At 70.5% G+C, this 54,817-nt stretch carries 53 protein-coding genes, 1 tRNA gene and 1 pseudogene (1 of these 55 cut by a window edge); 18 read left to right on the top strand and 37 right to left on the bottom strand.

Annotation, left to right across the window (positions count from 1 at the left end; translation table 11 throughout):
• Window position 1: 1 nt before the first annotated feature.
• On the bottom strand, window positions 2–655 hold the full coding sequence (locus VA596_RS10740) for a class F sortase (RefSeq protein WP_323325561.1): 654 nt from the start codon (window positions 653–655) through the stop codon (window positions 2–4).
• Entirely contained in the window at window positions 652–1,152 is a 501-nt protein-coding gene (locus VA596_RS10735; RefSeq protein ID WP_323325560.1) for an excalibur calcium-binding domain-containing protein, read from the bottom strand. The genes VA596_RS10740 and VA596_RS10735 overlap by 4 nt, the downstream gene beginning before the upstream one ends.
• A 304-nt stretch (window positions 1,153–1,456) precedes the next feature.
• Here VA596_RS10735 and VA596_RS10730 point away from each other — a divergent pair, with 304 nt between their 5' ends.
• A complete protein-coding gene (locus VA596_RS10730) occupies window positions 1,457–2,083 on the top strand; it encodes a response regulator (protein WP_247059859.1) in 627 nt (208 codons plus the stop codon).
• Window positions 2,084–2,290: 207 nt separating this feature from the next.
• Here the strand turns inward: VA596_RS10730 and VA596_RS10725 are convergent, their stop codons facing one another.
• The 5 genes from VA596_RS10725 to VA596_RS10700 all read right to left on the bottom strand — a co-directional run bounded on the left by VA596_RS10725 (window position 2,291) and on the right by VA596_RS10700 (window position 10,917).
• The gene (locus VA596_RS10725; protein WP_458364009.1) at window positions 2,291–3,220 is read right to left on the bottom strand and encodes a histidine kinase; all 930 of its coding nucleotides are present in this window, start codon (window positions 3,218–3,220) and stop codon (window positions 2,291–2,293) included.
• 686 nt (window positions 3,221–3,906) lie between these two features.
• Window positions 3,907–7,197, bottom strand: coding sequence for a thiol reductant ABC exporter subunit CydC (gene cydC / locus VA596_RS10715; RefSeq protein ID WP_323325558.1), 3,291 nt, complete (start codon window positions 7,195–7,197; stop codon window positions 3,907–3,909).
• Window positions 7,194–8,201 carry a cytochrome d ubiquinol oxidase subunit II gene (cydB, locus tag VA596_RS10710; protein WP_323325556.1) on the bottom strand — a complete coding sequence of 336 codons (1,008 nt, stop codon included), beginning with the start codon at window positions 8,199–8,201 and terminating at the stop codon, window positions 7,194–7,196. Before cydB ends, cydC begins: the two co-directional genes overlap by 4 nt.
• 201 nt (window positions 8,202–8,402) lie before the next feature.
• Entirely contained in the window at window positions 8,403–9,878 is a 1,476-nt protein-coding gene (locus VA596_RS10705) for a cytochrome ubiquinol oxidase subunit I (RefSeq protein WP_323325554.1), read from the bottom strand.
• A 79-nt stretch (window positions 9,879–9,957) separates the two neighbouring features.
• Window positions 9,958–10,917: a S41 family peptidase gene (locus tag VA596_RS10700; RefSeq protein WP_323325553.1), complete on the bottom strand. Its 960-nt coding sequence runs from the start codon at window positions 10,915–10,917 to the stop codon at window positions 9,958–9,960.
• 186 nt (window positions 10,918–11,103) lie between these two features.
• On the opposite strand from VA596_RS10700, the gene VA596_RS10695 reads away from it, so the two are divergent.
• Both VA596_RS10695 and VA596_RS10690 read left to right on the top strand, forming a co-directional pair.
• Window positions 11,104–11,691 carry a TMEM165/GDT1 family protein gene (locus VA596_RS10695; RefSeq protein ID WP_323325774.1) on the top strand — a complete coding sequence of 196 codons (588 nt, stop codon included), beginning with the start codon at window positions 11,104–11,106 and terminating at the stop codon, window positions 11,689–11,691.
• Window positions 11,692–11,809: 118 nt separating this feature from the next.
• The gene (locus VA596_RS10690; protein ID WP_323325551.1) at window positions 11,810–12,481 is read left to right on the top strand and encodes a DUF998 domain-containing protein; all 672 of its coding nucleotides are present in this window, start codon (window positions 11,810–11,812) and stop codon (window positions 12,479–12,481) included.
• On the opposite strand, the gene VA596_RS10685 is transcribed toward VA596_RS10690, so the two are convergent.
• From VA596_RS10685 to VA596_RS10675, 3 genes are all read right to left on the bottom strand, one after another.
• A complete protein-coding gene (locus VA596_RS10685; RefSeq protein WP_323325549.1) occupies window positions 12,478–12,879 on the bottom strand; it encodes a DUF6188 family protein in 402 nt (133 codons plus the stop codon). The two genes, VA596_RS10690 and VA596_RS10685, sit on opposite strands and share 4 nt — an antisense overlap.
• A 63-nt stretch (window positions 12,880–12,942) precedes the next feature.
• Window positions 12,943–13,584, bottom strand: coding sequence for an IclR family transcriptional regulator (locus VA596_RS10680; RefSeq protein ID WP_323325547.1), 642 nt, complete (start codon window positions 13,582–13,584; stop codon window positions 12,943–12,945).
• A complete protein-coding gene (locus VA596_RS10675) occupies window positions 13,581–14,435 on the bottom strand; it encodes a hypothetical protein (protein WP_323325772.1) in 855 nt (284 codons plus the stop codon). The genes VA596_RS10680 and VA596_RS10675 overlap by 4 nt, the downstream gene beginning before the upstream one ends.
• 85 nt (window positions 14,436–14,520) lie before the next feature.
• Between VA596_RS10675 and VA596_RS10670 the strand changes: the two genes are divergently transcribed.
• The 5 genes from VA596_RS10670 to VA596_RS10650 all read left to right on the top strand — a co-directional run bounded on the left by VA596_RS10670 (window position 14,521) and on the right by VA596_RS10650 (window position 20,200).
• Window positions 14,521–15,693, top strand: coding sequence for a homogentisate 1,2-dioxygenase (locus tag VA596_RS10670; RefSeq protein ID WP_323325545.1), 1,173 nt, complete (start codon window positions 14,521–14,523; stop codon window positions 15,691–15,693).
• Between the two features lie 80 nt (window positions 15,694–15,773).
• On the top strand, window positions 15,774–17,579 hold the full coding sequence (locus VA596_RS10665; RefSeq protein WP_323325543.1) for a substrate-binding and VWA domain-containing protein: 1,806 nt from the start codon (window positions 15,774–15,776) through the stop codon (window positions 17,577–17,579).
• The gene (locus VA596_RS10660) at window positions 17,579–18,310 is read left to right on the top strand and encodes a hypothetical protein (protein ID WP_323325541.1); all 732 of its coding nucleotides are present in this window, start codon (window positions 17,579–17,581) and stop codon (window positions 18,308–18,310) included. The genes VA596_RS10665 and VA596_RS10660 overlap by 1 nt, the downstream gene beginning before the upstream one ends.
• A gap of 44 nt (window positions 18,311–18,354) precedes the next feature.
• Complete coding sequence (locus VA596_RS10655; protein ID WP_323325539.1) at window positions 18,355–18,837, top strand: DUF4231 domain-containing protein; 483 nt, start codon at window positions 18,355–18,357, stop codon at window positions 18,835–18,837.
• Window positions 18,838–18,955: 118 nt separating this feature from the next.
• On the top strand, window positions 18,956–20,200 hold the full coding sequence (locus VA596_RS10650) for an MFS transporter (RefSeq protein WP_323325536.1): 1,245 nt from the start codon (window positions 18,956–18,958) through the stop codon (window positions 20,198–20,200).
• Here VA596_RS10650 and VA596_RS10645 read toward each other — a convergent pair.
• Complete coding sequence (locus tag VA596_RS10645; protein ID WP_323325534.1) at window positions 20,167–21,216, bottom strand: hypothetical protein; 1,050 nt, start codon at window positions 21,214–21,216, stop codon at window positions 20,167–20,169. The genes VA596_RS10650 and VA596_RS10645 overlap by 34 nt on opposite strands.
• Before the next feature lie 154 nt (window positions 21,217–21,370).
• On the opposite strand from VA596_RS10645, the gene VA596_RS10640 reads away from it, so the two are divergent.
• Complete coding sequence (locus VA596_RS10640) at window positions 21,371–22,165, top strand: DUF2470 domain-containing protein (RefSeq protein WP_323325532.1); 795 nt, start codon at window positions 21,371–21,373, stop codon at window positions 22,163–22,165.
• On the opposite strand, the gene VA596_RS10635 is transcribed toward VA596_RS10640, so the two are convergent.
• Window positions 22,157–22,618, bottom strand: coding sequence for a PPOX class F420-dependent oxidoreductase (locus VA596_RS10635; RefSeq protein ID WP_323325530.1), 462 nt, complete (start codon window positions 22,616–22,618; stop codon window positions 22,157–22,159). The two genes, VA596_RS10640 and VA596_RS10635, sit on opposite strands and share 9 nt — an antisense overlap.
• 22 nt (window positions 22,619–22,640) lie before the next feature.
• Here VA596_RS10635 and VA596_RS10630 point away from each other — a divergent pair, with 22 nt between their 5' ends.
• The 3 genes from VA596_RS10630 (at window position 22,641) to VA596_RS10620 (ending at window position 25,382) form a co-directional block, all read left to right on the top strand.
• Window positions 22,641–23,453: a CPBP family intramembrane glutamic endopeptidase gene (locus VA596_RS10630; RefSeq protein WP_323325528.1), complete on the top strand. Its 813-nt coding sequence runs from the start codon at window positions 22,641–22,643 to the stop codon at window positions 23,451–23,453.
• 40 nt (window positions 23,454–23,493) lie between these two features.
• On the top strand, window positions 23,494–24,678 hold the full coding sequence (locus VA596_RS10625) for an arginine deiminase (protein ID WP_323325770.1): 1,185 nt from the start codon (window positions 23,494–23,496) through the stop codon (window positions 24,676–24,678).
• Between the two features lie 149 nt (window positions 24,679–24,827).
• On the top strand, window positions 24,828–25,382 hold the full coding sequence (locus VA596_RS10620; protein WP_323325526.1) for a ferritin: 555 nt from the start codon (window positions 24,828–24,830) through the stop codon (window positions 25,380–25,382).
• Between the two features lie 90 nt (window positions 25,383–25,472).
• On the opposite strand, the gene VA596_RS10615 is transcribed toward VA596_RS10620, so the two are convergent.
• The 4 genes from VA596_RS10615 to VA596_RS10600 all read right to left on the bottom strand — a co-directional run bounded on the left by VA596_RS10615 (window position 25,473) and on the right by VA596_RS10600 (window position 28,369).
• The gene (locus VA596_RS10615) at window positions 25,473–26,297 is read right to left on the bottom strand and encodes a hypothetical protein (RefSeq protein ID WP_323325524.1); all 825 of its coding nucleotides are present in this window, start codon (window positions 26,295–26,297) and stop codon (window positions 25,473–25,475) included.
• Entirely contained in the window at window positions 26,294–26,800 is a 507-nt protein-coding gene (locus VA596_RS10610; RefSeq protein ID WP_323325768.1) for a SigE family RNA polymerase sigma factor, read from the bottom strand. The genes VA596_RS10615 and VA596_RS10610 overlap by 4 nt, the downstream gene beginning before the upstream one ends.
• A 201-nt stretch (window positions 26,801–27,001) precedes the next feature.
• Window positions 27,002–27,355, bottom strand: a complete 354-nt coding sequence (locus tag VA596_RS10605) for a DUF952 domain-containing protein (RefSeq protein ID WP_323325522.1) — start codon at window positions 27,353–27,355, stop codon at window positions 27,002–27,004.
• 132 nt (window positions 27,356–27,487) lie between these two features.
• Window positions 27,488–28,369, bottom strand: coding sequence for a DUF5926 family protein (locus tag VA596_RS10600; RefSeq protein WP_323325520.1), 882 nt, complete (start codon window positions 28,367–28,369; stop codon window positions 27,488–27,490).
• Between the two features lie 53 nt (window positions 28,370–28,422).
• On the opposite strand from VA596_RS10600, the gene VA596_RS10595 reads away from it, so the two are divergent.
• Window positions 28,423–29,589, top strand: coding sequence for a cytochrome P450 (locus tag VA596_RS10595; RefSeq protein WP_323325518.1), 1,167 nt, complete (start codon window positions 28,423–28,425; stop codon window positions 29,587–29,589).
• Between the two features lie 518 nt (window positions 29,590–30,107).
• Here VA596_RS10595 and mca read toward each other — a convergent pair.
• Together mca and VA596_RS10585 are read right to left on the bottom strand one after the other, a co-directional pair.
• Complete coding sequence (gene mca, locus VA596_RS10590; RefSeq protein ID WP_323325516.1) at window positions 30,108–30,953, bottom strand: mycothiol conjugate amidase Mca; 846 nt, start codon at window positions 30,951–30,953, stop codon at window positions 30,108–30,110.
• Window positions 30,950–32,311, bottom strand: a complete 1,362-nt coding sequence (locus tag VA596_RS10585) for a DHA2 family efflux MFS transporter permease subunit (RefSeq protein WP_323325514.1) — start codon at window positions 32,309–32,311, stop codon at window positions 30,950–30,952. Before VA596_RS10585 ends, mca begins: the two co-directional genes overlap by 4 nt.
• Window positions 32,312–32,405: 94 nt before the next feature.
• Between VA596_RS10585 and VA596_RS10580 the strand changes: the two genes are divergently transcribed.
• Window positions 32,406–33,002 (top strand): TetR/AcrR family transcriptional regulator, encoded by a 597-nt coding sequence (locus VA596_RS10580; protein ID WP_323325512.1) that lies wholly within the window; start codon window positions 32,406–32,408, stop codon window positions 33,000–33,002.
• On the opposite strand, the gene VA596_RS10575 is transcribed toward VA596_RS10580, so the two are convergent.
• The 15 genes and pseudogenes from VA596_RS10575 to VA596_RS10505 form a co-directional block, all read right to left on the bottom strand.
• Window positions 32,999–34,039, bottom strand: a complete 1,041-nt coding sequence (locus VA596_RS10575) for a DUF4328 domain-containing protein (RefSeq protein WP_323325510.1) — start codon at window positions 34,037–34,039, stop codon at window positions 32,999–33,001. The two genes, VA596_RS10580 and VA596_RS10575, sit on opposite strands and share 4 nt — an antisense overlap.
• A gap of 2 nt (window positions 34,040–34,041) precedes the next feature.
• Entirely contained in the window at window positions 34,042–34,401 is a 360-nt protein-coding gene (locus VA596_RS10570) for a rhodanese-like domain-containing protein (protein ID WP_323325508.1), read from the bottom strand.
• 213 nt (window positions 34,402–34,614) lie between these two features.
• Window positions 34,615–36,243, bottom strand: a complete 1,629-nt coding sequence (locus tag VA596_RS10565) for a solute symporter family protein (protein ID WP_323325506.1) — start codon at window positions 36,241–36,243, stop codon at window positions 34,615–34,617.
• Entirely contained in the window at window positions 36,240–36,590 is a 351-nt protein-coding gene (locus VA596_RS10560; RefSeq protein ID WP_323325504.1) for a DUF485 domain-containing protein, read from the bottom strand. Before VA596_RS10560 ends, VA596_RS10565 begins: the two co-directional genes overlap by 4 nt.
• A gap of 204 nt (window positions 36,591–36,794) precedes the next feature.
• Window positions 36,795–38,585: a sodium/solute symporter gene (locus tag VA596_RS10555; protein ID WP_323325502.1), complete on the bottom strand. Its 1,791-nt coding sequence runs from the start codon at window positions 38,583–38,585 to the stop codon at window positions 36,795–36,797.
• A 29-nt stretch (window positions 38,586–38,614) separates the two neighbouring features.
• Window positions 38,615–39,136: a hypothetical protein gene (locus tag VA596_RS10550; protein WP_323325500.1), complete on the bottom strand. Its 522-nt coding sequence runs from the start codon at window positions 39,134–39,136 to the stop codon at window positions 38,615–38,617.
• Between the two features lie 13 nt (window positions 39,137–39,149).
• The gene (locus VA596_RS10545) at window positions 39,150–39,986 is read right to left on the bottom strand and encodes a LytR/AlgR family response regulator transcription factor (RefSeq protein WP_323325498.1); all 837 of its coding nucleotides are present in this window, start codon (window positions 39,984–39,986) and stop codon (window positions 39,150–39,152) included.
• An 89-nt stretch (window positions 39,987–40,075) separates the two neighbouring features.
• Window positions 40,076–41,488: a glycoside hydrolase family 16 protein gene (locus tag VA596_RS10540; RefSeq protein ID WP_323325496.1), complete on the bottom strand. Its 1,413-nt coding sequence runs from the start codon at window positions 41,486–41,488 to the stop codon at window positions 40,076–40,078.
• A 119-nt stretch (window positions 41,489–41,607) separates the two neighbouring features.
• Entirely contained in the window at window positions 41,608–42,720 is a 1,113-nt protein-coding gene (locus VA596_RS10535; RefSeq protein WP_323325494.1) for a TetR/AcrR family transcriptional regulator, read from the bottom strand.
• A pseudogene (locus tag VA596_RS10530) lies at window positions 42,721–44,265 on the bottom strand (long-chain-fatty-acid--CoA ligase); the annotation flags it as partial.
• A 105-nt stretch (window positions 44,266–44,370) separates the two neighbouring features.
• Window positions 44,371–45,216: a S49 family peptidase gene (locus VA596_RS10525; RefSeq protein WP_323325492.1), complete on the bottom strand. Its 846-nt coding sequence runs from the start codon at window positions 45,214–45,216 to the stop codon at window positions 44,371–44,373.
• A gap of 19 nt (window positions 45,217–45,235) precedes the next feature.
• Window positions 45,236–46,561, bottom strand: a complete 1,326-nt coding sequence (locus VA596_RS10520; protein ID WP_323325490.1) for a histidine kinase — start codon at window positions 46,559–46,561, stop codon at window positions 45,236–45,238.
• A 301-nt stretch (window positions 46,562–46,862) separates the two neighbouring features.
• A complete protein-coding gene (locus tag VA596_RS10515) occupies window positions 46,863–47,723 on the bottom strand; it encodes an Fpg/Nei family DNA glycosylase (protein WP_323325488.1) in 861 nt (286 codons plus the stop codon).
• A 39-nt stretch (window positions 47,724–47,762) separates the two neighbouring features.
• The gene (locus tag VA596_RS10510) at window positions 47,763–48,203 is read right to left on the bottom strand and encodes a DUF983 domain-containing protein (protein WP_086858118.1); all 441 of its coding nucleotides are present in this window, start codon (window positions 48,201–48,203) and stop codon (window positions 47,763–47,765) included.
• Window positions 48,204–48,331: 128 nt separating this feature from the next.
• Window positions 48,332–49,912 carry a sigma-70 family RNA polymerase sigma factor gene (locus tag VA596_RS10505; protein WP_323325486.1) on the bottom strand — a complete coding sequence of 527 codons (1,581 nt, stop codon included), beginning with the start codon at window positions 49,910–49,912 and terminating at the stop codon, window positions 48,332–48,334.
• 199 nt (window positions 49,913–50,111) lie between these two features.
• On the opposite strand from VA596_RS10505, the gene VA596_RS10500 reads away from it, so the two are divergent.
• From VA596_RS10500 to VA596_RS10490, 3 genes are all read left to right on the top strand, one after another.
• Window positions 50,112–50,184 (top strand) — tRNA-Gly (locus VA596_RS10500).
• A gap of 198 nt (window positions 50,185–50,382) precedes the next feature.
• Window positions 50,383–50,967, top strand: a complete 585-nt coding sequence (locus VA596_RS10495; protein WP_323325484.1) for a lytic polysaccharide monooxygenase auxiliary activity family 9 protein — start codon at window positions 50,383–50,385, stop codon at window positions 50,965–50,967.
• A gap of 101 nt (window positions 50,968–51,068) precedes the next feature.
• A complete protein-coding gene (locus VA596_RS10490) occupies window positions 51,069–52,541 on the top strand; it encodes an alkaline phosphatase family protein (protein ID WP_323325482.1) in 1,473 nt (490 codons plus the stop codon).
• A gap of 44 nt (window positions 52,542–52,585) precedes the next feature.
• Here the strand turns inward: VA596_RS10490 and VA596_RS10485 are convergent, their stop codons facing one another.
• The 3 genes from VA596_RS10485 to VA596_RS10475 all read right to left on the bottom strand — a co-directional run bounded on the left by VA596_RS10485 (window position 52,586) and on the right by VA596_RS10475 (window position 53,936).
• Window positions 52,586–52,882, bottom strand: a complete 297-nt coding sequence (locus VA596_RS10485) for a YiaA/YiaB family inner membrane protein (protein ID WP_323325480.1) — start codon at window positions 52,880–52,882, stop codon at window positions 52,586–52,588.
• Between the two features lie 69 nt (window positions 52,883–52,951).
• On the bottom strand, window positions 52,952–53,353 hold the full coding sequence (locus VA596_RS10480) for an immunity 7 family protein (RefSeq protein WP_247059795.1): 402 nt from the start codon (window positions 53,351–53,353) through the stop codon (window positions 52,952–52,954).
• 43 nt (window positions 53,354–53,396) lie between these two features.
• A complete protein-coding gene (locus tag VA596_RS10475) occupies window positions 53,397–53,936 on the bottom strand; it encodes a DUF2716 domain-containing protein (protein WP_323325478.1) in 540 nt (179 codons plus the stop codon).
• Window positions 53,937–54,070: 134 nt separating this feature from the next.
• On the opposite strand from VA596_RS10475, the gene VA596_RS10470 reads away from it, so the two are divergent.
• Window positions 54,071–54,754 (top strand): alpha/beta fold hydrolase, encoded by a 684-nt coding sequence (locus VA596_RS10470; RefSeq protein ID WP_323325476.1) that lies wholly within the window; start codon window positions 54,071–54,073, stop codon window positions 54,752–54,754.
• Here the strand turns inward: VA596_RS10470 and VA596_RS10465 are convergent.
• On the bottom strand, window positions 54,739–54,817 hold the 3' portion of the coding sequence (locus VA596_RS10465; protein WP_323325474.1) for a serine/threonine-protein kinase. It continues 1,448 nt past the right edge of the window; the window shows 79 of its 1,527 coding nt (coding positions 1,449–1,527); the start codon falls outside the window, past its right edge; it ends in the stop codon at window positions 54,739–54,741. The genes VA596_RS10470 and VA596_RS10465 overlap by 16 nt on opposite strands.

The raw sequence follows: 54,817 nt of genomic DNA, 5'->3' as shown, positions 1-54,817 counted from the left end.
CCTAGGCCTCGACGGCGGTGAGCTTCGCGAAGGCCACGACGTTGTCGAGGTAGTTCCCGCTGGAGCGGTCGAACGCGCCGCCGCAGGTGATGAGCCGCAGCTCGGGCTCCGCGGTGTCGCCGTACACCTCGTCCGTGGGGAAGTCCGCCTTGGCGTAGCGGTCGACGCGGTAGACGGTGAAGACCGCCGTCCGGCCGTCGGTGCGGCCCACCCGGACCTGCTCGCCCGAACGCAGGTCCTTGAGCTTGGTGAACGCGCCGGGCACGTGCTTGTAGTCGACGTGCGCGGCCAGCACCGCCGGCCCGACCTCACCGGGCGAGGGCGCGCCGGTGAACCAGCCGACGGTCGTCGCGTCGGGCGGGACCTCCAGCTCGCCGCCCGGGGTGAGCCCGAGGTCGGCGATCGACTCCGCGCGCACCCCGATCGCCGGGATGGTCAGGGACGCCGGTTTCGCCGCCGGGAGCCCGCCGTGCGGCGGGGTGGTCGTGGTGGCGGCGCTCCCCGCGGCGTTCGTGAAGGAGGGGGACGGCGGCGGCGCGACCTCGTTCGTCGCGTGCGGCGAGAAGGCCAGGACGAGTGCCACGACCACGACCACGCCGAGCGCGGCGGCGACCGCCGCGATGGCCGGCCACAGCGGTGGATGCGGCCGCCTCAACTCGCGCGCCGGCGCAGGTAGAGCACCATGCCGCCGGACGTCGCCGCGGCCAGCACCGCACCGCTGAGCACGAGGAACCCGGGGGCGCCCTCGTCGGGCTCGCCACCGCCGGTGGCGACGCCGCCGACCGGCTTGACCTTGACCTGGCCGCCCGTCGAGGCCTTCTTGGTGGTCGTCGACTTCGGGGCGGTGTGGGTCTTCGTCGACGTCGACGGCTGCTGTGCGCTCGTCGGTGCGGGCTTGGTGGTGTTCTGGACCGGGCGGTGCGGCAGGGTTTCGCAGGCGATGCCGTCCTTGTCGGAGTCCAGGTTGTTGGGGTCACCCGGCGTCGCTTCGAGGACCGCCTGCGCCTCCTCCTGGTACTGGAAGTCCCCGCAGTTCTTGTCGGCGAGCGTGAGGGGCGTCGCGAGCTGCGCGGAGGCGAGGGAGACGGGGCCGAGGAGAGCGAGCCCGGCGACGGCTGCGGCCGTCGTCAGGGCACGACGAAATAAGGACAACGGAAGTCCTTCCGGGGAAGAATCGGGGTTGAACACGGCACTGGCGCCGCGATGTGTGGTTAATATCGCGCCGCCGCCGGGGTTGTTACGGACGTTTCCGAGAATTCGCGCGATCGCCCGGAAACGCCAGCACCCAACAAGAATCCCGGCGTCTCGTGATTCTTCCCCGACGCGGTGATCGAACCCGCGTTGACCAGCCGCATTGCCCGTCCGGAAATTCGTTGTAATACGTACCGGTCGGAATGCCGGACGATCTTCGTCACCTCTTCGGGCGAATTCCCCACACACCACGTAACCTGTGGGTATGCCGATCCAGGTACTGCTCGTCGACGACCACGAACTGGTCCGCCGCGGGCTCCGCGATCTCCTCGGCGACGAGCCCGACATCGAGGTCGTCGCCGAAGCGGGCAGCGTCGAAGAGGCGCTGGCCGTGGCGATGCACGTCGAGCCGGAGGTCGCGGTGGTCGACGTCCGCCTCGGCGACGGCGACGGCATCACGCTCTGCCGCGAACTGCGCTCCAAGCCGAACCCGCCGGCGTGCCTGATGCTCACCGCGTTCGACGACGAGGAGGCGATGGTCGGCGCGATCATGGCCGGCGCCGCGGGCTACCTGCTGAAGCAGGTGCGCGGCCAGGACGTGGTGAACGCGGTGCGCGAGGTCGCGGCCGGCCGGTCGCTGCTGGACCCGGTGAGCACCGCGCGGGTGCTGGACAAGATGCGCCACCCGCCGACGGACGAGCTGGCCGCGCTGACCGAGCGCGAACGCGACGTGCTCGAGCTGATCGGCCAGGGCCTGTCGAACCGCGAGATCGCGGAGCGGCTCTTCCTCGCCGAGAAGACGGTCAAGAACTACGTGACGTCCGTGCTGGCGAAGCTCGGCATGCAGCGCCGGACGCAGGCCGCCGCCTGGGTCGCGCGCCGCGAAAAGTAGCGGGAGCGTCCGCAAGCCGCCGTTCGCTGGGTCCTTTTCAGGGCCCTGTCACCGTCCGCCATGCAGACCGGGGTTTCGCGCGCCCTGGATTCACTCGAACGTGAGTCGAATATATGTTCGAGAATTCGGTAAGATCCTTCCCGAGGACGTGGGAAGGAGGCTTGGATGACCCGAGAAGGGTGAGGCCGAGTCAGTCAGTCGGATGGTTCAGTCAAGTGGCAGGTCGAACGCGACGAGCGTGCCGAGGCTGGGTGAGGAGTTCAGGAAGAACTTCCCGCCCGCGGCGTCCGCGCGTTCGGCCAGATGGCGCAGGCCACGGGTGGCGACACCTTGGGGGACACCGGAACCGTTGTCCCGGACGCGGAGTTTGACGCCGTGCGAGTCCCTGGTCAGGGTGACGCGGGTTTCGCTCGCGCCGGAGTGTCTGACCACATTGGACAGTGCTTCGCGCAGCGCGGCCCGGATGTGGTCGGCCCGTTCGGCGGGGACGTCGGCGAACTCACCGGACAGCTCCAGGGTCGGCGGGTACCCGAGCAGCTCCCCTGCGATACGGACCTCGCCGCGCGCCGACTCCGCGAGGTCGGCGGGCGTGCCGGTGTCGTGGCGAGGCTCCGGCGACCGAAGCGCGCGCACGGTCCCGCGGATCTCCTCGATGGTCTGGTCGAGCTGGTCGATCGCGTCGGAAAGCCGAGCACCATCGGCCTGGGCGAACCGCTTGCGCATGTTGCGCCGAACCCGGTCGAGCTGCATGCCGGCGCCGTAGAGCCGCTGAACGATGACGTCGTGAAGCTCCCGGGCAATGCGCTCCCGCTCCTCGTAAAGCGCAACGCGGTGACGAGCATTGGCCCCCTCGGCCAGCGCAAGCACCACCCCGGCTTGCGCAGCGAAGGCCACAAGCATCTCAACGGTCCCCGCGGAGAACGGCTCCCGCCCCCGCTTCCGGTAGACGGTGAGCGCCCCAAGCACCCGCCCCCCAGACCCGAACGGCGCGGCAGCAAAGGGCCCATACCCATGAAGCTCAACGGGCACATAGGGCGCAGTCCGCGGATCAACGGTGAAGTCATCACTGGCGATGGGCTCACCACCCCGAGCCACCCGCCCAGCCGCGGAGTCGGCGGGGAGGGAGAGTCCTCGCAGCGACTCACCGGAGCCAGAGTTGGTGCCGCCACCCTCGGCTGCCGCGTTCGTGGCGCCGCTATCAGCTCCTGGGTTCTCAGCACTTCCGCCATCGGCCCTCGGATTCCCGGCCCCACCGTCGGCGGCTGTGTTCGCGGGGCCCTCGTCAGCGGCCGTATTCGCGGTGCCGCCATCGGCCGCAGCGTTCGCAATGCCACCCTCGGCCCCTGGGTTCCTGGCACTTCTGCTGTGGGCCCCCGGGGCCGTGGTGCCACCGTCGGCCGCCGTGTTCGTGGCACCGCCATCGGCACTCGTGCTCGCGGCAGTTCCGCCGTCGGTTTCCGGCGTTCGGTCGCCGTCAGCGTCCGAGGCAGTCACGGCGCCGGGGATGGCGAGTGGCTCGTTGGCGGAAGAGTCCAGCGCGCCGACCTCGTTGGCGATCGGGTGGGCGGTGGCGTAGTGCGCGGCCTCGACGACCACGCGGCCGTCGTCCGCGCTGACCATGGCCAGGCCCAGGTCGGCGTCGGCGAGTTCGGCCGCGCGCGCGACGACGGTGTCCAGCACCGCGCCCGGGTCGTCGCCGGACAGGGCGGTGCTGGTGATTTCGGTGGCGGCGGACAGTGCCCGCGCGGCAAGCGTCGGATCCATGAGTTCCGTCATTATCGCGCGACGCGGCGGCGGCGCGGCAAGGACACAGCGGGAATCGATCACGTCGCCCCGGCCACCGGCACCCGCGTGAGGACCCGCCCGTCGCGGACCTCGAGGACCACGTCCGCGTGCTCGGCTTCGTCGGCCCGGTGCGTCACGTGCACGACGGTCCGCCCCGCGAGCGCCTCCCGCAGCCGCGCCCGCACGGCGCACGCGGTCGGCTCGTCGAGGTGCGCGGTGGGCTCGTCGAGCAGCACCAACCCGGCCGACGGCGCCCCGAGCAGTGCCCGCGCCAGTGCGACGCGCTGCGCCTGCCCACCGGAAAGCCCGCTGCCCCCGCTGCCGAGCACCGTCCCGGGCTCGACGTCGTCGAGCACCGCCTGGTGCAACGCTTCGCGCAACTCATCCTCGGTCGCGGCCGGCCGCGCCAGCCGAAGGTTCTCCCCAACAGTGGTAGCAGCAAGCATCGGCTCCTGCGGCGCCCACGCAACCTCCCCGGGCACGCTGACCACACCCTGCCGAGGCGCGAGAAACCCGAGAAGCGCCGCAACCAAAGTCGACTTACCGGCCCCACTGGGCCCGACAACGGCGGCATAGGTCCCTGGCGCCAGAGTCACATCGACCCCGCGCAGCACAACGGGCCCATCCGGCCACCCGAGATCGGCACCACGCAACTCGACGGATGGCCGCTCGGCAACGGTCGCCAGGTCAGACGAAGATCCCGCCAACTCGACCCGAACCTCCACATCGGCCGGTCGTGATGTGGTGGCCGTCGGCTCGGTTTCGGACAGGCGGTGGCGGGCCTGCTTCAGGGTGTCCCAGTGCTGGGCCACCGGGGGCAGCATTGCCAGCACCTCCGCCAGCGCCAATGGCACCAGCGCCAGTAACGGCGCCAGTACGGGGTCGAGACGTCCGGCTGTTACCGCCTGGGCTGCGAAGGCCGTGCTCACCACGGCCGCCGCTCCGCAGGCCAGCGTCACCAAGGCCTCTGCCGCGCCTGCTCCGTAGGCCTGGCGGCGCGCTTGTGTCGCCAACCTGGTGTCCGCGTCCGCGAGGGCACGGCGATGCTCCGCCGCCCGGCCGAATGCCAGCAGTTCGGCCGCCGCTTCGAACAGGACCAGGACCCGGGCGGCGACGTCGCGGCGGCCTGTGGCCAGCGCCGATGTCGCCCGGCGCTCGGCTCGCAACGCGACCCGGGGGGCGCACAACCCGAGGACCACCGCCACCGCGAGGGTCCAGCCCGCTGCGGGCAGGACCCACGCCTGGACGACGATCGCGCCGGCCGCGACCAGTGCGATCACCAGCGGTGGCGTCACCACGCGGGGCAGCAGGTCGCGCACCGTGTCGACGTCGGTGACCAGGCGTCGCTGCCCCTCGCCCGCGCGCAGGCTCCGCGCGGGGCCGAGGCGGACCAGGGAATTCCACAGCCGCTCGCGGAGGCGGCCGGCGATGCGGAACGCCGCGTCGTGCGTGACCAGGCGTTCGACGTACCTAAGGCCGGCGCGGCTCAGGCCGAACGCGCGGACGCCGACGACCGCGACCGTCAACGTCAGGATCGGCGGCTGCTGGGACGCCTTCGCGATGAGCCAGCCGGACGTCGCGGTCAGCGCGACCCCGGCCAGCAGCGCCACCGCGCCAAGGACAGCGCCGCCGAACAGCCGCCCGTCGAGGAGGGCGCGCCAGGGCAACGGTGACGTCGGAGAGTCCACTGTGGACAGTTCCGAGGAATCCAGTGAAGAAGTCGACATATCGACCGCGGCCGTGCGTTCGTGGGCCGCGATCACCGCCGCGGCTCCATTGTCGACGGCGCGCTGTACCGCGTCGAGCACGAGTTGCGCGCTGGCCTGGTCGAGGTGGGCGGTCGGCTCGTCGAGCAGGAGGAGCCACGCGCCGTCGCGCACCCGCAGCAACGCCCGCGCGACGGCGACGCGCTGTCGCTGCCCCAGCGACAGCTTCGCCACCGGGCGGTCCGCGAGCCCGGCCAGGCCGAGTTCCGCGAGCACCGCGTCCGAGCCGACTTCTTCGCGGACCGTGCCGCCGGCGAAGACCGGCGACTGCGGCACCCACGCGACCTGCTCCCGCCAGCGCGCGAGGTCGGCGTCGGCGAGGTCGGTCGTGCCGACGGTGATGCTTCCGTCGTGCGCGGGAACAAAACCGAGCAGCGCCGAGAGCGTCGTCGACTTGCCGCCGCCGCTGGGTGCGCGCAGCCAGACCGTCTCGCCCGGGCGGACCGTGAACGTTTCGCCGTCCGGGGCGAATCCGCCGCGACGCGCCACCCGCAGCGAAGAAACTCGCAGGTCACGACCGTCAACGAGCGCGCTACCGGCGGACGGCGCGGGCACCGCCAGCAGGTCGACGACGCGGCGAACCGCTTCGACGCCGTCCTCGCTGGAGTGGAACGCCGCGCCGACCGCGCGCAGCGGCTGGTAGCACTCCGGCGCGAGGATCAGCACGCCCAGCCCGATGGCCAGCGGCAGGTGCCCGCCCGCGAGCCGGACGCCGATCACGACCGCGACCAGCGCGACCGACAGCGTCGCGATCAGTTCGAGCACGAACGCCGAGGAGAAGGCGACCTTCAACGTCTTGAGCGTCGCGCGGCGGTGGCGTTCGGAGAGCTTCCGGACGGTCTCGGCCTGGGCGGCCGCGCGGCGGAACGCGGTCAGCACCGGCAGCACGCGGACCAGTTCGAGGAGCCGTTCGGACATCCGGTGCGTCGCGTCGGTCGCACCGGCGACGCGACCGGCGGTGTACTTGCCGACCAGGATCGCGAACATCGGCAGCAGCGGCACAGTCAGCGCGACGATCACGCCGGACGGCCAGTCGGCGAACAGGATCGCCGCACCCGCGCCGAGTGGCACGACGGCCGCCGTGACCAGCGCGGGCAGGTATTCGCGGAAGTACGCGTCGAGCGCGTCGAGGCCGCGGGTCGTGAGCGCGGTCAGCTCGCCGTGGCCGCGCCGGGCGATCCACTCCGGGCCTAGGCGCAGAGCGTGGTCGACAGCTTTCGCGCGCAGTTCGCGCTGGGCCGTCGTCGCCGCGCGGGCGGAGACCGTGCGCACCGCCCAGCCAGTCAGCGCGCGCGTCGCGACGAGCGCGAGCAGCGCGGCCAGCTGGGCGGTGCGTCCCCCGGAACCTGCTCCGACGATCGCCGCGAGGACGTCGGCGAGCAGGAACGCCTGTGCCACCAGGGCGGCGGCGTTGAGGAACGACAGGAACCCCACCAGGGCCAGCGCTCGGCGCACGGCCGGCACGAGGGCCGGCAATGCGCCGAGCGGGCCCTTTCCCGGCCGCGCCGAGTCCACTGTGGACTCCGAGGCGAGAAGAGGAGCGCGTCCGGGAAGCTGTGTCATGGTGCGTGGACCGCCGGGATGTGCTGGGTGCCGATGCGCTTGCGGAACACCCAGTACGTCCAGCCCTGGTAGATCAGCACGGCGGGAGCGCCGAAGACGGCGACCCAGGTCATCACCGTCAGCGTGTAGGGGCTGGACGCCGTGTCGGCGATGGTCAGCGTGTTGGCCGCGTCGAGGGTCGACGGCAGGACGTTCGGGTAGAGCGAGCCGAACATCGTGACGGCGGCCGCGGCGATCATGACCCCGAGCGCGGCGAAGGCCTGGCCGTCGCGGTCGGCGCGCAGCCGGAACCAGGCGACGGCGGCCGCGACGGCGGCGACGCCGAACGCGAGCAGCGTCCAGAGCGTCCCTCCGCGCCATTGGACGACCGCCAGGAACGCGACGATCGGCACCATCGCGAACGGCAGCAGCCGCAGCGCCAGGTTGCGCGCGCGTTCCCGCAGGTCACCGGTGGTTTTGAGGGCGAGGAACGCGGCGCCGTGGGTGATCGAGAAGGCCGCGATGGCGACTGCGCCGAGCAGGGTGTCCCAGCGGAAGGCGGCGAACGCGGAGCCGACGCGGTTGCCTTCGGCGTCGAGGGGCAGGCCGAGGACGCTCGTCGCGAGGACCAGCCCGACGCCGAGCGGCGGGATCCACGAGCCGGCGATGATCACGCGGTCCCAGGTGCGGCGCCAGCGGTCGGAGTCGACCTTGCCGCGGTACTCGAAGGCGACGCCGCGGCCGATGAGGGCGAGCAGCAGAAGGAGAAGGGGCAGGTAGGCGGCGGAAAAGAGGCTGGCGTACCAGCCGGGGAAGGCGGCGAACATCGCGCCGCCGGCGACGATCACCCAGACCTCGTTGCCGTCCCAGACGGGCCCGATGGTGTTGACCATGACGCGGCGCTCGGTGTTGTCGCGCGCGAGGAACGGCAGCAGCATGCCGACGCCGAAGTCGAAGCCTTCGAGGAAGAGGTAGCCGGCCCAGAAGAAGGCGATGACGCAGAACCAGACGATCGCGAGCGTCATCGCACGCCCCCTACCACGCGGCACCGACGTTGGGCGGCGACCGAGCCCCGATCGCGGTGAGTTATCCACAACTGGTCGAGTTGTCCACAGATTTGCTGTGGGTAACCCGTGAGAGTGACCATCCCGATACGCTGGGTTCGGGGCCGCCCCCCGGGACGGGTGGGGGCTGCCTTGCGGGCGGGTGTGCTCATGGTGGCCACCTCAGTAGGCGAAGGCGAGCGTGTCGCCCGGTTCGTTGTCGTCGTCCTTGGGCTTCGGCGGGGGCATCACCGCGTCGACGCCGCCGCGGATGTACTTGCGCATCAGGTACAGCTCCACCACGCCGAGGGCGGCGTACACCGTGGTCAGCGCGATGAGTGACGTCCAGACCTCGCCCGTGGACAGGTGGGAGACGGCGCGGGCGGTGAACATCCAGACGCCGTCGACGCCCGACGGGTTGGGCGCCACCACGAACGGCTGACGGCCCATCTCCGTGAAGATCCAGCCCGCGCTGTTGCCGAGGAACGGCGTCGCGACGCCGGCGAGCACCAGCCAGGCGAACCAGCGTGAGCGAGGGATGCGGTCGCGGCGGGTCAGCCAGAGGGCCAGCAGCCCGATGCCCGCCGACACCGCGCCGAAACCGATCATCATGCGGAAGCCCCAGTACGTCACCGGGAGGTTCGGCACGTAGTCGATCGGCTTGCCGGCCAGCGATCCGAGCGAAGGGTCGTCCGGGTAGTTCGTGCCGTACTTCGCCTGGTACTCGGTGATCAGGTCCTCGACGCCCTTGACCTCGGTCTTGAAGTCGTTGTGGGCCAGGAACGACAGCAGCGCGGGCACGTTGAACGTCTTGACGTCCTCGCAGTTCGACCCCGCGACGTCGCCGATCGCGATGATCGAGAAGCTCGCCGGCTGTTCCGTGTGGCAGAGCGCTTCCGCCGACGCCATCTTCATCGGCTGCTGCTCGAACATCAGCTTGCCCTGGGTGTCACCGGTGATCGCCAGGACGGCGAACGCGGCGATGCCGACCCAGCCGCCCAGGCGCAGCGACGTGCGCCAGACGTCCTGGTGGTCGCCGCGGCGCCACAGGTGCCAGCCGGCGATGCCGACCAGGAACGCCGCCGCCACCGAGAACGCGCCGGCCAGCGTGTGCGGGATCGCGGCCAGCGCCGTGTTGTTCGTCAGCACCGCCCAGATCGAGTTCATCGTCGGCTTGCCGTTCTCGAACGTGACGCCGACGGGGTGCTGCATCCACGAGTTCGCGGCCAGGATGAAGTAGGCCGAAGCCATCGTGGCCAGCGAAAACGCCCAGGCGCAGGCCAGGTGGACCTTCTTCGGCAGCCGGTCCCAGCCGAAGATCCACAGGCCGAGGAACGTCGACTCGACGAAGAACGCGACGAGCCCTTCCATGGCGAGCGGCGCGCCGAAGACGTCGCCGACGAAGCGGGAGTACGCGCTCCACGTCATCCCGAACTGGAACTCCTGCACGATGCCGGTCACGACGCCCATGGCGAAGTTGACCAGCAGCAGCTTGCCCCAGAACTTGGTCATCCGCAGGTGCCGCAGCTCGCCGGTGCGGACCCAGCGGGTCTGCATCGCCGCGACCAGGATCGACAACCCGATGGTCAACGGGACCATCAGGAAGTGGTAGACGGTGGTGATGCCGAACTGCCACCGCGCTAGCTCTAGGACCTCCACGTGGTTCAGCGTGCTCCGGACCCGGGAGCGCGACCAGTTCAACTGGTCCTGATGTGCCCAGGACCAACGTCCTGGGTGACTACATCCGGTCGAGTGCCTGCCGGGCTTCCTCGGCGACGGCGCGCCGCGGGCCGGCCTCGCCGAGCTCGAGCACGTGCTTCAGGGCCAGCGCGTACGCCGTGTCGAAGGCCTTCTCCGCGTCGACCGGGATGTCGGGCCGGACGCCGACGCCCTCCCAGTTCTCCCCCGTCTCCGGGTGCAGCGAGCGCGCGATCGAGACGGTCACGTCCAGGTAGGTGTCCACTTTGTACTGCTCACGCGGGTGCGCGCCGCCGCGGCTGGGCTCGCCGACGGTCTTCGCGCGGCCCTGCTGCTGCAGGGAGAACGCGAGGTCCTCTCCGCCGGAGAACGTACGCGGGCCGGTGAGCACCCAGATCGGCTTGGTGCCGCCGAACTTCGCGCCCGGCACGTACGGCAGCGTCCACATCTGGGTCGTCTTGTCGCCTTCGCGCTCGTAGATGTCGAGGTAGTGGACCTGCTCGTCGACCAGGTAGCTCTGCAGCAGCGCGCTCGTGCCCGGGGTGCCGCCGCGGTTGCGGCGCACGTCGAGCAGCAGCGCGTCGGTCGGCGCCAGCAGCGTCATCGCGGCCGCGATCGCGGGCCCGGCCAGCTCGGCCGGGTAGAGCAGCGTGGTGTCGAGGTAGCCGACGTTGCCCGCGAGCCGCTGGACGGACGCGATGCCGAAGGCCTCCAGTTCGGCTTCGAGGCGGAAGGCGTCGGAGTCGAAGGCCGCGTCGCCGTCCTCGGCGACCGGGTCGACGTGGTGCCGCAGCCGCAGGTGCTTGTCGCCGTTCACCGACTGGAGGTCCTCTGTGACGGTCGTCGCGAACTCGGCGTCACCGAGGTCCGCGTACGCGCCTTCACCGAGACGCCCGCGAAGCACCTCCGCCAGTTTCGCCGCGACGTCCGGGAAGACGTAGTGCCCGTCCAGCCGGCGGATGACCTCGTTGACCTGCGCAGCGCGCTCTTCAGACCCCATGGCGGTCAACCTACCGCAGCCCACAACCGAAAATTCGGTGCGCCGAAGAAAATTGTGCGACACCCCTGGAAAACGAATTCATGGCCGCCGATTCAGCAATTTCGCGCAAGCCATCAGCTTGCCTCCTTCTGAATGCCCCCTTTATCGTTGAAGTGAAAGGGGCGAAGAATACACATGACTACCGCGATGGTGGCGTTGATCAGCGCGTTCGGCCTGGTCCTCGCCGTGGAGCTGCCGGACAAGACGCTGGTCGCGACCCTGGTGCTGACCACCCGTTTCCGGGGTGGGCCGGTTTTCGCCGGGGTGTGCGCCGCGTTCGCCGTGCAATGCGTCATCGCGGTCGCGTTCGGTAGCGTGCTGACCCTCCTGCCGGACCTGGTGCTTTCCCTGGTCGTCGCGGCGATGTTCGGACTCGGCGCTTTCATGCTCCTTCGCGAGGGATTCAGCGAAGCGGACGAAGCAGGCGAAGACGCTTCGCGCACGGGCCCCTCTCCGGCGTCCTTCGCACGTTCCGCGCTGACGTCCTTCGGCGTGCTCTTCGCCGCCGAGTGGGGTGACGCCTCCCAGCTCGCGACGGCGAGCCTCACCGCCCGGATCGGCAACCCCCTCGCGGTCGGCGTCGGCTCGTTCGCCGCGCTCGTCGTGGTCGCCGGGCTCGCGGTGTTCATCGGCGGCAAGATCCGCAATCGGATCAACCCGAAGCTGATCCAGCGGATCGCCGGGTTCGTGTTCGCCGGGTTCGCGGCTTTCGCCCTGCTCCAGCTCGCTTTCTGAGCCGGGCGTACAGGCCCTTCACAGGATCACGCGGTAACCTTTCGGGAACGAATGGGTGAGGGCAAGGTGAACACCACCTTGCCCTTCTCCGTGTCCCCGGGAGCCAGGAGAACAGCAGGTGACCTCGCCGAAGCCTTCGACCCACGCCGTCTCGCCGGTGCACGGCAGACTCGCGCTCGGGTGCATCGGCCTGGCCGTGGCCATCTCGATCGACCTGCACCTGCGCCTCTCCGGCCAGGTCAGCCCCATCTGGCAGACGCTCTCGGAGTACGTCTACGGCAAGCTCGGCAGCTCGTCGGCCGCGCCGCTGTTCAGCGCGATGTGCCTGGCCCTGTCGCTCGGCTCGGTCGCGCTGCTCACCGGCATCGCCAAGGCGCACCGCCCGGGCACCACCGCCGTCTGCGTGCTGCTCGGCGTCTGGTCGGCCGGGCTGCTGGTGTGCGGGCTCGTGCCCGTCGACCCGGACGGACAGGCGCGTTCGCTGTCCGGACAGGTGCACAACATCGCGGCGCTGACGGCGTTCGTCGCGCTGCCCGCCGCCGCGTTCGTGCTGACCCGCCGCGGCCGCGACCGCTGCCCGTGGGAGCCGCGCCGCACCACGATCCGGCGGCTGGCCACGGCGAGCTTCGCCAGCATCGGCATCGTGCTCGCCGGGTTCGTCTGCACGCTCGTCATCGGGCCCGCCCAGCAGGACGTCACGCTCGGCCTGTTCGAGCGGCTCCTGTTCACCATCGACGTCGCGCTGCTGCTGACCATGGTCCGGCCGCTGGTGGCCGTCTCCCGGCGTTAGTTCGCCTCGCCCGGCCCGACCAGGATCGGCTCGACGCCGTGCCCGGTCAGCCACCACGACTCGTACGCCGGGTCCGGCCACGCGGACAGCTCGGCGCCGTCGTCGAACGTCAGCACGAGGCTTCCGGAGCGCAACCGCACCGCGGTCACCGTGCGCCCGAACAGCGCGAGCACCGGCGCGAGCGCGGTCCCGGTCGCCGGGGTCAGGTCGTGGCAGCGGCCCTCGGCGTCGCGCACCCGGAACGACGTCTCGACGACCAGCTCGGCCTCGACCCTGGCGTCCTCGCCCACCGGCTGGTCGACCAGCTCGAGGCGCACCTGGAAGTCGAACGCGGTCCGGCGGACCGCGCAGCCGACGAGCTCTTCGGGAACCTTCACCGCACCCCCGGACCGGGTCACGGCGGCTCCCCGGCGGGCCGCCTCCGGCGACCACGAGACCACATCCCGGCGCCGGTGCGCCAACTACGCGTCCGTTCGGAGCACCTCGGTCAGCCGAGCGGCCGCAGCCACGACCTGCGGCCCCACCTCGGCGGACTTGAGGGGTTCGAGGGAGACGACGCCGACGCTCGCGCGCAGCCCCGGCACCCCGCGGACCGGCGCGGCGACGCCGGAGGCGCCCGCTTCCAGCTCGCCCGACGAGGTCACCCAGCCGTCGCCGCCGGGGCGCAGGGTCATCGCCTTGCCGGCCGCGCCGGAGTTCAGCGCGTGGCGGCTGCCGACCCGGTAGGCGACGTGGAAGCTCGTCCAGGACGGCTCCACGACGGCCACCGCAAGCGCTTGCGGCCCCTGCGCGACCGACAGGTGCGCGGTCGCGCCGACCTTTTCGGCCAGCTCGCGCAGCACCGGACCGGCGGCGTCGCGCAGCTGCGGCAGGACCTGCCCGGCCAGCCGGAGCAGGCCGACGCCGAGCCGGACCTTGGTGCCGTCGCGCCAGACCAGCCCGCGCTCCGAGAGCGGCACGAGCAGCCGGTAGACGGCCGCCCGGCTGGCCCCGATGGCCACGGCGAGCTCGGAGATGGTCGCCGCGTCGCCACCGGCGTCGGCCACGGCCTGCAGCAGCGCCAGGCCCCGGTCGAGCGTCAGCGACCCCTCCCGGCTGGTCACAGCAGGCCGAGTTCACCCATGTCGGCGACCGGTTCGTCGAACGACGCCGCCGCGTACGACGCGAAGAGCTCGCGAACGGCCTTCGCGGCGGGCTCGGACAGCGCGCGGGCCTCGTCGGCCAGCACCTGGCCGTCGGTCTCCTCCAGCGCCGCCCGGACGTCACCGCCGGAGAGGCTGCGGGCGGAGGCCACCAGCAGGTTGAGGAAGCCGTGGTGCACGAACCCGGTGTCCGGGTCCGCGTGCCGGACGGCGCGGTGCAGGCTGTTCGTCGCCTTGAAGGACGCGCCGCTCGACCCGCTGACGACGGCCAGGAAGTCCGCCACCTCGTCGACGCTCGGGAAGTTCTCGCCCGCCTTGCCGCCGCAGCGGATCTTGGGCCAGCTCCCGTGCTCGATCACCTTGCGGACGCCGTCGAGCCAGCCGACGCCGCGGCGCGGCTCGACGACCCGGATGACGTCCTCGGGGACGAACTCCGAGACGCGCTCCAGCCACACCTCGTCGACGTCCGACGGCGCGGGCATCTCGACCATCCGCAGAGCGAGCAGCTCACTGCGCGACTCGACGATGGAGATCGCCTTCGGCACACCGCCGAGACCGGTGTCGATGATCAAGGAAAGCGGCAACGGCTGCTTCGGCTTGATTTTGATCAACTCGGTGATCAGCTCCGGCAGCCGGGACGCCTGACAGAGAAAAACCCCCAGTACACCTGCGTGTTCGGACTCCCGGCTCGCGAAGTGCGCGCGCAGGGCTTCGGGCATGGCCGCATCGCCCGGAGGGAACAGCGCCGAGTCGTCGACGAGCCTCGCGAACAGGGGAGGAATCCCACGGGGGCCGGGGGGCGTGAGTTCCACAGCGCTTGACACGAATGACACGCTAGTAGCGTACGACATGAGGACAAAATCGTTCGCACAACGGACACGTTCGAAGGGGACGTCGATGCCTTACTACCGGCGAGTAGGCGAGATCCCGCACAAGCGGCACACCGCGTTCCGGAAGCCGGACGGCGGGCTCTACGCCGAGGAGCTGATGGGCGTCGAGGGCTTCTCCGCCGACTCCGCGCTGCTCTACCACCGCGGGCTGCCGACGGCGATCGTCGACGCCGTCGCCGTCGAGGAGGACCGCGGCTCGCTCACCCCGAACCACCCGCTCAAGCCGCGGGCGTTCAAGACCCAGGACCTCAAGTTCGGCGGCGACACCGACGCCGTGACCGACCGGCGGCGGCTGTTCGGCAACGCCGACGTCACCATCGGGTTCGTCACGGCGACCGCGCCCAGCCCGCTGTACCGCAACGCGGCCGGCGACGAGCTGTTCTACGTCCAGGGCGGCTCCGCGACCGTCGAGACGATCTACGGCAGCATCGAGGTCGGCGACGGCGACTACCTCGTCATCCCGACGTCGTGCACCTACCGCGTGCTGCCGCACGGCGAGGTCGGCCTCTTCATCCTCGAAGCGCGCGGGCACATCGGGCCGCCGAAGCGCTACCTGTCGGCGAAGGGCCAGTTCCTGGAGCACTCGCCGTACTGCGAGCGCGACGTCCGCGGGCCGTCCGAGCCGCTGCTGGCCGACGGCGAGGACGTCGAGGTACTCGTGCGCCACCGCGCCGGGCTGACCCGCTACACGTACGCGACCCACCCCTTCGACGTCGTCGGCTGGGACGGCTGCCTGTACCCGTGGGCGTTCAACATCGACGACTTCGAGCCCATCACCGGCCGCGTGCACCAGCCGCCGCCCGTGCACCAGACGTTCGAGGGCCCGAACTTCGTGGTCTGCTCCTTCTGCCCGCGGAAGGTCGACTACCACGAGGACTCGATCCCGGTGCCGTACAACCACGCGAACGTCGACTCCGACGAGCTGATGTTCTACGTGCGCGGCAACTACGAGGCCCGCAAGGGCTCGGGGATCGGCGTCGGCTCGCTGTCGCTGCACCCGTCCGGCTTCACGCACGGCCCGCAGCCGGGCGCGGCGGAGGCGTCGATCGGCGCGGAGTTCTTCGACGAAACCGCCGTCATGGTCGACACTTTCGCTCCGCTGGACCTGGGTGAGGCCGCTGATGCGTCCGAGGACCCCGGTTACGCGTGGACGTGGTCGCGCCGCGGCCCTAAGGGATAGTCAAGTTTCGGCAACGCGCCCCCAGTGCTCCCCCACCGGCCGGATAATGGACTTTCCGGTCGGCGGAGGGTGCATTTTCGATGATCAATTCCCAGCCTGCGCGAAGAAAAAGAAAAATTCTTCCCTTCGTCGCCGCGATCGTGGTCGCGGCCGGGTTGATCATCGGAATCCGGGCCTGGACCAGCGATTCCGACGAGGCCGACGCCCCGAAGTGCACCGGTGACGACGCGATCGCGCTGAACGTCGCGTCGTCCCCGGAAAAGGTCGGCATCGTCCAAGAAGCCGCAAAAGCCTACTCCGGACGGTCGGTCGCCGGACATTGCGTGGACGTCGTCGTGAAGTCGAAATCGTCGGGCATCGCGATGCAGGCGCTGGCGAACGGCTGGAACGAAGCCACCGACGGCCCGCGCCCCGACGTCTGGACGCCGGCCGCGAGCGGCTGGGTCAACCTGCTGCGCGTCAACGCCAAGGGTGACACCGGCTCGATCGTGCCCGACGGCAACCTGGAGTCGATCGCGAACTCACCGTTGACGATCGCGATGCCGAAGCCGATGGCCGAGGCGCTCGGCTGGCCGTCGAAGCCGATCGGCTGGAAGGACCTGGCGTCGCTGGCCACCGACCCGGCGGGCTGGGCGAAGTTCGGGCACCCCGAGTGGGGCAGGTTCCGGCTGGGCAAGACGAACCCGAACATCTCCACGGCCGGCCTGAACGCCACGATCGGCGCGTACTACGCCGCGACGGGGACGTCGTCCGACCTCACCGCCGCCGCGCTCGAGAAGCCCGAGGCGAAGCAGTTCGTCACGAACATCGAGCAGGCGATCGTGCACTACGGCGACAACACGCTGACCTTCCTGACGAACCTGCAGAAGGCCGACGACCGGGGTGCCGCGCTGTCGTACATCTCGGCCGTGACGGTCGAGGAGAGCTCGCTGATCGGCTACAACCAGGGCAACCCGACGAACGACCCGGCGAAGGTCGGCCAGCACGCGCCGCCGAAGGTGCCGATCGTCGCGATCTACCCGTCGGACGGCACGCTCAACTCCGACCACCCGTTCGTCACGCTGAACTGGGCCGACCAGACGCGCAAGCAGATCGCCGCGGACTTCCTGGGGTACCTGCGCGGGCCGGAGACGCAGCAGAAGTTCGCCGCGCTGGGCTTCCGGTCCTTCGACGGCAAGCCGGGTCCGCAGGTGACCACGGCCAACGGCGCGCAGCCGGACGCGAAGATCAGCTTCCTGCAGCCGCCGTCGCCGACGGTGCTGTCGAAGCTGCTGACCACCTGGACCGAGCTGCGCAAGAAGGCGAACGTGCTGCTGGTGGTGGACGTTTCCGGCTCGATGGGCGACGAGGTCAAGGGCACCGGCAAGAGCAAGATCGACCTGGCGAAGCAGGCCGCGATCGACGCGCTCGGCCAGTTCGTGCCGCGGGACCAGGTCGGGCTCTGGCAGTTCTCGACCCACCTCGACGGCGACCGGGACTACCAGGAGCTGCTACCGGTGCAAGCCCTTGGCACGGCCGGCAAGGAGACGCTCGCGTCGCGGCTGAGCGGGCTCACGCCGCAGGCCGGCACCGGGCTGTACGACTCGTCGCTGGCCGCGTACGAGTACATGAAGGCGCACGTCGACCCAACGGCGATCAACGCCGTCGTCGTGCTGACCGACGGCCGCAACGAGGACTCCGGCGGCGTCGACCTCGACCACCTGCTGCCGCAGCTGCGGCCCGAGGGCAACGCGGAGACGGTCCGGTTGTTCACCATCGCCTACGGCGGCGACGCCGACCAGGACGTGCTGAAGCAGATCGCGGAGTCGACCGAGGGGTCGGAATACGATTCGTCCAAACCGGACTCGATCAACCAGGTCTTCACGTCCGTGATCTCGAACTTCTGATGAAGTTCGCTCGTGAGTTCGCCGAACCGTGGGGGCTGTTCCTCGGCGCCGCGTCGGCCGGCGTGGCGTGGGCCGTGCAGCTGCCGGTGGTCGCCGCGCTCGGCGTCGGCGTCGTGGTGCTGGCCGCCCGCGCCGGCGTCGCGGTCGCCACCCGCGAGCCGCCACCGCGTGAAGCGCGGGTCCTGGACGTCACGCCGGGATCGACCGAGGCCACCTGGCTGCAACGCGCGGAGCACGCCGCGGAGGGATTCGGCTCGCTGAGTGATTCCCTGGACTCGGGCCCGCTCGCCACCCGCGTCGCCGACATGGAACCGGTGGTCCAGGAGACGCTGTCGACCCTGCAACGCCTGGCCGGCCGCGCGTCGGCGACGGGAAAGGCGTTGTCCCGCGTCGATCTCGAGGCCGTCGCGCGGGAAAAGCGCCGCCTGAAAGGAGAGTTGAAGTCGGCGCACGAAGACGTCCGGGCTGATCTCGAGTCGGCGTTGAACGCGGTGCAGGCGCAGGCGGACGTCCACGCGCGGCTGTCGGGAGCGCGGGACAAGCTGCTGGCACAACTGCAATCGGGCGCGCTCGGCCTGGACAGCCTGGTGGCGCGGGTGGCGGAACTGACAGCGGCGACAACGGACTTCGCGGTGGACACGGGCGCGGTCCGCGAGCTGAGCGACCAGCTGGAGGGAATCCGCCAGGGAGTCTTGGAGACGGAACAGGCGACACGGCGGTCGTTGGGCTGACCGCCTGCTTGACCGGATCGCCCTCTGGTGTGAACTTCCCTCCCATGAAAGCAGAATCGCGCACGATCGCGCGGAGTCAGTGGGTTCTGGATGCGAAGGGGGTCGACGACGAGGCGGTGCCGCCGTCGGTGCTGGCCGAGTGGCGGCGGTACCAGCGGTCGTCGTGGGCCGCGCGGCGGCGGCACTCCGTGGTCGAGATGGCGAGCCTGGTCGTGACCGCCACGATTCCCGCGCTCGCGGCCTTCGCCGTCGACGCGCGGATCATCGCCGCCGTCGGGTCGCTTGCGGTGCTGGTCAACGGGGTTCGGGCGCTCGGCGGGTACAAGGAGAACTGGACCAGCCGGACGCGGGCGCGCTACGCGATCGAGAAGGAGATCGCGCTCTTCGCCGCCCGGCACGGCAACTACGCCGCCTCGGGCGCGGCGGCCGTCCTGGTGGAGACCGTCGAGGAGATCTGCGCCGGGGAGCGCGACGGCTGGGTGGCGCTGCGCATGTCCTACGGCAACGCCAGGGAGAAGACCGCCTAGCTCGCGCGCCAGACCAGCGAGTGCGGGTAGGCCGACTCCAGGTGCACAACGCCGGGTTGTGGCTCGCCGCCACGGTGGTTGTTTGCTCCGCGGGCGCCACTTTCGCTTTGCTCTCCGGGTGAAACGCAGGCGGTCGCTGGGGCCGCGGTTCAGGTGGCTTTGGACGGCCTACGCCGTCAGCGCGTTCGGGACCTGGCTCGGCTTCGGGGCCTTCCCGCTGCTCGCGATCCTCGTGCTGCACGCCGGACCGACGGCGGTGTCCGCGCTCGCCGCGGTCGGGCCCGCGGTCGGCGCGCTCGTGGCCGTGCCGCTGGGGCCGTGGATCGAGTTCCGGCGGAAGCGGCCGGTGATGGTCTGGATGGACGTCGTCCGGTTCGCGGCCCTGATCAGCGTGCCCACGGCGTACGCGCTCGGCTGGCTCGGTTTCGGGCAGCTCCTGGTCGTTTCGGTGATCGTCGCCGCGGCGGACATCGCCTTCACCTCGGCGAGCGGCGCCTACCTGAAGGCGCTCGTGCCGCCGGAGGACCTGCTCGTCGCGAACGGCCGGTTCGAGTCGACGAACTGGACCGCGACCGCGCTCGGCCCGCCGCTGGGCGGCGCCGCGTTCGGGCTGCTCGGGCCGGTGACGACGATCGTCGCGAACGCCGTCAGCTTCCTGCTCTCGGCGCTGGGGATCCGGGCGATCGGCGGGACGGAGCCATCACCGGCGGCGCGCACCGCGTCCCGGCTGCGCGCGCGGGACCTGGCCGAGGGGTGGCGCTTCCTGTTCAGCCACCCCGGCCTGCGGCCGCTGTTCCTCAACGTGCTCCTGTTCAACGGCCTGATCATGGGGACCGAGCCGCTGCTGGCCGTGCTCATGCTCGGTCAGCTCGGGTTCACGCCCTGGCAGTACGGGCTCGCGTACGCCGTTCCCTGCCTCGGCGGGCTGGCCGGCTCGCGGCTGACCCCGCGGCTCGTCGCACGGTTCGGGCGGCACACCGTGCTGTGGACGTCAGGGGTGCTGCGCGCGTGGTGGCTGCTCGCGCTGGCCTTCGTGCCCGCGGGCGCCGGCGGGCTCGGGTACGTGATGGTCGTCGAGCTCGGCCTGATCTTCTTCTGCAGCGTGTTCAACCCGGTGCTCGCCACCTACCGGCTCGAACAGTTCCCGGCGGACCGCATCGCGCGGACGCTGTCGGCGTGGTCGGTCAGCACCAAGGCGAGCACCGCGGCGCTCACCGCGCTCTGGGGGCTGCTCGCCGGGCTCACGGGCCCGCGCGTCGCGATCGGGATCGCCGGGGTGCTGGTGCTCGTGACGCCGTTCCTGCTCCCGCGCCACGACCGCACGCCCGCTCAGCCGAGCCGGACCGTCCCCAGCACCGGGTAGCCGGGGACACCCGTCGCGGACCGGCCCGGGCGCGGGACGCCGGCGATCCAGAGACGTCCGGTCGCCGCGACGTTCGCGGCCGTCGACGGGTCGGCGTCGTGGATGCGGAACGGGACGACCCGGCCGTCGGCGAGCATCGTCAGGCCGCTCACCCGGGCGGAGCCGTGCGGGCTCACCCGCACCGGCCCGTCCGGCACCGCGCGCAGCTCGGTCCAGTGGTCCGCCGGCTGCGGCCCGAGGTAGGCGATCGAGCGCATCGCCACGGCGATCGCGGCCGCCAGCGCGACGACCGCGAGCCCGGTGAACACCAGGACGACGAACCCGGTCGCGCCGTCGTCCGCCGGGAAGTCGAGCCGCACCCACGTCGCGAACCCGGCCAGGGCCAGCAGGAACGCGGCGGCTTCCCAGGTCTCGCGGACGCGGCGCCGCCGGTGCGCGGCGAGCACCGGGTCGAGCCGCGGCGAAGCGGACCAAGTCGTCTGCGGCACGGCGACGGCGTGCGCGGGTGGCGTGTCGTGGATCCGGGCGCGGCGGACCCGCACGACACCGGGGAAGCCGACGAACACCTTCGGCCCCGAGCCCAGCAGCCACACCCGGCGGTCGCCGGCCAGCAGCAGCCGGAACGCCTCGTCCAGCCGGACCCGCAGCCACCGGCCGTCCGGCAGCCGGACGCCGACGGTCCGGCCGCTGGCGACCAGCCCGTCCGCGGCGATGTCGACCCGCCGGAACCGCTCGCGCTTGAGCCGGTTCTCGGGCACGCCGACCCGGCCGCGGTGCAGCCAGAACACCTGGAAGAAGCCGAACAGCACGATGAGGAACACCGGGATGGCGACGCCCGTCCCGGTGAAGAACTGGGAGAAGCCGAGGAGCACGAACGGCCAGCCCGCGAGCCGCTGGTTCGTGATGGTCCGGCCGATGCGGTCGAGGTACTCGCCGAAGATCGGCATGGCGCCGGACGGCATGGCGGGGTCGAACTCGAACGCGCGCACGCGCTCGTGAGCCGGGACGATCTGCACGTGGAGCCCCCACCGTGTCGACACTGGTCACCGTCCCTTTCGGTGAACCGGTCATCGGCGTTACCGGATGCTCCGTTCGGCGCAACGGGCCGCGAACGAGCGACTATCCAGACGCAAGGATTCAGGTTAGGCTCACCTAAGTAGGAGGTGAGCCGTGACCGAAGCACCGACATCCATCCGCCGTCCGCCGGCACCGAACCCCGCCGAGCGCGCGAAGACGATCGCGACCCGCAACGGCCCGGCGTCGTTGATGCCCACCTGCGAACGCGCGGGCCTGGAGGCCGAGCGCGTCGTCCCGGTCCTGCACCACGTGCACCACAGCGGCAGCGTGAGCGTGCTGCTGCCCGACGAGCACCCGCTGGTCCGCGCGAGCAAGCAGACCCAGCGCGGCGAGCTGGCCGTGATGGTGGAGCTCGCCGACCAGGCGCCGGTCGACCTGCGCGAGCCGATCCGCGGCCTGCTCTGGATCACCGGCTGGCTGCGGCCGCTCTCGCCGGTGTCCGCCCGCGCACGGGCGGTGGCGATCGCCGAATCCCGGCCGGACGAGCGGCTCCTCGACGTCGGCCACGGCCTGACGCTGCTGCGGCTCACCCCCGCGTCAGTCGTGCTCGCCGACGCCGAGGGCACGCATTCGCTGCGTCCGCACATGTTCAGCGCCGCGGCGCCGGACCCGTTCCACGACTACGAGGCCCAGTGGCTGCGACACCTCGAAAGCGACCACTCCGACGTCGTCGAGCAGCTGGCCAAGCACCTGCCCGCGGACCTGCGCGGCGGCCGGATCCGCCCGCTCGGGCTCGACCGGTTCGGGCTGCGGCTGCGCGTCGAGTCCGACGTCGGCGACCACGACGTGCGGCTGGCGTTCTCGAAGCCGGTGGACAGCCCGCCGCAGCTCGCGATGGAGCTGCGGCGGCTGGTCGGCTGCCCGTTCCTGCGGGGCGCGTCAGGCTAGTTCGGCGGGGAAGCCGCCCTTGGCGAGCGGGCCCCAGCTCTCGATGGTCACGCGGATGATGCTCTTGCCCTGCTTGACCATGGCTTCGCGGTATTCGTCCCAGTCCGGGTGTTCGCCCGAAATGCTGCGGAAGTACTCCACGAGCGGCTCGACCGAATCCGGGATGTCCAGCACCTCGGCGGTGCCGTTGAGCTGGACCCACTTGTCGTTCCACTCGTCGGAAAGGACGCAGGCCGACACCTGCGGGTTGCGCTTGATGTTCACGATCTTCGCGCGCTTCGGGTAGGTCGAGATGACCAGCCGGCCCTCGGCGTCGACGCCGCAGGTGACGGGCGAGAGCTGCGGGCCGCCGTCGGCCTTCGTGGTCAGCAGGATCGCGCGGTGGCGGGTGGACAGGAACTCGACCAGCTCGGCGCGGTCGACGGTCTCGTTGGTGGCGATAGTCCTGGGCATACGTCGAAGGTAGCGTGCGCTCATGACCTTCACCGCGCGATCGTGGCTGGCCCCGGCCCGCCCGGACTTCCCGGACGCGATCGAGGACCCGCGCGAGCGCAAGGCGATCAAGATCGAGCTGCTGATCGTCTTCGGGATCACGCTCGGCCTGTCCGGCGTGCGCAGCCTGTTGTCCCTTGTGGACTCGCTGCTGCAACCGGCCCCCCTGGCGCAGCAGCAGGTGCAGCTCAACGTGCCCCAGGCCGCGGCCAGCCTGATCGACCTGCTCAAGCAGCTGCTGTCGGCCGCGCAGCTGGTCGGCTGGGGCGCGCTAGGGCTGTACCTGCTGTGGCGCGCGGGCGTGAAGATCACCCAGGTGGGGCTGGACCGCCGCTCCCCCGGCCGCGACGCGCTGCTGACCGTCGCGCTCGCCGCCGTCATCGGGATTCCCGGGCTGGCGCTGTACTTCATCTCCTACCACCTGGGCTTCAGCCTGGCGGTGCAACCGTCCACATTGAACGACACGTGGTGGCGGCCGATTTCCCTGACGCTCTCGGCTTTCGGCAACGCCTTCGCCGAGGAAGTGCTGGTGATCGGGTACCTGCTGACCCGGCTGCGGCAGCTCGGCGTCCGCGAGAACAACGCGCTGTTCGGCGCGGCCGTGCTGCGCGGGTCGTACCACCTGTACCAGGGCTTCGGCGGGTTCGTCGGGAACCTGATCATGGGCCTGGTGTTCGGGCGGCTGTGGCAGAAGACCAACCGGCTGTGGCCGCTGGTGGCCGCGCACACGCTGTTCGATTTTGTGTCCTTCGTCGGGTACGCCCTGCTGAAGGGTCACCTTTCCTGGCTGCCTTGACTAGGCTCGGGTGGTGATCGACGAAACGACACCTCCCCGGGTGGACAGCGAAGTCGGACCCCTGCGCGCGGTGCTGCTGCACCGGCCCGGCAACGAGCTCAAAAGGCTGACGCCCCGCAACAACGACCAGCTCCTGTTCGACTCCATCCCCTGGGTCGACCGGGCCCAGGCCGAGCACGACGCGTTCGCCGACGTGCTGCGCGGCCGCGACGTCGAAGTGCTGCTGCTGGCCGATGCGCTGCGCACGGCGCTCGAAGACGTCCGGGCGCACGCGGCCGGCGTGCACGCCGCGGTCGACGACCGGCGCCTCGGTGGCGACCTGGCCGACTCGCTGCGGTCGCACCTGTCCGGTGTCGACGCGGCCGGTCTGGCCGAGGTGCTGATGGCCGGGATGACGTTCGAGGAGCTGCCCTCGTCCGAAGGCGCGTCCCTGGTGCGGATGATGAACCACCCGCACGACTTCGCCGTCGACCCGTTGCCCAACCTGCTGTTCACGCGCGACTCGTCGGCGTGGATCGCCGACCGGGTGGCGATTTCGTCGCTGACCATGCCCGCGCGGCGCCGCGAAACCGCCGTGCTGGACCTGATCTACGCCTACCACCCGTACTTCCGGCACGCGGCCCGCGCGTACGGCGCCCATTCGGCGCCGATCGAAGGCGGCGACGTGATGCTGCTGGCGCCGGGCGTGCTCGCCATCGGCGTCGGCGAGCGGACCACGGCCGCCGGCGCCGAGTCGCTGGCCCGTTCGGTGTTCGCCGACGGCATCGCGCACACGGTGCTGGCGGTGCCGATCGAGCAGTCCCGCGCGACCATGCACCTCGACACGGTGTGCACGATGGTCGACGCCGACGCGGTCGTGATGTACCCGCTGGCCCGCGACTCGCTGACGGCGTTCACGCTGCGTCCGACCGGCGACGGCGGGGTGAAGGTGGCCGGGCCGGCGCCGTTCCTGATCGCCGCGGCCGAGGCGATGGAGATCGACCGGCTGCGCGTCATCGACACCGGCCTGGACCCGGTCACGGCCGAACGCGAGCAGTGGGACGACGGCAACAACACGCTCGCGCTGGCGCCCGGCGTGGTCGTCGGCTACGAGCGGAACGTCGAGACGAACGAGCGTCTCGAGGCGGCGGGCATCGAGGTGCTGCCGATCACCGGGTCCGAGCTGGGCTCCGGCCGGGGCGGCCCGCGCTGCATGTCCTGCCCGGTGCGCCGCGATCCCCTGTGAATTCAAGTAAGCCTTCCCTAAATGCATTGATGATTTAGGGAAGGCTTACCAAAATTAGGTTCGTCTTTCTTTAGGAATGGTAACCTAATAGGGGGTAGATCACCACTCTGAAGTGGCATTGATTCGCATTCTGACGTACCGTTAGATGCATGGCCCTCATCAACCGGAAAGAACCGCGCTCCAAGTTCTACGAACTGCTGCAGGCGCAGATCCACAACGAGTTCAACGCGTCCCAGCAGTACATCGCGCTCGCGGTGTGGTTCGACGCCGAGGACCTCCCGCAGCTGGCGAAGCACTTCTACAAGCAGTCGGTCGAAGAGCGCAACCACGCGATGGCGCTGGTGCAGTTCATGCTCGACCGCGACCACCACGTCGAGATCCCTGGCACCGGGGAGGTGCGCAACGACTTCTCCGGCGTCACCGAGCTCATCGAGCTCGCGCTCGAGCAGGAGAAGGAGGTCGCCTCCGACATCTCCGCGATGGCCAAGGCGGCTCGCGCCGAAGAGGACTACATCAGCGAGCAGTTCACGCAGTGGTTCCTCAAGGAGCAGGTCGAAGAGATCTCGCAGATGAACACGCTGCTGACGATCGTCAAGCGCGCGAACGGCAACCTGTTCGAGGTCGAGGCGCACCTGCACCGCGAGTCCGTCGGCGACGCCGGCGCGGACGCGCAGATGCCGCCGGTGGCCGGCGGAGCGCTTTAGGCTTCCCACCACGCTGCGCCCATTGCAAGAAGCCAGAAAACCCGGGCTCTCCCCCTGTGGACAGCCCGGGTTTTCCGTATGCGGCGCCGGTCAGCCGGCGCAGTCCTGGTTGAGGCTCATCAGGCTGGTCTGCACGACCCCGGTGTCGTCGAGCCGGAAGTGGTACGCCGAGGTGCTGAGCGCCGGGGCGACGATGCCGCCCGGCTCGTCCTTGGCCTCGGGGTAGGCGGCGAGCACCTGGTCCTTCGTGGATCCGGCGCCGACACCTTCGACGGTGTGGGCCGTCTGCGCCGGCGTGACGACGGTGAGCCCGACGGCCTTCGAGATGACCACGGTCGCCGTCGCGGGGACTCCGCTGCCTTTCACCGTGTAGGTGGTGCAGCTCCCGCCGACCTGGGCGTCGCTGAGCGTCACGCCCTGGGCGTTGACCTGGGCCTCGGACATGCCGAGCTTGATGTTGCCGAAGCCGTCCGACGCGAGCAGCGGCCCGGTCGAGACCGGCGCCAGCTTCGACGGCGGCTGGGCCGACGACGGCCGCGCGGTCCGCGAGGGCGCGGAAGCCGGTGGCGAGGAGGCTTCGATGTCGTTCGTGCTGGTCGGCGCGGCGATCGACGGCTGGGGCGACCGGCCGGGCGTGAGGTTTTCGGGAGGCTTGACGCTGATCGAGGACCCACCGGCGGAAATCACCGCGGTGCCCTCCTCGGTGTGGAGGCGCACCACGGTGAGGCCGCCGGCGACGGCCACCACGGCCGCCGCGACCCCGACCACGGTCAACGCGCCCTGGCGACGCCGACGACGTCGGCGTGCGCCCGCGACGATGACCGTGCCGGCGTCGGGTGGCGGAGGCAAGTCGAGCCGCTCATCGGCGAACAGGGCGCGCAGGCGCTGCTCCAGTTCGTCCTCGGAGATGTTCAACCTGCTTCACTCCCTTCGCCTTCGGTCGCCTTCAGCTTCATCCGCAGCGACGCGATCGCCTTGCTTGCCTGGCTCTTCACGGTGCCCTGCGTGACGCCCAGTGCACTCGCGATCTCCGCTTCCGAGAGACCTTCGTAGTAACGCAGCACCATCACCGCGCGTTGCCGCGGCGGCAGCGTTCGTAGCGCGCGCCACAGTGGCTCGTGCTCGAACGGGTCGTCCGGAACGTGCGGACTGGTGTCCGGCAGATCGGCCACCAGGTTTTCCCGGCGGGTCCGGCGCCAGCGGCTGACGTGCGCGTTCGCCATCGAGCGGCGGACGTAGGCCAGCGGGTCGCCGGTCTTGTCGTGCACGTACGTCCAGCGTGAACCCATCTTTTCGAGCACGGTCTGGACCAGGTCCGCCGCGTCGTGCGGATTGCCGGTGAGCGCGTGGCCGTACCGCAGCAACCCCGGCAGAGTGGCCTGCACGAAGTCCCCGAAGTCGGCGAACTCACCCGGCAACGTCGCGGCCCTCCCTCGGCCTGCGCTGGTCACCCAGGTATCTCCCCCGGTGAAGACGGGTGCCGCAGCGGTCACCGTATCGCCTCCCATCGGGGTCGGGTAGCCAGAAGCCGAGTCACCTTCCTCCCCAACACGCATCACAACCCCCTCAGGTTGCCCGCGTCCCCGCACGAATTCGGAGACGCTGTGATGCGCTCCGCGTCAGCGGAGCGCGAGCGACTCCGGCAGCTCGAAGCCGCCGTCCGCCTGCACGGTGAACTCGTGGACATCAACGACGGCGTCGCGCGCGATCGGCCCGTAGACGTGCGGGAACCAGATCCCGGCCGGGTGCGGCGGCTCGCCGTCTTCCCAGCGGACCGGGACCCCGAGCTTCGCCGGGTCGATCTCGAGCAGCACCAGGTCGGTGCGGCCCCGGTAGAGCGCGTTGGCCGGCAGGTGCGCCGTGCCGAAGTCGGAACAGTGGATGAACCCGACGTCGTCCAGCGACGGCGCCCGGTACTCGCCGCCTTCGCCCACTTCGGCCCACTCGGCCGCCCCGCAGATGTGGAGTATCACGGGGAGAATGGTCCCACCGGCGCGATCCGGCGGCGGTGTCTCGTGCGCCACATAATGCCTGGTTGAACGCTCATCCAGCACGACGAAGGGGCCGTCCCTCGCGGAACGGCCCCTTCGTCGTGCTGGATCGGATCAGCGCAGGGTGAGCTGACGGCCGATCAGGCCGTCGCGCGCCCGCCGCTCGGCGGCGTTCAGCGGCTCGGCGTCGAGGGACTTGAGGGCGGTCTCGAGGCGGACGCCGAGGGCGTCCTTCGCGTCCGCCCACTCGCGGGCGTGGGCCTCGGTGTCGAGGTCCCAGACCGGGACGAGCAGGCCGTGCGCCCGGAACGAACCCGCGTAGCGCGAGCCCTCACCGAGGCCGAGCTCACCGGCCGCGGACAGCCGCGCCAGGGCCTGGAGCAGCAGGTTCTCCGGCTCCGGGCGCACCCAGCGCAGGTGCGCCTTGTCGCCGGCGAGCACCCAGTAGGCGCCCGAGCCGAGCCGTTCGGTCGGCATGATCGCGGCGTTGGCGCGCTCGAGGGACACCGCGACGTCACCGGTGGCGTCCGCGTCCTCGGGCAGCCACCAGGCGAAGTCGGTGTGCAGCGTGACGTCGAGGTCGGCACCGGGGGTCAGCAGGTCCTGCAGCCGGGCGTTCTCGTCGGCCGACGGCGGCGTCGTCGTGTCCGGCACGCCGAGGACGTCACCCTCCTTGGCGTCCAGCAGCCACTTCAGCGAGCGGCCGAGGTCGCGGCTGATGTCGGAGGACCGGGTCTGCACCTGCAGGCCGAGGTACCGCTCGCCGTCGGAGCGGACGAACGCGGCCGCGGCCATCGGCAGCACGGTGCCGAGGGTGACGTCACCGCCGTCGGCGAGGGTGAGCTTCGCCGTCGCGGACGGCACGAACTCCCGCAGCGCGATCAGCTCGGGCTCCGCGACCAGGCCTTCGAACGGCTGGCCGACGAAGACGTCGCGCACCTTCGGCTTGCGGTCCGACGCCTGCTTGGGACCCTTCTTGCGCGCGCCCTTGCCCACTGCTGCCTCCTCTGGCTCGGCTTGGAACGCTATCGAAGGGTTAGTCTCGCGACGTGTTCGACCCCCGCGATCCTGAGTTTCTCGAAGACCCCTACCCGGCCTTCGCGGCCCTTCGCGCAGAAGGCGACGTCCATTTCCACGACGGCCTCGGCCTGGCTTTGACGGTGTCCCACGCCGCGTCGGCGGCGGTGTTGCGCCACCGCGGGCTCGGCCGGATCTGGCAGGACGCCCAGCCGCTCGAACGGTTCGCCTCGTTCAACCTGCTGCACCGCAACTCGCTGCTGGAGAACGAGCCACCGGCCCACACCCGCCTCCGGCGCCTGATCGCGGGCGCGTTCGGCCGCGGCCACGTCCAGCGCCTGCAGCCGATGGTCGCGACGCTCGCCACCCGCATGGTCGACGACCTGGCCGCGGCCATCGCCGCCGACGGCAGCGCGGACCTGCTGGAGCACCTGGCCCAGCCACTGCCGGTCGCGGTGATCGCCGAGCTGCTAGGCGTCCCGGGCACCGACGGCCCGCGGATGGTGCAGCTGTCCAACGCCATCGTCAAGATGTACGAGTACGGCCTCCCCGAGACGGAGCGCGACGCCGCCGAGCAAGCCGCCGAGGAGTTCGTCTCGTACGTCCGGTCGGTGGCGACTTCCCGGGCTGAGTCGCCCGGCGACGACATCATCAGCGACCTCCTCCGCAGTGAACTGACCCCGGACGAGCTGGTCGCCACGGCGGTGTTGCTCCTGATGGCCGGCCACGAAGCGACGGTGAACGTGCTCGGCAACGGCATCACGGCCCTCCTCACCCACCGCGACCAGTGGGACCGGCTGCTGGCCACACCGTCGCTGCTCGATTCGTGCGTGGAAGAGCTGATCCGGTTCGACGCGCCCCTGCAGCTCTTCGAGCGGACAGCGACCGAGGACGTGACGATCGCCGGCTTCGTGGTGGAGCGCGGCCAGAAGATCGGCGCGCTGCTGGGAGCCGCGGCCCGGGACCCGAAGGTGTTCGAGAACCCGAACCGCCTCGACATCGGCCGGACGCCGAACGCGCACCTCGGATTCGGCATGGGAATTCACTACTGCGTGGGCGCTCCTCTCGCTCGGGTGGAGATCGCCGCGGCGTTGACCGCGCTGACGGAGAAAGTGCCGGGGCTGCGCCTGGTGGAGACACCGCCGCGGCGACCGGAGTTCGTGATTCGGGGGCTGCGGGAGCTGCGGGTTACGGCCTGAGCTGCGGCCCCACGGCCGGTGGGAGGCTTGCTGTGGGGTTGCTGCGAAGGTTCGCGCCGGACGATGGGATGGCGGAGCACCGCGGCGACAACCTCGGCGGTTGAGTGACCGGGGGACTCGACTTCAGCCTCGGTCGCCGCTTGCCCGGCCTGGCGGAGAAGGCACCCCCTCGCGGAAGGTGGCGCCGCGGCCAGCGGTGGTAATCCGGAGTTCCGGTAGCTACGTGTCACGGCTTGGCCATGGTCGCGGCGCGGCGCGCTGCTGGGCCGAGGCCGGTGGAAACACATCGCAGTTGACGGATCCGCAAGTGCCGCCGGTCGGGGCTGAGCCGTGGTCGCGGAGTCCGGTCTTGTGGCGCGCTGTTTGGCCGAGGCCGGTGGGAGTACACCGCCGCCAACGGACCTGCGAGCCGCTGCGAATCGAGACCGGAGCTGTGGTCATGGCGGGCGGATCTGCGAGCCGTGGTCGGGATTGCCTCCGCTGCGAACGGATGGGGCACCGTGGGCCGTTGGGTGCGGTCAGGGGGTTAGGTCGGCGAATAGGTTGGTTTCCAGTTCGGGGCCCGGGGCTGGGTGGGCTCGGTGGTAGTCCTCGAAGGGCCACGCCTCTCGTTCTATCTCGCGGGAGTGGGTGAAGAACGGGTGGGCCGGGTCCACCTGGGTGGTGTGGGCCAGGAGGGCGCGGTCTCGGGTTGTGAAGTGGTTCTCGCAGCGGATTTTGGTGGTGATTGGGAGATTGTCTTCGGGTGTTAGTTCGTCCAGGACTGGGCCCATGGCCGATTCGAGGCCGGCTGCGAGGGTGGCTTTGTGGATGGCCTCGAACCACGCTCGGCTCAGGGTTGCTTGGTAGTACAGCTTTTGTGGCTGCCACGGGTCGCCGGTGCCGGGGTAGCGAGTGGGGTCGGCGGCCGCGGTGAAGGCCTCGGTTGTCACCTCGTGGGTGCGGATGTGGTCCGGGTGGGGGTAGCCACCGGTTTCGTCGTACGTGATCACCACGTGCGGGCGGAACTCCCGGATCAGCGCGACCAGTGGGGCTGCCGCCTCTTCGAGTGGGATGGCGGCGAACGAGCCTTCGGGTGGTGGCTCGCCGTCGGCGGGGAGGCCGGAGTCCGTGAGGCCGAGGAACTGCTGGCGGACGCCCAGGATCTCGGCTGCCGCGGCCATCTCGCGGCGGCGGATGGCCGGGAGGTCGGCCCAGGTCTCGGGGTGGTCGACGGCCGGGTTGAGGACCTCGCCGCGTTCGCCGCCGGTGCAGGTGGCTACCAGGACGTCGACGCCTTCGGCGGCGTAGCGGGCGAGGGTTGCCGCGCCCTTGCTGGACTCGTCGTCGGGGTGGGCGTGGACGCTCAGGAGACGGAAGGTCACGCGATGCTCCTCTTCGGACTCGATGACTTCGGGAAGAACGCTGCGGGGACGAGGGTCAAGGCCGACAACGCCAGGGCCCACGTGAAGGTGGTGCCGAACGCCGTGGGGGCGGCGGTTCCGGCCAGTTCGTTGTGGAGGATCGCCGCCAGCAGCGCGGTGCCCAGCGAACCGCCGATGCGGTTGACCACGTTGAACGCGCTCGCCGCTCGGGGGATGCGGGATCGCTCCAAGGAGCCGTAAAGCGTGGTCATGCCCGGGGTGGTCGCCGCGCCCAGGCCCGCACCGCGGATCAGGAGGGACACGGTCAGCAGGACACCGTCGGGAGACGAGCCCAGCTGCGTGAACGCGATCGTGCCCAACAGGGACAACGTGATTCCGGCCAGCATCATCGTGCGGGGACCGAAGCGCGCCAGCAGACGCCCGCCCGCCAGCAGCACCGCTGCCGAGCCCACCGCTTGTGGCGCCAGGAGCAGGCCCGCCTGCCACGCGCTCGCCTGCTCCACCTGCTGGTAGTACAGCGGGAGCAGCAACATCGAGCTGTACAGCGACGCGCCCAGCAGGAACGTGCTCGCGCTCGCGACCGCGAAACCGTTGTCCCGGAACAACTTCAGGTCCAGTACCGCCGATCGTGCGCGGGCCACGTGGACGCCGTACGCGAGCAGCAACGCCACTCCGGCGACCGTAGCCACGAGGACGCCTTCGGCCAAGCCGTACACGAAGGCACCCAGACCCGGGGAAAGCAGCGCGATCCCCCGGACGTCGAGGGGTTCCCGCACGCCACCCGGTTCCGGAGCCGGGAGCAGGCGGCGGGCGCACACGAACGTCGCCACGCCCAGCGGGACGATGCCGAAGAACATCCAGCGCCAGCCGAAACCGGCGACGAGGGCGCCGCCGAGCATCGGGCCGAGGGCCGGGGCGACCGTGGCCGGCAACGTGATCACGCCGATCATGCGCCCCAGCGCCGGGCCCGCTTCCTGCGCGAACACCGCTTGGCCGACCGGCTGCATCAGACCGCCGCCCAGGCCGTGGAGCACCCGGAAGGCGATCAGCGCGGGTGCCGACCACGCGAAGCCGCACAGCAGCGTGCCCGCAGTGAAGAGCGCGACCGCCGTCAGCCAGACCGCGCGGCCGCCGAACCGGTCGGTCAGCCAGCCCGACAGCGGGATCGCCGCCGAGGCCGCGAGCAGGTACGCGCTGGCGACCCACTGCACGGTCGTCAACGGGCTGCCGAGGTCACGGGCGATCGAGTCGATCCCGACGGTCACGATCGTCGCGTCGAGGATCGACAGCACCGCGCCCATGATCAGCACGCCGCCGAGCCGCCACAGCGCCTTGTCCGGCCGGACTGCCGTTGTCATGCCCACCCCCGTTCGTTAGGTCCGACCTCAGATTAGGTCGAACACACTCACTGGGTCAAGCACAAGTTTGGGTTCGACCCAGTAGAGTGACGGCATGAGCGAGGGACTCCGGGCCCAGAAGAAGCACGAGACCAGGAAGAACATCTCCGACGTCGCGACCGGCCTGTTCATCCGGAACGGCTTCGAAGACGTGACGATCGCGGAGATCGCCACCGAGGCGCGGGTGGCCAAGATGACCGTGACGAACCACTTCCCGCGCAAGGAAGACCTGGTCTTCGACATCCGCGAGGACTTCGCGGCCTGGCCGGCGACGCTGATCCGCGACAGCGCCTTCCACGACACGCGCGAGCTCTATTTCGAGGCCCTGGGCGCCGAACACGCGCTGATCGGCTTTTCGGGCCAGGGGTTCGTGCGGATGATCAAGGACAGCCAGGTCCTGACGAACGCGCTGCACGAGATGCACCGCGAGCGCGAGGCGGCGCTCACGCACCTCCTGATCGGACGGCACCCCGAGCAGGAGCTCGGGCCGGTCTTGGCCGCCGCGCACCTCGCGGCCGTGCTGCGGGTGCTCTTCCAGGAGGTCTTCGACCGGACGCTCGCGGACGAGCCGAGGAAGCAGATCGTCGACACCTTGTGGCCCGTCGCGGAACAGGCCTTCGACCAGCTGGAACCGGTCTTCGGCCGGTTCTAGCGCGCCGCGCCGGCCGGGCGCTTGGTCCGCAGCTCGGGCTCGGGTGCGCCGTCGACCTTCAGCACGCGCAGCTCGCGCAGGTCCATCGCGTCGGATGGCGCCAGCAACGCCGTGAACCGCCGCACGACCAGCGCCGTGACCACCGCGAGCGCGGCCGCGGCCAGGTCGGTCACCGCGACCAGGACGACGCTGTCCGCCATCGACTGCACGTCGGTGCGGAAGCGCCAGACGATCGTCACGCCCAGCATGACCCAGTTCAGCAGCCAGGCGCCCCACCAGACGACGACCTGGCGGGACGGCTTCGGGCGGACGTCACGCTCGCGGCCCAGCACCGCGTGCTCCAGCTCGCCGACGATCGACAGCGCCATCGGCAGGTTCGCGACCGGCACCAGGATGCCGACCAGCACCTGCCACACCGGCCGCGGCGGGTCGTCGCCCGAGTTGTCGGCGGCCGCCTGCCGGGCGACCAGCAGCCACCAGACCGACAGCCCCGCCGGCAGCAGCGCGAGGATCGACGCGAGCAGGCCGGCGGTGAGCACGAACCCGTCGGAGAACGCGACCACCGAGCGGGTCAGCGCGGAGTCACGGCCTTGGACGAGCAGCACGTACCGCCAGATCTCGGCGCCGGCCGCGACCACGGAAAGCACGGAGAACGCGAACAGGATGCCGACCAGGCTGCGGCTGAGCACCCGCACGCGGTCGATCGGGCGGACGCCGTCGGAAGCCGTGCCGGGCACCGACGTCGGACGGCGCCAGACCAGGTTCGGGAAACCCCAGCGCGGCGGCACCGGGTAGGACGGCGGACCGTAGTAGCGCTCGGGGGCCACCGCCCGGCGACGCGGCCACGCACCCGGCGGCGGGGTCGCCACCCAGCGCAGCTTCGGCCGGTGGTGCGGACGGCGGTGGTACGGGTACGGCTCCGGGCGCGCGGCGAGCGCGCGGCCTTGCAGCTGCTGCGCGTTCGGCGGCGGCGCGGCCGGGCGCGGCCAGTACCCGGGTGGGTACGGCTGTCCCGCCGGAGGCTGACCCGGGTGCAAGGCTAGATCACTTCGGGATCGATGCCGGGGTGCTCGCCGACCATCGGACGGCCTTCGCGGTGCCACGCGCCCATGCCGCCGGCGACGTTCACCGCGTCCCAGCCGCTCTGGTTCAGCCACGCCGTCGCGCGCGCGGACCGGCCGCCGCTGCGGCAGATCACGTGGATCGGCTGGTCGTCGGGCAGGTCGGTCAGCTCGCCGACGCGGGCCGGGAGCTCCCCCATCGGGATGTGCACCGCGCCGGGCGCGTGCCCGGCGGCCCACTCGTCGTCCTCGCGGACGTCGAGCAGCACGAGGCCGTCTTGGGGCAGGTCGCGGACCTCGGCGGTCGGCAGTTCAGCAGGGCTCACCACGTTGACCATGCTGCCACGTCGGGGCGTTGCCCGCGTGTGAGGTGTGCGTACGAACGGTCCGTTCGCGACGGAAGGGGCGCGAACGGGCCGTTCGTGCCGGAATCAGCCGGGCGGAACCGGGCATCTCGCGTGATTGGAGGGGCATCACGTGTGATTGGGGGGGTCGACACGGCGGAGGGGGCCTTCCGCACGTCGGTGCGGGAGGCCCCCTCCGGGGTGGAGCTAGTGCGAGACGGCTTTTTCGGCGCCCGCGCCCGTCAGGGCCCGGACCTCCATCTCGGCGTACTTCTTCGGGTTGCGTTCCTTGGACAGGACCGTGCCGAGCCAGCCCAGGAAGAACGCGATCGGGATCGAGAACAGGCCCGGGTTGTCGAGCGGGAACCAGTGGAAGTCGACGCCCTGGATCATCGACGCGCTCTTGCCCGTCTTGGCGTCGACCGGCTTGCCGGAGACCGCCGGGGAGAACACGATCAGCACGATCGTCACCAGCAGGCCGCCGTAGATCGACCACAGCGCGCCCTGGGTGTTGAACCGCTTCCAGAACAGCGAATAGAGGATCGTCGGCAGGTTCGCCGACGCCGCCACCGCGAACGCCAGTGCCACGAGGAACGCCACGTTCTGCGTCTTCGCCAGGATGCCGCCGAGGATCGCGAGCGCGCCGATCACCAGCGCGGTGACGCGCGCGACGCGGACCTCGCCGCCGGTGGAGACCGCGCCCTTCTTGATCACGTTGGCGTAGACGTCGTGGGCGAACGACGCGGACGCCGTGATCGTCAGGCCCGCGACCACCGCGAGGATCGTGGCGAACGCGACCGCCGAGATGAACCCGAGCAGCACCGGCCCGCCCAGTTCCAGCGCCAGCAGCGGCGCCGCGGAGTTCGTCGTGCCCGGGGCCTTCGCGATCTTGTCCGGCCCGACGATCGCGCCCGCGCCGTAACCCAGCACCAGCGTGAACAGGTAGAACACGCCGATCAGCACGATGGCCCAGACCACCGAACGACGCGCGTCCTTCGCCGTCGGCACCGTGTAGAAGCGCATCAGGACGTGCGGGAGACCGGCCGTGCCCAGCACCAGCGCGACGCCGAGCGACAGGAAGTCCAGCTTGGTCGTGCCGGTCTTGCCGTACTGCTTGCCCGGGTCGAGCAGCGCCGCACCGCCCTTGCCGCCCTTGTCGACGGCGGCCTGGAACAGGTCGGACAGGTTGAAGCCGTACTTCCCCAGCACCCACAGCGTCATCGCGAACGCGCCGACGATCAGCAGCGCGGCCTTGATGATCTGCACCCAGGTGGTGCCCTTCATGCCGCCGATCAAGACGTACAGGATCATGATCACGCCGACCACGGCGATCACCAGGTCCTGCCCCAGTTCGCTGTCGATGCCGAGCAGCAGGTTGACCAGACCACCCGCGCCGGCCATCTGCGCCAGCAGGTAGAAGAACGAAACGGCCAGCGTCGAGACGGCCGCCGCGGCGCGCACCGGACGTTGTTTCATCCGGAACGCGAGCACGTCGCCCATCGTGAACTTGCCGGTGTTGCGCAGCAGTTCCGCGACCAGCAGCAACGCGACGAGCCAGGCGACCAGGAAGCCGATCGAATAGAGGAAACCGTCGTAACCGTTGACCGCGATCGCACCCGCGATGCCGAGGAACGACGCCGCCGAAAGATAGTCACCGGAAATCGCGATGCCGTTCTGCGGGCCGGTGAACGCTCGCCCGGCGGCGTAGTAGTCCGACGCCGTCTTGGTGTTGCGGCTGGCCCGGAACACGATCACCAGCGTGATCGCGACGAAGACCAGGAAGATGATGATGTTGAGGGTGGAGTTGGAACCCTCCACACCCGCGGCGAGGTTCATCGGCCGGGCTCTCCTTCGATGCTCGCACGGATCTCGTCGGCCACCGGGTCGAGCTTCCGGTTGGCGTACCGCACGTACAGCCCGGTGATCACGAACGTCGACACGAACTGCAGGAGCCCGAAGACCAGGCCGACGGTGATGTTCCCGGTCAGCTTGGTGCTCATGAACCCGTGCGCGTAGTCGGCGAGGAGCACGTACAGCAGGTACCAAAGCAGGAACAGCGCGGTCATCGGGAACACGAACACGCGCAGCCTTCGGCGCAGGCCGGTGAACTCGGGACTTTCCTGGATCCTTTCCCAGTCCGTTTGCGACTCCGCGCCACCGACGTCTTCCTCGGTGCTGCTCACAGCGGATCTCCACCTTTCAAGTTCTCGTACTGTCCGTACTGTTTGAAGCCAACGGACCGTAAAGAGTTAACGGTGTAGTTGGTAAGCCCCCAATCGGGCGCTTGACCTTGTGTAGAAATTCCGCTTGAGATTCGCGAGAGATGTCCGTTTAGCGGACACGGGATCACTCGATCGGGTAATGCAATCTGACGCCGAGTCAGCAGATCACTTACGATGCCGCCCGCGACCGGCGACCCGCGTCTTCTCCTCGGCCTGCCCGAACCGCGCGACGGCCCGATCGCGCATGAACCCGAGCGGGTCCGGCGCATGCAGCCGCAGCATGATGTCGTGGACGTGGTCCGGACGGCCGTATCCGGTCACCCGGCTGACCAGATACGTCGTGACGAACGCGACCGGCACGGTGATCAACGCCGGCTGGGTGGCGAACCACGGCGCCCAGCCCCCGGTGTAGCCGCTCACGATGTTGACGACCAGCGCGGCCAGCACCAGGCCGCCGCCGGCGAACATCCCGGCCAGCGCGCCGGGCCAGGACAGCTTGCGCCACCAGATGCCCAGCACCAGCAACGGGCTGAACGTCGACGCGGCGAGCGCGAACGTCATCCCCACCGACAGCGAGAGGTCCTCCGGCCGCAGCGCGACGGCCAGCCCGACCGGGAACAGCGCGACCAGCACCGTCGCCACGCGGAAGTCCCGTACGCGGCCGGGCAGCAGGTCGGTCGAGACCACCCCGGCGACGCTCACCAGCAGGCCGGACGTGCTGGACAGGAACGCCGCGAACGCGCCGGCCGCGGTGACCGCGCCGAGGAGCTGGCCGCCGATGCCCGGCAGCATCGCCGAGGGCAACCGCAGGATCGCCGCGTCCGTCTTGCCGGTGACCAGCAGCTCCGGCACGTACATCCGGGACAGCGCGCCCAGCAGCGTCGGGAACAGGTAGAACAGGCCGAGCAGCAGCAGGACGTGCACGGTGGTGCGGCGCGCGGCCTTGCCGTCGGGGTTGGTGTAGAAGCGGACCAGCACGTGCGGCAGGCCCATGGTGCCCAGGAACGTCGCGAAGATCAGCGAGTACGTCTGGAACAGGTCGGTCAGGCTGCCCGAGCCCGGGTGCAGCCAGTTCCCGTTGTCGGCGACGGAGTCGCTGACCACCGGCACCGGCGTGCCGGCCAGGAACTTCAGCTTGGTGCCTTCGGAAACCGTGTGCGGGGCCAGCGGGGTCCAGTGCGTCGGCCCGGCGGCCGGGCCGTTGTCCGCGTAGCCGTACGCGTAGAGGAACGTGTCCGAGTCGACGTGCAGGGTGACGTCGGTCTGGACGTCGACCGTGGTGTCGGTGGTGAAGACCGGCGGGGCGGCCGTGCCGAGCGGGCGGAAGCCGTCCGGGCCGCCGCCGGCGAAGAACACCATGCACAGCACGAACGCGGGCACGGCGATCGCGAACAGCTTGAGCCAGTACTGGAAGGCCTGGACGACGGTGATGGCGCGCATGCCGCCGGCGATCACGTTGAACGCGACCAGCACCATCACGACGACCGCGCCGGCCCACGCGGGCACCGGCAGGATCGTCGCGAGCGTCAGCCCGGCGCCCTGCAGCTGCGGGACCATGTAGAGGATCCCGATGAACACGACGAACGCCGTGGAGAACCGGCGCAGGCCGATCGAGCCGAGGCGCATCTCGAGGAAGTCCGGCAGCGTGTACGCGCCGGAGCGCCGCAGCGGCGCGGCGACGAAGAGCATCAGCGCGAGGTAACCGGCGGTGAAGCCGATCGGGAACCACAGCGCGTCGGCGCCCTCCTTGAGCACGATGCCGGCGATGCCGAGGAACGACGCCGCGGACAGGTACTCACCGGAGATGGCGGCGGCGTTGCGCCGCGACCGCACGGTGCGCCGCGCGACCAGGAAGTCGTGCGTGCTCGTGGCGGACCGCGAAGAGCGGTGACCGAGGTAGAACGTCACCACGGCGACCAGCACGATGCCGGTCAACGCCCACGGGTTCAGCTGCACGGAGGAATCCTCGCACGGGGAGGCGCGAACTAGTTTTCGATCATGTCCACGAAGGCGCGTTCGTTGCGCTCGGCCAGCCGGTTGTACCAGAGGCCGACGCCGAACAGGAACGGAAAGGGCAGCACGCCGAGGATCAGCCAGGGCACCGGGATGCCGGCCAGCGTGAGCCGGGAGAAGCCGGGGAGCAGGTAGAACAGCACCGGCAGCGACCCGAACACGACGACGACCAGCAGGGACAGCAGCAACGCCGTCCGCAGCTGCACCTTCACCAGGTGGTCCCGGACGAGCAGCTTCCCCCAGCTGGTCTGTTCCTCCAGCTCGACGCGGGCGCGCAGGGTGCCGGAACCGCGTTTCGGGTCGTTGAGGATCACGCGCTCACGCTTGGGTCTCGCGTGCTGCTCGTGCTTCGCCGGCTCGTCCGGCGCGGGCGGCAGCGGCTCGACGACGGCCTGCTCGGTGGGCTGCGGCAGCGGCCGCTGCGGGCGCCGGCCCAGCGTCGGATCGGGCTCGCGGACGCCGTTCGCGCGCCGGTCGTAGAAGTCTTCGGTCATGACCGGCCCCGGCTCAGCCGTTCCGGCCTGAACCGACCAGCCGGTCCTTCAGCGCGCGAGTGTGGCGCCGGCTGACCGGCAGCACCTTCTCCTCGTTGCCGATCACGACCTGGTAGCCGCCCTGGCCCATCCGCAGCTCGGTGATCAGCGGCAGGGCGACCAGGAACGACCGGTGGATCCGGACGAACCCGGCCTTCTCCCAGCGCTCTTCGAGCTGGGCCAGCGGGATGCGGACCAGGTGGCTGCCTTCGGTGGTGAACAACCGCGCGTAGTCGCCCTGGGCCTCGACCCAGCGAACCGAAGAGCGCGGGATGAGCTTGGTGGTGCCGGCCAGCTCGACCGGGATGACCTCGTCGTCGTTCTTGACGCCGGGCTCGCCGCCGACGGCGCCGGGAGCGGGCGCCGCGGCCGAAGCCAGCTTTTCGATGACGCGCGTGATCGCGCGGTCGAGGCGGTCCTGCTGGTACGGCTTGAGCACGTAGTCGAGGGCACCGAGGTCGAAGGCGTTGACCGCTTCTTCGGCGTGCCCGGTGACGAACACCAGCGCGGGCGAGGGCCGGAGCGCGGCGAACACGCGTGACATCTCCATGCCGGACAATCCGGGCATGTCGATGTCGGCGAAGACGGCGTCGACGATCGGGAGGCCGCGGTCCTTGCGTTCGCGTAGCCTCGGGTCGTCGGTCGACAGCAGCCTCAGCGCCTCCGACGCGTCGATCGCCGGGAACACCTTGGCCACGTGCGGGCTGTTCTTCAGGCAGTGGACGAGTTCGTCCAGACCTCGAGGCTCGTCGTCCACAGCCAGGACCACGAGCTTCCGGGTGTCATCGTGAGCACTCACAGTGAAACGCATCCTGCCCATTGCCGAGTGCAATGTCCAGCCCCCGTCCGCCTGAAGTGGGGAGACCCGCGGGCGACAGCGCCGCCCGCGGGTCCCTTGTCTCAATGCACGAAGGTGAACCAGTTGAGGTTCACGAAGTCGGCGGGCTGGCCGCTCGTGAACGTCACGTACACGTTGTGCACCCCGGTCACCCCGCTGATGTTCGCCGGGACCGTCCGCCAGCTCTGCCAGCCGCCGGTGTTACCGACAGCGAAGCTGCCGACAGGCGCGTTGGACAAGCTGTCCAGCCGGACTTCCACCAATCCGCTGACCCCGTTCGCGGCGCCGGACGCGACGCGCGCCTGGAAGTTGGTCGCGGCACTGCTCCCGAAGTCGACGCCGCTGTAGAGCGCCCAGTCGCCGTTGCCCGCCGGGCCGATGTTCTGGCCGCCGCCGGTGTCGGTGGTCGTCTGCTTGGCGAGGCCGTTCTGCTGGTTGTACGACTCGGCCTGGATCGTGCCGTACGCGCTGCCGCCGCCGGACGGCGGAGTCGTCGTGGTCGGCGGCGTCGTGGGCGTGGTCGTGCCGCCACCGCCCGAGCCGCGGGTGCTCACCGTGACGTAGTCGACGACCATCGGGTGCCCCGGCACGATCCCCGGCCCCGGCGTCGTGGTGCCGGAGTTGTTGTTGGGGAACGCGCCGCCGATCGCGACGTTCAGCAGCACGAAGTAGCCGGCGTGGTTCGTCATGTTGGCCCAGGTCGTCGCGTCGACCTGGTTCTGGCTGACCGAGTGGAACTGCTGCCCGTCGACGAACCAGCGGAACACCTGCGGGCTGACGCTCGCGTCCCATTCGAAGCGGTAGGTGTGGAACCCGGCCTGGCAGGTCGCGCCGGGGCAGGCCCGGTTGTTGACGATGCCGGTGGTCTCGTTGCACGGGCCGCCGGGGTTGACGCCGCAGTGCATGACGCCCCAGACGGAGTTGATCCCGTTGACGTTCTCCATGATGTCGAACTCGCCGATGGCGGGCCAGTTCCACCAGTTGCCGCGGTACGGGCCGCCGAGCGCCCAGAAGGCCGGCCAGTAGCCGAGCGCGGCGGCGCCGGTGACGTTCGGCATCTGGATCCGGCTCTCGATCCGCATGACCCCGCCGGCCGGCGGCTTGAAGTCGGCGCGCTGGGTTTCGATCCGCGCGGACGTCCAGTTGCCGGCGCCGTCGCGCAACGGCGTGATGCGGAGGTTGCCGGAGCCGTCGAGCGCGAGGTTCGACGAGCTCGACGTGTAGTTCTGGATCTCGCCGGTGCCCCAGTTGCCGGGGCCGCCGGGGTAGGCGTGGCCGGTGTCGACGATCCAGTTCGAGCCGGACGGCAGGGCGCCGGAGCCGCCGGTGAAGTCGTCGGCGAACACCGTCGTCCAGCCGGATTCCGGGGGCGGGATGGACGCCGACGCGGGCAAGGTGAGCGGGATGGCGATGAGCGCGGCGCCGGCCAGGGCGCCGAGGGCCAACCGTCTTGAGGTGCGCGAGAGGTGGGGCATCGGGGACGACCTCCTCGTCGATCCGGATTTGTTGCGGGCCACAACAAAGCCCGTTGACGAGGAGACCTCCCGGAACCTGGTGATCGCTATACATGGTTACGAAGCAAGAGTGATGCAGGTCACAAAGTGTGCCCCGAAGTACTCGAACCGGACAGTCCGAGCAGGGCCGATCCGACGACACGGACGGCGTCCTCGGCCCCCGGCAGCGTGCGCAGGTGCGGCGTGCGGGCGACGTCGTTGACCACCGTGAGGGCGGCTTGGACGCGAACGCGGGCCAGGTCCGGGTGGACGTCGCCCAGCAGCCGGACCCAGGACTCGACGTACTCGCGCTGGGTGCGGCGCAGCTCGTGCCGCTCGGGCTCCGGCAGCAGCCCGACCTCGGTGATCAGCAGGTCGACGACGTTGTGGTGGGCCAGCGAGTACCCGGCGTAGGACCGCAGCAGCGCGGGCAACGACGCCGTCCGCAGGCCGTCGCCGAGCGCGTCGGCGCCGGTGCGCAGGGCCGTCATCAGCAGCTCGGCCTTGTTCTCGAAGTGGTGGTAGACGCTCGGCCCGGCGATCCCGGCCGCCGCGCCGACCTCCTCGATGGCCACGCTGTGGAAGCCGCGCTCGGCGAAGAGCCGGGTCGCGGTCGTCAGCAGCAGCTCACGCCGGGACGCGGGCTCGGCGACCCGTTCCGGTGCCCGTTCGCCCAGGTCCGGGAGCCGGACGGCGGCGACCTCGCCGGCCAGGGACGTCATCAGCTCGTCGTAGGCCGGACGTGGCAGGTCGACGCGCTGGAAGGACACGCTGACCAGCACCGCGAGCACCGACCAGGCCAGCAGCGTCGCCTGGTCGGCGGTCAGCTCCGGGCGCCGGTCCCGGAGGTCACCGGCGAGCTGCCGCGCCAGCCGCCGCAGGGGCCTGCCGACGCGGTGGCGTTCGGCCGGGTCGAGGTGGCGGGACTCGCGCTGCCACAGGATCCCGACGTCACGCCGGTCGAGCGTGGCCGTCGCCAGCTCGGCGAAGTCGGTGACGGCCAGCGCGGTCAGCGCGTCCTCGACCACCGCGGCGAGCAGCTCCTGCTTGCCGCGGAAGTGCCGGTACAGCGCGGACGGGCCGATCGCGACGGCGTCGGCGATGTCGCCCATCGCGACGTGCGGATAACCGCGGCGGACGAACAGCTCCGCGGCCGCGGCCACGATCAGCACGCGGCGGTTGCGCGGCCGGGTGCCGCGGGCGGGTGCGGACACTCAGTGGACCCCGCGGTCGCCGTCGGCCCAGTGCCGCTTCCGCAGCTCGCGCTTGAGGATCTTGCCCGCGCCGGACATCGGGAGGGCGTCGGTGAACTCGAACGTGCGCGGCACCTTGTAGCCCGCGATCGCCTCGCGGCAGAAGTCGCGCAGCTCGTCACCGGTCGCCTCCCGGCCGTCGAGCAGCACGACGACGGCGTGCACCCGCTCGCCCCACTGCTCGTCCGGCACGCCGATCACCGCGCACGCGGCCACGGACGGGTGCTTGGCCAGCGCGTTCTCGACCTCGGCCGAGTACACGTTCTCGCCGCCGGACACGATCATGTCCTTGATCCGGTCGACGACGAAGACGTACCCGCGCTCGTCCATGTAGCCGCCGTCGCCGGTGTGCATCCAGCCGCCGCGCAACGCGGTCGCCGTCTCCTCCGGCCGGTTCCAGTAGCCGAGCATCACGTGGTCACCGCGGCAGACGATCTCGCCGACCGTGCCGCGCGGCACCTCGACGTCGTCGACGTCGACGATCCGGACCTCGGCGTGCGGCGCCGCCCGGCCGGCGGCCCGGCGCAACGCGGGGTCGTCGTGGTCCTCGGCGGACAGCAGCGTCGCGACCGGTGACAGCTCGGTCATGCCGTACGCCTGCACGAAACCCGCACCGGGAAAGACCTTCCGGGCGCGGTCGAGGACGGCTTCGGAGATCGGTGAAGCGCCGTAGACGACGTGGTTCATCGACGTCAGGTCGTAGTCGGTGACGCCGGGGTGGTCGACGAGCAGCTGGATCATCGTCGGCACCAGCAGCGTGTCCGTGACGCCCCGGCCGCTGATCGCCTCGAGCACGCCGACCGGGGTGAACATCGGGACGATCACGTGGGTCGCCCCGACGAGCTGCCCGGCCGCCCAGGCCGCGCCGTCGGCCAGGTGGAACATCGGCGCGGTGTGCAGCAGTTTCCCGCGCGCGGTGAGGAAGTGGCCGGTGGCGAGGCTGCCCAGCGCCGACGTCAGCAGGTTGCGGTGGCTGAGCATGACGCCCTTGGGCGTGCCCGTGGTGCCGCCGGTGTAGTAGACGCCGAGCAGGTCGTCACCACCGCGGCGGGCGTCGTCCACCGGATCGGCGCCGTCGACGAGGTCTTCGTAGCCCAGCATCCCGTCCGGCGTCGGTGCCTCGCCGATGTGGACGACCGTGGTCACGCCGGCTTCGCGCAGCTTCGGCACCATCGGGACGAAGGCGTCGTCGACGAGCAGCACGCGCGTGTCGGATTCGGTGAGCGAGTAGGCGATCTCCGCCGGACTCCAGCGGATGTTGATCGGGTTGAGCACGGCGTTCGCCCACGGCGTGGCCAGGAGGTACTCGTGGTAGCGGTCGGAGTTGAGGGCGAGGATGCCGACACGGTCACCGGCGCCGACGCCCAGCTCCTTGAGCGCCCCGGCGAACCGCGCGACGCGACCGGCGACCTCGCCGACGGTCCGGATGCGATCGCCGTACTCGGTCATCGGCCGGTCGGGCCCCTGCTGCACGGCTTGGTGGAGGGTCTGCGTGAGGTGCATCCGCCGCTCCTTTGCGGTCCGGTCCCCTAGCGCTGATTCACATAGCCTAGCGTTGGTTCACTTAGGAAGCCAGACCTCGACGGCCGGAGGGCTCGTCGAGGGTGAGGGTCAGAGACCGAAGCGGGACCAGGCCGCCTTCTGCGTCACGGCGTCCAGCACCGCGGAGGCGGCCGCCGGGGCGCCGACGCCGAGGCGGGCCAGTAGCGGGCGCTTCGGCTCGGCGACCGAGATGTCCGCGTCCGGGTAGCGCTCGGTGATGATCTGGCGGAGGCTGCCCAGGCCGTCGATCAGTCCCAGCTCGGTGGCCTTCGCGCCGAGCCAGACGTCGCCGGTGAAGAGATCCTCCGTGTCGGTCAGGCGGTCGCCGCGGCGTTCCTTCACCCAGCTCACGAACAGGTCGTGGAGCTGGGTGTGCATCTTCTTCAGCCACTCGACGTCTTCGGGCTTCTCCGGCGAGAACGGGTCGAGGCGCGACTTGTTCGCGCCCGCCGTGTGCAGGCGCCGCTCGATGCCGAAGCGTTCCAGCAGGCCGGTGAACCCGAAGCCGCCGCTGATCACGCCGATCGAGCCGACCATGGACGTTCGGTGGGCGAAGATCTCGTCGGCCGCGCAGGCCAGCCAGTAGCCGCCGGACGCGGCGACGTCCTCGCAGAACGCCAGTACCGGCACGCCCTTCTCGTCGGCCAGCTGCCGGATCCGCTCGGCGACCAGGCCGGACTGCGTCGGCGCACCACCCGGCGAGTTGATCAGCAGCGCGACGGCCTTCAGCCGGTCGTGCCCGAACGCCCTGGTCAGTGCGGACTCGACCGCGTTCAGGTTGATCGCGCCCCTGGCCAGCGGTGACGGCGACGGCGTGATCACCCCGTGCAGCTTCACCACGGCGACGACGTCCTTGCGCTCGACCCGGTCGGCGAGACCCGGGATCCGCGAAGCCAGCTTGTCCGTAACGCTCATAACGCCAGGCTAGCCGGATTCAGCCCATGGGGAGGATGCCGGACCGGGTGCCGTTGACGCCGTTCGCCTCGGCGCCGTTGAGCTGCGCCGGACCGCCCTGCGACGGAACGTCGGCCTCGCCCGTGTCGGCGTCGGAGCTGTAGTCCGGCATGTTCGGGCGGACGCCGGGGACGAACTTCGGCACCCGGAGCGTCACCTTCATGCCGGCACCGGGCGCGGTCTCGACCATCACCGCGTAGTCGCCGCCGAACACCTGCTGCATGCGCTGGTTGATGTTGCCGAGCCCGACGTGGGCGCCGGTGCGGTGCGCGCTCTTGAGCTCGTTGAGCCGCCGCGGGTCCATGCCGATGCCGTCGTCCTCGACGCTGATCAGCGCTTCGGTGCCGTAGTCCTGGGCGATCACCGTGACGCAGCCGCCGCTGGGCTTGCTGGCCAGGCCGTGCTTGACCGCGTTCTCCACCAGCGGCTGGATGATCAGGAACGGCACGACCACGCTGAGCACCTCGGGCGCGATCTTCATCCGCACCTCGAGCCGGCCGCCGAAGCGGGCGTTCTCGATGGTCAGGTAGCGGTCGATGTTGCGCAGCTCCTCGGCGAGCGAGGTGAACATGCCCGACGTCCGGAACGAGTAGCGCGTGAAGTCGGCGAAGTCCTGAAGCAGCTCTCGCGCCTCTTCGGGGTCCGTGCGGATCAGCGCGGAGATCGTGTTCAGCGCGTTGTAGACGAAGTGCGGTGAGATCTGCGCGCGCAGCGCCTTGATCTCGGCCTGCTGGAGCTGCTGCTTCGACTCGTCGAGCCGGGAGAGCTCGAACTGCGTGCAGACGAACTGCGCGACCGCGTCGGCCATCTGCACCAGGCGGCCGCGGGTCCGGCCGACGACGATCAGCGCCGCCTCGGTCTCGCCCTCGACCAGCAGCGGCACGATCACCGCCGTCTTCATCCGGCAGGTGCCGCGGTGGTTGCAGGGCATCCGGTCGTGCGCGACGACCTCGCGGCGGTGCTTGCGGATGGCCGCGCTGACGGCGTCGACGAGGTCGACGTAGTGCTCGTTCGCCTCGCCGTCCCAGGACAGCAGCGTGCCCTCGCTGTCGGTGATGCCGACGGCGACGCAGTCGAGCATCTGCAGCAGCTGGGTGGTGATCTTGTCGGCGGCGTCCTCGTCCAGGCCCGAGCGGAGGTTCGGCGCCGCCTTCGACATCCGGTGGACCGCCTGCAGCATGGCGTCCTCCACCACACTGGCCGGCTTGCGCTGCTTGAACAGCAGCACGATCACCACGATGGCGAGCAGCACCACGATCCCCCACGGGACGATCTGCTCAAGCGGAAACCCGGACACGGCGTCCATGCTCTGCGCTCGACCAACCGGGTGCAAGGCCTGTTCCCACTTTCTGTTCAAACGTGACGACCGAGGGTGGGGACGACCCTACTAAGAGTCGGGTGGCGGCCCCCATGGTCACTGTCGGCAACGCGCGAGAGGCTGGTCCTGTTCCACCGGTTCCGGGGAAATCGGCAGGGTGGGCGCGGTTTCGGGGACCGCGGCCGCGGGGGTGCCGCCCTCGGGACGGGCGACGGCGGAGCACCTGCCGCCGAATGGGGGAATCCGGTGCGTGACGCCGTGACCACGCATGTCACGCACCGGATCGGCCCTACTTCAGCAGCCGGGACATCCGCCGATCGGCCAGCGGCTTGCCGCCGGTCTGGCAGGTCGGGCAGTACTGGAACGACTTGTCGGCGAACGAGATCTCGCGGATCGTGTCGCCGCAGACCGGGCACGGCAGCCCGGTGCGGGCGTGCACCCGCAGGCCCGAGCGCTTCTCGCCCTTCAGGCGCGCCGCCTTCTGCCCCACCGAGCGCTCGACGGCGTCGGACTCGATCTCGTGGATGGCCTCGGCGAGGGTTTCCAGCGCGCCTTCGTCGAGCTTGCCGATCGTGGCGTACGGCGAGAGCTTCGCGCGGTGCATGATCTCGTCGGAGTAGGCGTTGCCGATGCCGGCGATCAGCGACTGGTCGGTCAGCGCCCACTTCAGCCGGGTGTTCCGCCCAGCGAACAGGTCCCGCAGCTGCGTGGCGTCCAGGGTGAGGGCGTCCGGGCCGAGGCGCGCGACGCTCGCGATCTCCTGCGGATCCTTGACGATCCACACCGCGAGGCCCTTCTTCGTGCCGGCCTCGGTGAGGTCGAAGCCGGGCCCGGTGGCGGACTCGAGGTGCACCCGCAGCGAGATCGGGCCCTTGCCCGGCCGCAGCGGCGCCGCGGCCAGCCCGTCCGACCAGCGCAGCCAGCCCGCGCGGGCCAGGTGGACGACCAGGTGCAGGTCACCGGCGACGACGTCGAGGTGCTTGCCGTGCCGGGTGGCCCCGGTGATCTCGCGGCCGTGCAGCTGGGTCCACGGCGGGGTCGCCGTCTTCAGCACGCTCAGCGATGCGACATCGATCCGGAAGATCGTCTGGCCGACGGCGTTCTCTCGCAGGTGGTGAGCCAGCGCTTCGACCTCGGGTAGCTCGGGCATTCCGTCAGTCTCACCCTTTCGGCCGAAATCCGGTACGGCTTACTCGACCGGGTGCAGCGGCCCGTCGAAGTCCGGCAGCGAGTGCCGCTGGATGGTCTTGGAGATCTTCTTGACCTCGCCCTGCACGGTGAACATGCCGCGGATCGTGCCGACCCAGCGCTCGGACGGCCGGTCGCCCGTCACGTCGCCCTCGGTCTCGGCGACCACCGTCCACGGACGGCGCAGGATCCACCGCAACGGGAAGAACAGGATCACCAGCAGCAGCGCGAGCAGCACCCACGCGGGGATGTTGACCTGGTCCGGGGTCCACACGACGAGGATCACGGCCAGCAGCGCGGTCACGACGATCATCGCGATGCCGGGGCCGTAGCTGCCCGCGACGTCGTGCTCGAAGTCGTCCGCGGTCGCCGGAGCCCGCCATTCCATCTGGGCACGGACCACCCAGTCGCGGCCGTCTTCGCCGCGCACCAGCCGGTTCATTCAGTAGCCTCCCAGGCTGCCCGCAGGGTGAGCAGCACAACAGTCAACAACGCAACGGTACCGTGCCCAGCCCGGCCCGCGCGAGGGAGGAATCGGACATCCCGCGCCGCGGAGTTGATCACCGCTGTTCAGGACCCCGACGGCACGGTCGCGGCCGAATCCGGCGATTCGCCCGAATCAGTGACGTCGGAGGTGCTGCTCGCGCACGGTTTCCCGGATGTCGGCGTCACCGTGGTCGAAGGCTCGGTGGACGGCTCGGTCGACGGTTTCGTCGATTCGGCGTCGTCACCGGTCGGTTCCGGCTTGGTCGTCTCGGTCGGCGAACCCGTCGGACGGCCGGTCGGCGACAGCTCGGGCGAGTTCTCCGGCTCGTTCTCGTCAGTCGACTCGGTGATCGTCAGGTCGGGGTGCGAGGTCTCCGTGTCGAGCCTCGGCGCCGTCGACGAGTGGCCGGGCGTGCTGAACGTCGAAGGCGGATCGTCGTCGCGCGGGCCGAGCCCGTCGGGGCCGGCGTCACCGGTGTCCCCGCCGCTCGTCTCGCCGGCCGGGACGTCGCCGCCGGCCACGCCGGGGACCTCGTTCGCGCCGAGCTGCCGGCTCCCGGTCCGCGACTTCGCCGGGACGGTCACGCCGGTGCCTCGGCCGTTGAGCACGCCGATGCCGATCCGCGGGTTCCGCTGCGGCTGGGGCGGCGGCTGCTGGTGCGTCTCGCTCGGCGGCACGACCACGAGCTCCGGCGCACCGCCGGTCAGCCCGACGTCCTGCACCGGCGACGAGCCGAACAGCACCGGCCCGGCGGCGACGCCCACGGCACCCACGGCCGCGGTCGACGCCAGCGCGAGGCCGATCTTGACCTTCGACCCGACGAGGACGCCCTTGACGGTGGCCCCGAGCCCGGCCAGCACCCCGCTGCCGCCGGCCGCGGCACCCGCGACCGGCACCAGCAGCACCAGCACCCCGGCGTGCGCGCGCAGCGACGAGCAGACGTCGCGGAGCTCGTCCTGGGTGGCGCGGCACGACGGGCAGCCGTGCAGGTGCGCCTTGATCCGCTCGGCTTCGGCGCCGGTGACGCTGCCCGCGGTGAACCCGCCCAGCTTCTCGACGACCGCGCGGCACGAGTCCGGCCCGCGGTTCACCGAAAGGTGGGCCTGCAGGTAGGCCGCGCGCAGCCCCTGGCGGGCCCGGCGGGCCAGCGCCGCGGTGGCGTTCGCGCTCAGCCCGAAGTGGGTGGCGACCATGGCGGGCTGCTCGCCCTCGACCTCGGTCTGCCACAGCACGGTCCGCCAGCGCTCGGGCAGGCTGGTGAACGCGGTCGTGATCAGCGTGTGCTCGGCGGTGCGGGCGTGCGTGTCGGCCCCGGCACCGGCGCGGAAGGTCAGCTCGTCGTCGGAGACCGGGACGTCACGGCGGGCGCCGTGCCACTCCCAGGAGACCCGGCGGGCGACAGTCAGCAGGTAGGCGCGGACGTAGTCCCGGGGACCGGCGCCCCGGCGCAGCGCCTGCAGCACCCGGAAGAAGGTCTCCGCGGTGATGTCCTCGGCTTCGGACCGGTCGGACGCCAGGCTCTGCGCGAGTCTCCGGACGGCGGCCGCGTGCAGCTCGAACAGCTCTCCGAACGCCGCGTCCTCACCGTTTCGCAACCGTTGCAGCAGTGCCTGCTCGTCGGATTCCGAGGCCGCTGGTGGCGGCACCGTGCCCAGCTCGGTCATCCGGCCCGGCACCTCCTCCCCCGAAGGTCTCCCCATTCGGTCGAATGGGGACACCATACGGAGGGAAACAGCCGTCGTCACCCCTTGTACGCCAGCTGTGACACCGAAGCACCGGGTCAGGGGACCGGGGACCCCGCTCATCGGAGCAGTTTGAGGAGGGTATAGAGTACTTCTCACAGCAGCCGCAAGGAAGCTGTACGCGGATGTAGCGCAGCTGGTAGCGCATCACCTTGCCAAGGTGAGGGTCGCGGGTTCGAATCCCGTCATCCGCTCGCAAGATCGAAGGCCCCGCTTCGGCGGGGCTTTCTTCGTTCCGGGGATGTTCCGGTGGGTGCTACTCCTTGCGTCTTTCGGTCCATTGTCTGGACCAATCGCTCTAGGCGACCCGGCTCGAAGTTCGGCCGGACAGTGGTCTGAACCATTGATGTGAATTCTCCACACTTGTGTGTACTTGTTGTGAGAGGAGTCACATGGTCAAGAAGCTCGTTCTCGCCGTTGTCGCCGCTCTCGCTCTTCCGTTCCTGGTCACCGGCGTCGCCTGGGGACACGGGTACACCACCACACCGCCCAGCCGGGCGTACAAGTGCAAGACCGGGGCCGTGACGAACTGCGGGGCCATCCAGTACGAACCGCAGAGCACCGAAGGCCCGAAGAACTTCCCCGGCGGCGGCCCCGCCGACGGGAAGCTCTGCTCCGCCGGCGTCGCCCGCTTCGCCGAGCTCGACGACCAGCGCGGTGGCACCTGGCCGACCACCAAGCTCACCAGCGGCGCGACCTACACCTTCAACTGGACGCTGACCGCCGCGCACGCGACGACGTCGTTCCGCTACTTCGTCACCAAGAACGGCTGGAACCCCTCGGCGCCGCTCTCCCGGGCGCAGCTGGACACCACGCCGTTCCTGACCGTGCCGTTCAACGGGCAGCGGCCCGGCACCACGGTGTCGCACAGCGGCAAGCTGCCGTCCGGCAAGAGCGGGCGGCACATGATCCTCGCCGTCTGGGACATCGCCGACACGGCCAACGCGTTCTACCAGTGCTCGGACGTTACTTTCTGACCTGGTTCGTGCCGGTTCGGCAGCTGTTTTCACTTCGTGTTCCGCCCTCGTTCCCCGGTTGCCACCTTTTCGGGTGACAACCGGGCACGAGGGTGTCAGGCATGACCGAACTGACTCGTCGTCGTCTCCTCGGATCAGTGTCTCTCCAGGTCGCCGCCACCGCGGCCGCGGCCACCCTGATGCCCCCGAACGTCCAGCGCGCGCTCGCCCAGGGCGCCCCGAAGCACGGCTCGCTCAAGGACATCGAGCACGTCGTGCTGCTGATGCAGGAGAACCGCTCGTTCGACCACTACTTCGGCACGCTGTCGGGCGTCCGAGGGTTCGGCGACCCGCACGCGGCGCGGCTGCCGAACGGCAAGCCGGTGTTCTACCAGCCGGACGCCGAGAACCCGGCGGGCTACGCGCTGCCGTTCCACCTCGACACGCACGCGACCAACGCGCAGAAGATCCCGTCGACGTCGCACGCCTGGCAGGTCCAGCACGACGCCTGGAACGGCGGCAAGATGGACAGCTGGCTGCCGGCGCACCGCAAGGCCGACGGCAAGAACGGCCCGTACGTGATGGGCTACCACACCCGCGCCGACCTGCCGTTCCAGTTCGCGCTGGCCGAGGCGTTCACCATCTGCGACAGCTACCACTGCTCGGTGTTCGGCCCGACCTGGCCGAACCGGATGATGTGGATGACCGGCACGATCGACCCCGACGGCGAGAACGGCGGCCCGATCCTCGACAACAAGGCCCCGGCCGGCGGTTACACCTGGACGACGTACGCGGAGCGGCTGCAGGCGGCCGGCGTCAGCTGGAAGGTGTACGAGCAGAGCGACACCTACGGCTGCAACATGCTGGAGAACTTCGCGAACTTCAAGAACGCGCCCGCCGACTCGCCGCTGGCGGTCAACGGCCTCACGCACCGGCCCGAGGGCCAGTTCGAGTACGACGCGCGCAACGACAAGCTGCCGACAGTCTCCTGGATCATCTGCACCTCGACGGCGTCGGAGCACCCGCAGTACACGCCGGCCGAGGGCGCGGCGTTCGTCGCGTCGAAGATCGACGCGATCGCGGCCAACCCCGAGGTCTGGGCCAAAACGGTCTTCATCCTCAACTACGACGAGAACGACGGCCTGTTCGACCACGTCGTCCCGCCGACGCCGCCCGCGGGCACGCCGGGCGAGTTCGTCACCAAGACGTCCCCCGGCGGCACCCCGGGCAACGGCCTCCCGGTCGGCGCGGGCTACCGCGTCCCGGCGATCGTGGTCTCGCCGTGGACCGCGGGCGGCTGGGTGTGCAGCGAGAACTTCGACCACACGTCGACGCTGCGGTTCCTGGAGCAGGTGACGGGCGTGGCGGAGCCGAACATCTCGCAGTGGCGGCGCAGGACGTTCGGGGACATGACGTCGGCGTTCCGCTTCACCGACCACAAGGCCCAGCCGCCGGTGCTGCCGGACACGTCGGGCCCGCTGACGCTGTCCCGCTACGAGGCGGCGAACCTGCCGGCGCCGACGTTCCCGGGCACCGACCAGAAGCCGCCGAAGCAGGAGCCGGGCGGACGGCCGCGGGTGCCGCGCCACCCGTGACGTAGCGGACGGCCACCCTCGGTCGGCGAGGGTGGCCGTTCCCGTCACACGGTGGTCTTGAAGGGATCGTGCTCGGCGAGCAGCTTGTCGAGCCGGGCCTGGTCGACGCGGGAGACCACGGAGGTCTCGTCCTGTCTGTCCCGCACGCACTTGGCGAGCGTGAACGCCGAGGTGACCAGGTAGAGCATGCCGAGGGCGAGGAACCCGCGAACCCAGCCGTCGAGGGGCAGGTACACGATCCCCGCGGTGACGGCGGCGAGGGCGAGCCCGAAGGAGATGGCCGCCTGCGCGTAGAACGCGGTGGTGGTGGGTGAAGCTGCGGACGAACCGGACTTGGTCATGTGACCACGGTCTCGCCGCGGACCCACGGGTGTCTTGAGCAGTACTACTCAGCCCGGATTGCGATGCGGCTACAGCTCGTAGACGTCCAGGACCGTGGGGGCCACCGGGGTCAGGTGCGGGTCTTCGCGCTCCGTCACCTGGCCTCGGGCCATGCGGTAGACGCGGAAGTCGTTGTCGTGCTCGGTGTCCTGGTCGTCCCAGACGTGGAGCAGGCCGTACGAGCCCGCGGCCAGCTCGCCGACCCTGGTGAACATCTCCAGCAGGTCCGGGGCGAGCTCGCCGCCGTGCTTGTCGAAGCCGCCGAAGTGGAGCATCGGCATGCCCGCGCTCCAGCGGAGGTCGACCAGGTCGAAGTCGCCCGCATCGCGGATCGCGCGGTGCACGCGGTCGACCAGGCGCTCCAGGAGCGCCGCGTCGTCATCGCCGCTCGCGGTCGCCTGGATGGTCACCCAGCCGTGGTATTCGAACACCTGGAGAACGGTAGCAAGAGATCAACCAGCGCAGATGCCGGGCTCAGCGGGCCAGCGCGGAGGGCTTCCCGTCGCGGCGCAGGACGTTGCCCAGCACGCCCTCGCCGAGGCGCTCGAACGCCGACACGAGCGGCTCGCCGAACACGCAGAGCGTGCGCTCCCACGGGTGCCCGAGGGTGCCGAACGAGAAGTCCCTGGCCAGGAACAGGTGGTAGTCCGCGCGCGGGAACACCGGCACCGGCCAGCGGGCGCCTTCGGTCATCAGGTGCGGCCGGACGCGGTAGGACTGGTGCTGCCAGTGCAGCGCCCACAGCCAGTCGTCCGGGCCGCAGACCTCGCGGAACGCGGCCTGCGCCACGCGGGCGACCTGGTGCTCGTCGACCGCCCACGGGCCCAGGCGGAACTCCGCCGACGAGCGGTCGAGGTCGCCGGGCGAGAGGTCCCAGGTGCGCGACGGCGCGGGCTCGCGGAACCCGGGCCAGGCGTGGGCGTAGGTGCTCGGCCAGAACGCCAGCTTGTCGTACACCCAGTACCAGGCGGGCTCGTCGGCGACGCGGGAGACGGCTTCCCAGGCTGCATTCACTGTTTCGACCTCTGACTTGGCCAGGTACGAAAGAACACGCGAAAGCTTCGTGTTCGGTCTCCGGTTTGTCCAGTCCTCGTCCGCTCCGCGCGAACTGTGTCACTCGACCGGGTGGGTTCTGTCAGGTTGTCACCATGCGGATCATCTTCGTCCACGGGGCCTTCGTCCGCGACGGCGCCTGGTGGTGGCAACCGACGGCAGACGTCCTCGCCGAGCACGGTTTGCGCAGCTCAGCGGCGGTGTTGCCGAGCTGCGAGGCCGACCCGCGCGGTGACCTCCACGACGACGCCGCGGCGGTGCGCGCCCTGCTCGACGCGTCGGACGAACCCGCGCTGCTCGTCGGTCACTCGTACGGCGGAATGGTGATCTCCGAAGCCGCCGCCGGGCACCCCGCCGTGCACCGCCTCTTCTACGTGACGTCGTTCCTGCCCGACGCCGGCGAGGCGCTCGCGGACTTCGGCCCCGCTGAGCCACCGCCGTGGCACGTCAGCCACGACGACGGCACGGCGAGCGTCCGGGAGGAGTTCGTGCGGCCGCGGTTCGCGCAGGACTTCGACGACACGACGTACGCCGGGGCCGCGGCCCGGCTCACCGCCCAGAACGAGGCGGTGTTCGGCCAGCGGACGACGGCGGCGGCCTGGCGGGAGATCCCGTCGACGTACGTCCTCTGCGCCGACGACCTCGCGACCTTGCCCGAGACGCAGCGGAAGCACGCGGCGCGCGCGACCGACGTCGTCGAGCTGGACGTGCCGCACCACCCGTTCGTCACGCGGCCGGACCTGGTGGCCGGCGTCCTGCTGGCTCAGACGACGACGTAGCCCAGCACGAACTCTTTCGTCTTGCCCTCGCAGCGGCCGTCGAGCGAGTCGAAGTGGCTGGCG

This window comes from Amycolatopsis heterodermiae (genome assembly GCF_034929455.1).
Classification (GTDB): Bacteria; Actinomycetota; Actinomycetes; order Mycobacteriales; family Pseudonocardiaceae; genus Amycolatopsis; species Amycolatopsis heterodermiae.
This window is presented reverse-complemented; position numbering and strand designations above follow the sequence as displayed.

What these genes read in the sequence shown, in the direction of transcription:
- VA596_RS10635 (WP_323325530.1), bottom strand. Translation starts at nt 22,618, where the DNA reads ATGCCCAGGACTATCGCCACCAACGAGACCGTCGACCGCGCCGAGCTG.
- VA596_RS10495 (WP_323325484.1), top strand. Translation starts at nt 50,383, where the DNA reads ATGGTCAAGAAGCTCGTTCTCGCCGTTGTCGCCGCTCTCGCTCTTCCG.
- VA596_RS10490 (WP_323325482.1), top strand. Translation starts at nt 51,069, where the DNA reads ATGACCGAACTGACTCGTCGTCGTCTCCTCGGATCAGTGTCTCTCCAG.
- VA596_RS10510 (WP_086858118.1), bottom strand. Translation starts at nt 48,203, where the DNA reads ATGAACCGGCTGGTGCGCGGCGAAGACGGCCGCGACTGGGTGGTCCGT.
- VA596_RS10525 (WP_323325492.1), bottom strand. Translation starts at nt 45,216, where the DNA reads ATGAGCGTTACGGACAAGCTGGCTTCGCGGATCCCGGGTCTCGCCGAC.
- VA596_RS10660 (WP_323325541.1), top strand. Translation starts at nt 17,579, where the DNA reads ATGAAGTTCGCTCGTGAGTTCGCCGAACCGTGGGGGCTGTTCCTCGGC.
- VA596_RS10545 (WP_323325498.1), bottom strand. Translation starts at nt 39,986, where the DNA reads ATGCGTTTCACTGTGAGTGCTCACGATGACACCCGGAAGCTCGTGGTC.
- VA596_RS10730 (WP_247059859.1), top strand. Translation starts at nt 1,457, where the DNA reads ATGCCGATCCAGGTACTGCTCGTCGACGACCACGAACTGGTCCGCCGC.
- VA596_RS10540 (WP_323325496.1), bottom strand. Translation starts at nt 41,488, where the DNA reads ATGCCCCACCTCTCGCGCACCTCAAGACGGTTGGCCCTCGGCGCCCTG.
- VA596_RS10520 (WP_323325490.1), bottom strand. Translation starts at nt 46,561, where the DNA reads ATGGACGCCGTGTCCGGGTTTCCGCTTGAGCAGATCGTCCCGTGGGGG.
- VA596_RS10565 (WP_323325506.1), bottom strand. Translation starts at nt 36,243, where the DNA reads ATGAACCTCGCCGCGGGTGTGGAGGGTTCCAACTCCACCCTCAACATC.
- VA596_RS10550 (WP_323325500.1), bottom strand. Translation starts at nt 39,136, where the DNA reads ATGACCGAAGACTTCTACGACCGGCGCGCGAACGGCGTCCGCGAGCCC.
- VA596_RS10670 (WP_323325545.1), top strand. Translation starts at nt 14,521, where the DNA reads ATGCCTTACTACCGGCGAGTAGGCGAGATCCCGCACAAGCGGCACACC.
- VA596_RS10580 (WP_323325512.1), top strand. Translation starts at nt 32,406, where the DNA reads ATGAGCGAGGGACTCCGGGCCCAGAAGAAGCACGAGACCAGGAAGAAC.
- VA596_RS10505 (WP_323325486.1), bottom strand. Translation starts at nt 49,912, where the DNA reads ATGACCGAGCTGGGCACGGTGCCGCCACCAGCGGCCTCGGAATCCGAC.
- VA596_RS10630 (WP_323325528.1), top strand. Translation starts at nt 22,641, where the DNA reads ATGACCTTCACCGCGCGATCGTGGCTGGCCCCGGCCCGCCCGGACTTC.
- VA596_RS10700 (WP_323325553.1), bottom strand. Translation starts at nt 10,917, where the DNA reads ATGGGGTCTGAAGAGCGCGCTGCGCAGGTCAACGAGGTCATCCGCCGG.
- VA596_RS10470 (WP_323325476.1), top strand. Translation starts at nt 54,071, where the DNA reads ATGCGGATCATCTTCGTCCACGGGGCCTTCGTCCGCGACGGCGCCTGG.
- VA596_RS10620 (WP_323325526.1), top strand. Translation starts at nt 24,828, where the DNA reads ATGGCCCTCATCAACCGGAAAGAACCGCGCTCCAAGTTCTACGAACTG.
- cydC (WP_323325558.1), bottom strand. Translation starts at nt 7,197, where the DNA reads ATGACACAGCTTCCCGGACGCGCTCCTCTTCTCGCCTCGGAGTCCACA.
- cydB (WP_323325556.1), bottom strand. Translation starts at nt 8,201, where the DNA reads ATGACGCTCGCGATCGTCTGGTTCTGCGTCATCGCCTTCTTCTGGGCC.
- VA596_RS10570 (WP_323325508.1), bottom strand. Translation starts at nt 34,401, where the DNA reads ATGGTCAACGTGGTGAGCCCTGCTGAACTGCCGACCGCCGAGGTCCGC.
- VA596_RS10695 (WP_323325774.1), top strand. Translation starts at nt 11,104, where the DNA reads ATGGTGGCGTTGATCAGCGCGTTCGGCCTGGTCCTCGCCGTGGAGCTG.
- VA596_RS10485 (WP_323325480.1), bottom strand. Translation starts at nt 52,882, where the DNA reads ATGACCAAGTCCGGTTCGTCCGCAGCTTCACCCACCACCACCGCGTTC.
- VA596_RS10515 (WP_323325488.1), bottom strand. Translation starts at nt 47,723, where the DNA reads ATGCCCGAGCTACCCGAGGTCGAAGCGCTGGCTCACCACCTGCGAGAG.
- VA596_RS10655 (WP_323325539.1), top strand. Translation starts at nt 18,355, where the DNA reads ATGAAAGCAGAATCGCGCACGATCGCGCGGAGTCAGTGGGTTCTGGAT.
- VA596_RS10665 (WP_323325543.1), top strand. Translation starts at nt 15,774, where the DNA reads ATGATCAATTCCCAGCCTGCGCGAAGAAAAAGAAAAATTCTTCCCTTC.
- VA596_RS10585 (WP_323325514.1), bottom strand. Translation starts at nt 32,311, where the DNA reads ATGACAACGGCAGTCCGGCCGGACAAGGCGCTGTGGCGGCTCGGCGGC.